Source organism: Bacillus sp. FSL R5-0422 (assembly GCF_038610765.1).
GTDB classification, from domain to species: Bacteria; Bacillota; Bacilli; order Bacillales; family Bacillaceae; genus Bacillus; species Bacillus pumilus_O.
In genome coordinates this window covers 3,225,695-3,282,916 of record NZ_CP152014.1, presented here as the reverse complement: position 1 = coordinate 3,282,916, position 57,222 = coordinate 3,225,695, and the positions used below count along the sequence as shown (strand labels likewise).

Annotated in this window: 66 protein-coding genes (2 of these 66 only partly in view); 55 read left to right on the top strand and 11 right to left on the bottom strand. The window is 40.1% G+C overall.

Annotated elements, in window-relative coordinates:
- The 10 genes from MKX52_RS16840 to pyrG form a co-directional block, all read left to right on the top strand.
- A protein-coding gene (locus MKX52_RS16840; RefSeq protein ID WP_342491072.1) for an acyl-CoA dehydrogenase crosses the window boundary here: on the top strand, window positions 1–204 show its end. It extends 939 nt beyond the left edge of the window; only the last 204 of its 1,143 coding nucleotides appear in the window; its start codon lies off the left edge, out of view; it ends in the stop codon at window positions 202–204.
- A gap of 307 nt (window positions 205–511) precedes the next feature.
- Window positions 512–703, top strand: coding sequence for a hypothetical protein (locus MKX52_RS16835; protein WP_088003344.1), 192 nt, complete (start codon window positions 512–514; stop codon window positions 701–703).
- Window positions 704–1,707: 1,004 nt separating this feature from the next.
- Window positions 1,708–1,998, top strand: coding sequence for an uberolysin/carnocyclin family circular bacteriocin (locus MKX52_RS16830; protein ID WP_025093875.1), 291 nt, complete (start codon window positions 1,708–1,710; stop codon window positions 1,996–1,998).
- A gap of 150 nt (window positions 1,999–2,148) precedes the next feature.
- Entirely contained in the window at window positions 2,149–2,325 is a 177-nt protein-coding gene (locus MKX52_RS16825) for a hypothetical protein (RefSeq protein WP_186314360.1), read from the top strand.
- A gap of 695 nt (window positions 2,326–3,020) precedes the next feature.
- Window positions 3,021–3,467, top strand: a complete 447-nt coding sequence (locus MKX52_RS16820) for a hypothetical protein (RefSeq protein WP_224925559.1) — start codon at window positions 3,021–3,023, stop codon at window positions 3,465–3,467.
- Window positions 3,468–3,480: 13 nt separating this feature from the next.
- The gene (locus MKX52_RS16815; protein ID WP_088003353.1) at window positions 3,481–4,011 is read left to right on the top strand and encodes a stage II sporulation protein M; all 531 of its coding nucleotides are present in this window, start codon (window positions 3,481–3,483) and stop codon (window positions 4,009–4,011) included.
- Between the two features lie 30 nt (window positions 4,012–4,041).
- Window positions 4,042–4,656, top strand: a complete 615-nt coding sequence (locus MKX52_RS16810; RefSeq protein ID WP_342491071.1) for an ATP-binding cassette domain-containing protein — start codon at window positions 4,042–4,044, stop codon at window positions 4,654–4,656.
- Entirely contained in the window at window positions 4,635–5,138 is a 504-nt protein-coding gene (locus MKX52_RS16805) for a hypothetical protein (RefSeq protein WP_012011573.1), read from the top strand. Before MKX52_RS16810 ends, MKX52_RS16805 begins: the two co-directional genes overlap by 22 nt.
- Before the next feature lie 439 nt (window positions 5,139–5,577).
- Entirely contained in the window at window positions 5,578–6,129 is a 552-nt protein-coding gene (gene rpoE, locus MKX52_RS16800) for a DNA-directed RNA polymerase subunit delta (protein WP_342491070.1), read from the top strand.
- Between the two features lie 238 nt (window positions 6,130–6,367).
- The gene (pyrG, locus tag MKX52_RS16795; protein ID WP_003215143.1) at window positions 6,368–7,975 is read left to right on the top strand and encodes a CTP synthase (glutamine hydrolyzing); all 1,608 of its coding nucleotides are present in this window, start codon (window positions 6,368–6,370) and stop codon (window positions 7,973–7,975) included.
- Between the two features lie 41 nt (window positions 7,976–8,016).
- Here pyrG and MKX52_RS16790 read toward each other — a convergent pair whose 3' ends face one another.
- The gene (locus MKX52_RS16790) at window positions 8,017–8,547 is read right to left on the bottom strand and encodes a DUF2529 domain-containing protein (protein WP_342491069.1); all 531 of its coding nucleotides are present in this window, start codon (window positions 8,545–8,547) and stop codon (window positions 8,017–8,019) included.
- A 180-nt stretch (window positions 8,548–8,727) separates the two neighbouring features.
- Between MKX52_RS16790 and MKX52_RS16785 the strand changes: the two genes are divergently transcribed.
- The 10 genes from MKX52_RS16785 to MKX52_RS16740 all read left to right on the top strand — a co-directional run bounded on the left by MKX52_RS16785 (window position 8,728) and on the right by MKX52_RS16740 (window position 19,121).
- Entirely contained in the window at window positions 8,728–9,102 is a 375-nt protein-coding gene (locus MKX52_RS16785; protein ID WP_003214681.1) for a response regulator, read from the top strand.
- Between the two features lie 178 nt (window positions 9,103–9,280).
- Window positions 9,281–10,138: a class II fructose-bisphosphate aldolase gene (locus MKX52_RS16780; RefSeq protein ID WP_012011570.1), complete on the top strand. Its 858-nt coding sequence runs from the start codon at window positions 9,281–9,283 to the stop codon at window positions 10,136–10,138.
- A gap of 111 nt (window positions 10,139–10,249) precedes the next feature.
- Complete coding sequence (gene fsa / locus MKX52_RS16775; protein WP_003215343.1) at window positions 10,250–10,888, top strand: fructose-6-phosphate aldolase; 639 nt, start codon at window positions 10,250–10,252, stop codon at window positions 10,886–10,888.
- A 247-nt stretch (window positions 10,889–11,135) separates the two neighbouring features.
- Window positions 11,136–12,425, top strand: a complete 1,290-nt coding sequence (locus MKX52_RS16770; protein WP_012011568.1) for a UDP-N-acetylglucosamine 1-carboxyvinyltransferase — start codon at window positions 11,136–11,138, stop codon at window positions 12,423–12,425.
- Window positions 12,426–12,457: 32 nt separating this feature from the next.
- On the top strand, window positions 12,458–13,423 hold the full coding sequence (glpX, locus tag MKX52_RS16765) for a class II fructose-bisphosphatase (protein ID WP_012011567.1): 966 nt from the start codon (window positions 12,458–12,460) through the stop codon (window positions 13,421–13,423).
- Between the two features lie 364 nt (window positions 13,424–13,787).
- Complete coding sequence (gene rho / locus MKX52_RS16760) at window positions 13,788–15,071, top strand: transcription termination factor Rho (RefSeq protein WP_003215202.1); 1,284 nt, start codon at window positions 13,788–13,790, stop codon at window positions 15,069–15,071.
- A 130-nt stretch (window positions 15,072–15,201) separates the two neighbouring features.
- Complete coding sequence (gene rpmE / locus MKX52_RS16755; protein ID WP_003215407.1) at window positions 15,202–15,402, top strand: 50S ribosomal protein L31; 201 nt, start codon at window positions 15,202–15,204, stop codon at window positions 15,400–15,402.
- Between the two features lie 87 nt (window positions 15,403–15,489).
- A complete protein-coding gene (locus MKX52_RS16750) occupies window positions 15,490–16,092 on the top strand; it encodes a thymidine kinase (protein ID WP_003214626.1) in 603 nt (200 codons plus the stop codon).
- Window positions 16,093–16,371: 279 nt separating this feature from the next.
- Entirely contained in the window at window positions 16,372–18,072 is a 1,701-nt protein-coding gene (gene malS, locus MKX52_RS16745) for an oxaloacetate-decarboxylating malate dehydrogenase (RefSeq protein ID WP_012011565.1), read from the top strand.
- A gap of 92 nt (window positions 18,073–18,164) precedes the next feature.
- Complete coding sequence (locus MKX52_RS16740; RefSeq protein ID WP_012011564.1) at window positions 18,165–19,121, top strand: AEC family transporter; 957 nt, start codon at window positions 18,165–18,167, stop codon at window positions 19,119–19,121.
- Between the two features lie 34 nt (window positions 19,122–19,155).
- On the opposite strand, the gene racA is transcribed toward MKX52_RS16740, so the two are convergent.
- Complete coding sequence (gene racA, locus MKX52_RS16735) at window positions 19,156–19,704, bottom strand: chromosome-anchoring protein RacA (RefSeq protein ID WP_144469733.1); 549 nt, start codon at window positions 19,702–19,704, stop codon at window positions 19,156–19,158.
- Window positions 19,705–19,914: 210 nt separating this feature from the next.
- Here racA and prfA point away from each other — a divergent pair, with 210 nt between their 5' ends.
- From prfA to MKX52_RS16630, 21 genes are all read left to right on the top strand, one after another.
- Window positions 19,915–20,982: a peptide chain release factor 1 gene (prfA, locus tag MKX52_RS16730; RefSeq protein ID WP_012011562.1), complete on the top strand. Its 1,068-nt coding sequence runs from the start codon at window positions 19,915–19,917 to the stop codon at window positions 20,980–20,982.
- Window positions 20,972–21,859: a peptide chain release factor N(5)-glutamine methyltransferase gene (gene prmC, locus MKX52_RS16725; protein ID WP_342491068.1), complete on the top strand. Its 888-nt coding sequence runs from the start codon at window positions 20,972–20,974 to the stop codon at window positions 21,857–21,859. The genes prfA and prmC overlap by 11 nt, the downstream gene beginning before the upstream one ends.
- Window positions 21,860–21,997: 138 nt before the next feature.
- Entirely contained in the window at window positions 21,998–22,477 is a 480-nt protein-coding gene (locus tag MKX52_RS16720) for a hypothetical protein (protein WP_012011560.1), read from the top strand.
- Between the two features lie 119 nt (window positions 22,478–22,596).
- Window positions 22,597–23,253, top strand: a complete 657-nt coding sequence (gene spoIIR, locus MKX52_RS16715) for a stage II sporulation protein R (RefSeq protein ID WP_088003371.1) — start codon at window positions 22,597–22,599, stop codon at window positions 23,251–23,253.
- Window positions 23,254–23,316: 63 nt separating this feature from the next.
- A complete protein-coding gene (locus MKX52_RS16710) occupies window positions 23,317–23,760 on the top strand; it encodes a hypothetical protein (protein ID WP_012011558.1) in 444 nt (147 codons plus the stop codon).
- Window positions 23,761–23,921: 161 nt separating this feature from the next.
- Window positions 23,922–24,974: an L-threonylcarbamoyladenylate synthase gene (locus tag MKX52_RS16705; protein ID WP_088003374.1), complete on the top strand. Its 1,053-nt coding sequence runs from the start codon at window positions 23,922–23,924 to the stop codon at window positions 24,972–24,974.
- 60 nt (window positions 24,975–25,034) lie between these two features.
- On the top strand, window positions 25,035–25,589 hold the full coding sequence (locus MKX52_RS16700) for a manganese efflux pump MntP family protein (protein WP_088003377.1): 555 nt from the start codon (window positions 25,035–25,037) through the stop codon (window positions 25,587–25,589).
- A gap of 63 nt (window positions 25,590–25,652) precedes the next feature.
- Entirely contained in the window at window positions 25,653–26,111 is a 459-nt protein-coding gene (locus MKX52_RS16695) for a low molecular weight protein arginine phosphatase (RefSeq protein WP_342491067.1), read from the top strand.
- A gap of 140 nt (window positions 26,112–26,251) precedes the next feature.
- Window positions 26,252–26,701 carry a ribose 5-phosphate isomerase B gene (rpiB, locus tag MKX52_RS16690; protein WP_012011554.1) on the top strand — a complete coding sequence of 150 codons (450 nt, stop codon included), beginning with the start codon at window positions 26,252–26,254 and terminating at the stop codon, window positions 26,699–26,701.
- Between the two features lie 12 nt (window positions 26,702–26,713).
- Window positions 26,714–27,253 (top strand): TIGR01440 family protein, encoded by a 540-nt coding sequence (locus tag MKX52_RS16685; RefSeq protein WP_012011553.1) that lies wholly within the window; start codon window positions 26,714–26,716, stop codon window positions 27,251–27,253.
- 177 nt (window positions 27,254–27,430) lie between these two features.
- Complete coding sequence (gene glyA / locus MKX52_RS16680; RefSeq protein ID WP_012011552.1) at window positions 27,431–28,678, top strand: serine hydroxymethyltransferase; 1,248 nt, start codon at window positions 27,431–27,433, stop codon at window positions 28,676–28,678.
- Between the two features lie 147 nt (window positions 28,679–28,825).
- Window positions 28,826–29,455 carry a uracil phosphoribosyltransferase gene (upp, locus tag MKX52_RS16675; protein ID WP_003214553.1) on the top strand — a complete coding sequence of 210 codons (630 nt, stop codon included), beginning with the start codon at window positions 28,826–28,828 and terminating at the stop codon, window positions 29,453–29,455.
- A gap of 496 nt (window positions 29,456–29,951) precedes the next feature.
- Complete coding sequence (locus MKX52_RS16670; protein WP_003215321.1) at window positions 29,952–30,335, top strand: ATP synthase subunit I; 384 nt, start codon at window positions 29,952–29,954, stop codon at window positions 30,333–30,335.
- 7 nt (window positions 30,336–30,342) lie between these two features.
- Window positions 30,343–31,077 (top strand): F0F1 ATP synthase subunit A, encoded by a 735-nt coding sequence (gene atpB, locus MKX52_RS16665; protein ID WP_088003385.1) that lies wholly within the window; start codon window positions 30,343–30,345, stop codon window positions 31,075–31,077.
- A gap of 48 nt (window positions 31,078–31,125) precedes the next feature.
- Complete coding sequence (gene atpE / locus MKX52_RS16660) at window positions 31,126–31,338, top strand: F0F1 ATP synthase subunit C (RefSeq protein ID WP_003214968.1); 213 nt, start codon at window positions 31,126–31,128, stop codon at window positions 31,336–31,338.
- Window positions 31,339–31,458: 120 nt separating this feature from the next.
- The gene (atpF, locus tag MKX52_RS16655; RefSeq protein ID WP_144498566.1) at window positions 31,459–31,980 is read left to right on the top strand and encodes a F0F1 ATP synthase subunit B; all 522 of its coding nucleotides are present in this window, start codon (window positions 31,459–31,461) and stop codon (window positions 31,978–31,980) included.
- The gene (locus MKX52_RS16650) at window positions 31,977–32,522 is read left to right on the top strand and encodes a F0F1 ATP synthase subunit delta (protein ID WP_012011549.1); all 546 of its coding nucleotides are present in this window, start codon (window positions 31,977–31,979) and stop codon (window positions 32,520–32,522) included. Before atpF ends, MKX52_RS16650 begins: the two co-directional genes overlap by 4 nt.
- 16 nt (window positions 32,523–32,538) lie before the next feature.
- Entirely contained in the window at window positions 32,539–34,047 is a 1,509-nt protein-coding gene (gene atpA / locus MKX52_RS16645) for a F0F1 ATP synthase subunit alpha (protein ID WP_012011548.1), read from the top strand.
- 88 nt (window positions 34,048–34,135) lie between these two features.
- Window positions 34,136–35,002, top strand: a complete 867-nt coding sequence (locus tag MKX52_RS16640; protein ID WP_012011547.1) for a F0F1 ATP synthase subunit gamma — start codon at window positions 34,136–34,138, stop codon at window positions 35,000–35,002.
- 24 nt (window positions 35,003–35,026) lie between these two features.
- On the top strand, window positions 35,027–36,448 hold the full coding sequence (gene atpD / locus MKX52_RS16635) for a F0F1 ATP synthase subunit beta (RefSeq protein WP_012011546.1): 1,422 nt from the start codon (window positions 35,027–35,029) through the stop codon (window positions 36,446–36,448).
- Between the two features lie 24 nt (window positions 36,449–36,472).
- Window positions 36,473–36,868: a F0F1 ATP synthase subunit epsilon gene (locus MKX52_RS16630; protein ID WP_003214592.1), complete on the top strand. Its 396-nt coding sequence runs from the start codon at window positions 36,473–36,475 to the stop codon at window positions 36,866–36,868.
- 41 nt (window positions 36,869–36,909) lie between these two features.
- Here the strand turns inward: MKX52_RS16630 and MKX52_RS16625 are convergent, their stop codons facing one another.
- The gene (locus MKX52_RS16625; RefSeq protein ID WP_041816380.1) at window positions 36,910–37,383 is read right to left on the bottom strand and encodes a hypothetical protein; all 474 of its coding nucleotides are present in this window, start codon (window positions 37,381–37,383) and stop codon (window positions 36,910–36,912) included.
- A gap of 170 nt (window positions 37,384–37,553) precedes the next feature.
- Here MKX52_RS16625 and MKX52_RS16620 point away from each other — a divergent pair, with 170 nt between their 5' ends.
- From MKX52_RS16620 to MKX52_RS16595, 6 genes are all read left to right on the top strand, one after another.
- The gene (locus tag MKX52_RS16620; RefSeq protein ID WP_012011544.1) at window positions 37,554–37,784 is read left to right on the top strand and encodes a DUF1146 family protein; all 231 of its coding nucleotides are present in this window, start codon (window positions 37,554–37,556) and stop codon (window positions 37,782–37,784) included.
- A 128-nt stretch (window positions 37,785–37,912) separates the two neighbouring features.
- Window positions 37,913–38,647, top strand: a complete 735-nt coding sequence (locus MKX52_RS16615; RefSeq protein WP_342491066.1) for a YwmB family TATA-box binding protein — start codon at window positions 37,913–37,915, stop codon at window positions 38,645–38,647.
- Window positions 38,648–38,679: 32 nt separating this feature from the next.
- Window positions 38,680–39,987: a UDP-N-acetylglucosamine 1-carboxyvinyltransferase gene (murA, locus tag MKX52_RS16610; RefSeq protein WP_012011542.1), complete on the top strand. Its 1,308-nt coding sequence runs from the start codon at window positions 38,680–38,682 to the stop codon at window positions 39,985–39,987.
- Window positions 39,988–40,241: 254 nt separating this feature from the next.
- Window positions 40,242–41,267, top strand: a complete 1,026-nt coding sequence (gene spoIID, locus MKX52_RS16605; RefSeq protein WP_012011541.1) for a stage II sporulation protein D — start codon at window positions 40,242–40,244, stop codon at window positions 41,265–41,267.
- Between the two features lie 325 nt (window positions 41,268–41,592).
- Complete coding sequence (locus tag MKX52_RS16600; protein WP_342491903.1) at window positions 41,593–42,291, top strand: VWA domain-containing protein; 699 nt, start codon at window positions 41,593–41,595, stop codon at window positions 42,289–42,291.
- Window positions 42,292–42,373: 82 nt separating this feature from the next.
- Entirely contained in the window at window positions 42,374–43,051 is a 678-nt protein-coding gene (locus MKX52_RS16595) for a VWA domain-containing protein (protein WP_088003399.1), read from the top strand.
- A 52-nt stretch (window positions 43,052–43,103) separates the two neighbouring features.
- Here the strand turns inward: MKX52_RS16595 and MKX52_RS16590 are convergent, their stop codons facing one another.
- Both MKX52_RS16590 and MKX52_RS16585 read right to left on the bottom strand, forming a co-directional pair.
- Entirely contained in the window at window positions 43,104–45,452 is a 2,349-nt protein-coding gene (locus tag MKX52_RS16590) for an FdhF/YdeP family oxidoreductase (RefSeq protein ID WP_342491065.1), read from the bottom strand.
- Window positions 45,453–45,534: 82 nt separating this feature from the next.
- Window positions 45,535–46,800 (bottom strand): OFA family MFS transporter, encoded by a 1,266-nt coding sequence (locus MKX52_RS16585; RefSeq protein ID WP_088003405.1) that lies wholly within the window; start codon window positions 46,798–46,800, stop codon window positions 45,535–45,537.
- Window positions 46,801–46,934: 134 nt separating this feature from the next.
- Here MKX52_RS16585 and fdhD point away from each other — a divergent pair, with 134 nt between their 5' ends.
- Window positions 46,935–47,723 carry a formate dehydrogenase accessory sulfurtransferase FdhD gene (fdhD, locus tag MKX52_RS16580; protein ID WP_119125490.1) on the top strand — a complete coding sequence of 263 codons (789 nt, stop codon included), beginning with the start codon at window positions 46,935–46,937 and terminating at the stop codon, window positions 47,721–47,723.
- A gap of 10 nt (window positions 47,724–47,733) precedes the next feature.
- Entirely contained in the window at window positions 47,734–48,741 is a 1,008-nt protein-coding gene (gene moaA, locus MKX52_RS16575; protein ID WP_217013260.1) for a GTP 3',8-cyclase MoaA, read from the top strand.
- 253 nt (window positions 48,742–48,994) lie between these two features.
- On the opposite strand, the gene rpsN is transcribed toward moaA, so the two are convergent.
- The 4 genes from rpsN to MKX52_RS16555 all read right to left on the bottom strand — a co-directional run bounded on the left by rpsN (window position 48,995) and on the right by MKX52_RS16555 (window position 51,273).
- Entirely contained in the window at window positions 48,995–49,264 is a 270-nt protein-coding gene (gene rpsN / locus MKX52_RS16570) for a 30S ribosomal protein S14 (protein WP_012011533.1), read from the bottom strand.
- Between the two features lie 16 nt (window positions 49,265–49,280).
- The gene (locus tag MKX52_RS16565) at window positions 49,281–50,477 is read right to left on the bottom strand and encodes a GTP-binding protein (RefSeq protein WP_119125489.1); all 1,197 of its coding nucleotides are present in this window, start codon (window positions 50,475–50,477) and stop codon (window positions 49,281–49,283) included.
- Between the two features lie 81 nt (window positions 50,478–50,558).
- Complete coding sequence (gene rpmG, locus MKX52_RS16560) at window positions 50,559–50,708, bottom strand: 50S ribosomal protein L33 (protein WP_003214771.1); 150 nt, start codon at window positions 50,706–50,708, stop codon at window positions 50,559–50,561.
- Between the two features lie 142 nt (window positions 50,709–50,850).
- Window positions 50,851–51,273 (bottom strand): DUF5362 family protein, encoded by a 423-nt coding sequence (locus MKX52_RS16555; protein WP_003215041.1) that lies wholly within the window; start codon window positions 51,271–51,273, stop codon window positions 50,851–50,853.
- A gap of 299 nt (window positions 51,274–51,572) precedes the next feature.
- Between MKX52_RS16555 and MKX52_RS16550 the strand changes: the two genes are divergently transcribed.
- Both MKX52_RS16550 and MKX52_RS16545 read left to right on the top strand, forming a co-directional pair.
- The gene (locus tag MKX52_RS16550; protein ID WP_003215165.1) at window positions 51,573–51,767 is read left to right on the top strand and encodes a hypothetical protein; all 195 of its coding nucleotides are present in this window, start codon (window positions 51,573–51,575) and stop codon (window positions 51,765–51,767) included.
- Between the two features lie 33 nt (window positions 51,768–51,800).
- Entirely contained in the window at window positions 51,801–52,205 is a 405-nt protein-coding gene (locus MKX52_RS16545) for a hypothetical protein (RefSeq protein ID WP_012011531.1), read from the top strand.
- Between the two features lie 45 nt (window positions 52,206–52,250).
- Here the strand turns inward: MKX52_RS16545 and MKX52_RS16540 are convergent, their stop codons facing one another.
- On the bottom strand, window positions 52,251–52,760 hold the full coding sequence (locus tag MKX52_RS16540) for a thiol:disulfide interchange protein (protein WP_342491064.1): 510 nt from the start codon (window positions 52,758–52,760) through the stop codon (window positions 52,251–52,253).
- 98 nt (window positions 52,761–52,858) lie between these two features.
- Here MKX52_RS16540 and MKX52_RS16535 point away from each other — a divergent pair, with 98 nt between their 5' ends.
- Genes MKX52_RS16535 through MKX52_RS16525 form a run of 3 tightly spaced genes read left to right on the top strand, consistent with a single transcriptional unit; the run spans window position 52,859 to window position 55,744 of the window.
- The gene (locus MKX52_RS16535; RefSeq protein WP_342491063.1) at window positions 52,859–54,658 is read left to right on the top strand and encodes an ABC transporter ATP-binding protein; all 1,800 of its coding nucleotides are present in this window, start codon (window positions 52,859–52,861) and stop codon (window positions 54,656–54,658) included.
- A 1-nt stretch (window position 54,659) separates the two neighbouring features.
- The gene (locus MKX52_RS16530; protein WP_342491062.1) at window positions 54,660–55,217 is read left to right on the top strand and encodes a MauE/DoxX family redox-associated membrane protein; all 558 of its coding nucleotides are present in this window, start codon (window positions 54,660–54,662) and stop codon (window positions 55,215–55,217) included.
- Window positions 55,214–55,744 carry a redoxin domain-containing protein gene (locus tag MKX52_RS16525; protein ID WP_012011527.1) on the top strand — a complete coding sequence of 177 codons (531 nt, stop codon included), beginning with the start codon at window positions 55,214–55,216 and terminating at the stop codon, window positions 55,742–55,744. The genes MKX52_RS16530 and MKX52_RS16525 overlap by 4 nt, the downstream gene beginning before the upstream one ends.
- Before the next feature lie 234 nt (window positions 55,745–55,978).
- Here MKX52_RS16525 and MKX52_RS16520 read toward each other — a convergent pair whose 3' ends face one another.
- The gene (locus tag MKX52_RS16520; protein ID WP_224925549.1) at window positions 55,979–56,488 is read right to left on the bottom strand and encodes a GNAT family N-acetyltransferase; all 510 of its coding nucleotides are present in this window, start codon (window positions 56,486–56,488) and stop codon (window positions 55,979–55,981) included.
- A 116-nt stretch (window positions 56,489–56,604) separates the two neighbouring features.
- Between MKX52_RS16520 and MKX52_RS16515 the strand changes: the two genes are divergently transcribed.
- A protein-coding gene (locus tag MKX52_RS16515) for a peptidoglycan DD-metalloendopeptidase family protein (RefSeq protein WP_012011525.1) crosses the window boundary here: on the top strand, window positions 56,605–57,222 show its 5' portion. It continues 279 nt past the right edge of the window; only the first 618 of its 897 coding nucleotides appear in the window; it begins with the start codon at window positions 56,605–56,607; its stop codon lies off the right edge, out of view.

Sequence of the window (57,222 nt, the reverse complement as noted above, 5' to 3'; positions counted from 1 at the left end):
AAAGAATCAGCTATGTCCAAGCTCTTTGCTGGAGATACAGCCATGAAGGTAACAACAGAAGCCGTCCAAATCTTCGGCGGCTACGGGTATACAAAGGATTACCCAGTCGAACGATACATGCGTGATGCGAAAATCACCCAAATTTATGAAGGCACACAGGAAATCCAGCGCCTAGTCATCTCGCGCAAACTACTAGATATGTAGAAACAAAGCAAAGACCACCTGACGTGAGGTGGTCTTTTTCGGTGTGGATCATGAAGTGTTTTTGCACTAGCACCATCCAAAATTCACATTAACGTATGAGTGATTTGTAACTGATGAAGTAGTGAGTATTGGTACATGTGAATTGGCAATATACCTACTAAAGAATTAGACCTCAAGAATAATATAGCGATAACCCACATACAAGGTAATAGTCAGGTTTTCCTGAATTTAAGATGATTTCCAGTATTGAGCCATATTATATGAGCATTATGTTAAAATTGAGAAAATAAAAATATGGGAGGTTATTATGACCACAACTACTACTATCTTAGCGATTGTAACTTTGGTGATATGGATCATGGTTTCCGCAGAACTATCAAAGTCTTCAAAGAAAGATCAAAATGAAAAAGAAAATAGCCGTAGAAAATTAATTGTTTTAATGTTTGCAGGCATTATATTGACGATAGCAGTAGTCATCTCATTACTTCAGAAATTGTAGCTTTAAAATAAACGAAAAAAGTGATTGTATAAAAAAGTTCATCTCGTTCACTAATGTGTTTAAACTTTGCAAAAATGTCACGGTTCAGCCTCATTTCTAACGTGATGGTTATGATTTTTCCTACATAAATAAGCAATTCTTTTTTTGTCCGAATAGCTGAATCTCCTAAAGAAAATCCAGAAAAATGAATATACGGAGGATTCATGCAAAAAGCAGCCATTATTTTTCATCATACGTTCAAGGATTTGAATAAAGGGTATCAATTTTGATATCGAACGGAAGTCGAGACAACTCAATATGAGTGTCTCGATTTTTTTGGAATTGAGGAAATTGATTCAATTTAACTAGGCAATTTAATCCATTATCTTCTTTTTTGACTTGGATTCGTAGGGACTTATGTTGTGTTTTGGAAAATAGTATGTTTATCACATTTTCTAAATGTTACAATTTTTCAAAAGCTATGATAGGAACTGAGCTATATAAAGCTATTGATATATTTCCAAAAATAAATCACTTTCTCATACAGATACGGTTCTTCACAGGGTCAATGTGTATAACTGTACTTCCCATTCCATTCATCACTTCTCTTGAATTCAAAATAAAATCAACTCTTTTTTCACATCCATAATGATGATTCAGTTAATTTTTGAACTTGGGCTCCAATTGTTGAAGAATATTTCAGTAATAATTGAAGGACTACAACGAGCATCTCTTAAAAAAATTCATCATGAAAGTTTACCTGCCTCTAAAAAGAAGGCACTGAAAATTCGAAATGAATTTTGATAGTGTTTATCAGAAATTCTGACTAGATTTGAATGAATCAGAGCATTTTATGCTATTACATAAGTGCCCAGTAAAAATGGAAAATGAACGTAAATCCTGATAAAAACTGATTACAAATACCGTTAATTAAATAAATATTACAAATTTTCCAAAAAATATTGAAATGTAATTTACTTCTTGCTAGACTAAAGAAGTAGTAAATAATCGAAGGAGGTCATATTATGACGAAAGCAACAGATTCTAAGTTTTATGCTTTATTATCGCTATCACTTCTTGCGGTAACATTAGTAGCTTTAGTGATTGGTAATGGTTCTTTGATTGCAGCAAATCTAGGTGTTAGTACTGCAACTGCGGCAACAGTAGTTAATTTCTTAGATACTTGGTCCTCAGTAGCGACAGTCATTACAATCGTTGGTGTTTTCACTGGCGTAGGCACAATTAGTTCAGGTGTAGCTGCTACTATTTTGGCTATCCTTAAGAAACAAGGAAAAGCAAAAGCTGCTGCTTTTTAATCTAAAAAAAAATCATCTCAATCTTTAATTGAGATGATTTTTTTTCCAAAAGTCAGGTGAAATGGCGCTTAATAGATAATGATTTAAAAACTAATTTAACGTTTTATGCCCATGCGGCTTGTAATAAAACATGAATTAGGAGGAAATTTCATGATAAAAGCAAATAAACTTGGCTCATTCTCACTATTGTTATTTGCAGTGACAATAGCATCTTTATTCGTTGGAAATGGTTTTTTGAGAGCAGCCAGTCTATGTGTTACTGTGGCTGCCGCTGCGATTATGGTTGTACATAAAAAACAAGGGAAAGCGAAAGCTGCTGCTTTTTAAGATGACTTATGCATAAAACTAATAAACTATTTAAAATATATGATCAAAGTATAATGGGGTATCTCAATTATATTGGGATGATTCTTTTTTCTTTCATTGTGGTGGGAGCGTTGATTTTCTATGGGAATGAGATTCCTAGCGCTTACCTAAACAGCTTTGTTTTTATTTCAATATACATTGTAGCTACAGCTAATATTAATCGTTGTGTATTACCGTATAGAAGACAGCAGCCTGGCTTGGTCTTTGTCTCTAAACAATTGTTGTTGAAACATTTATTCTTTACGATAAAAAAAGGATATTCAGTTCAATTACTTTTGGCTTGTTTCATCGCTTTAACCTTTTTGCTAGTTGAAAATCAATATGTCATTATGATACTAGCTCTTGTGGTCGTAATGCTTTCTTTTGCATCTCAATTATTGTCTGGTCTATTCAATATCATCAATAGAATACTCCTTTTGTTACAATTTTGGTATATCATAACGTCCGTTTTTGAAGCAGTGATCATACTGCAAATAGTACAGTCTCTTCTTATTTATATTTACATAAGTAATTCTCATAGGATACCTTTGACAACTGGGCTTTCCTTTCTAAAAAGTGCGAATAAGCAACAGAGGTCTGGAAATATTCTGTATTTATTTTTGTCTTATATCACTAGTAATAAAATATTAATGATCTTAATAGGCGCTTTAGTAGCTGTGCTTACTTATTTCGCCCAATCTTTCTTAACGAAAATAGAAAATCTGCCTGCGCTCATTTTGGTCTATATCAACTTTATCACGATCTTAGAAATCCTAATAGGTTCGAAAAAGGAAGAGATTGTGCTTGATAAAGCAAGAGTCGAGACGCTACAAGCTTCATTGATTGTGAGTCCGTACGAGAGATTTAAATCCAGTACGATTTATTTACTATGTCTTGTACTGATTTTTGTCAGTGTGTGTGGAATTGTCGGAGTAATGATAAACACGTCCGATATCTCCATTATTCTTAAAAATACGTTATCGCTTCCTTTAATCATCTTTATCGGGGTCGTATATTTCAGAAAAACAGAACTATTAATCAACGATTATGAACATAAGTTACTGAAGCTATCCTTGCCGATTTTATTACTCATATGTATTACAATTTTCACAATTACTTCATGAAAAGAGGAGGAAAATGATACATAAAAGATTGAAATATTTTCTGTGGTACTACTCTATCTACTGTATTTTGCTGATAGGTACAGGGATTTATCTTGGGAATATAGTCAACAAAGATTTATTTGAAGCCGCACCGCCAACATCGGGCCAGGAATTTATGTCTGTAGTCCTACAACATAACTTAACGAACTTTGCAATGTATTTACTAGGTTTCTTGTTGTCGCCTTTATTTCAAATAATGGATTTTGGAGGTTCTTCCTTCGTTATTACGATGGGTTTTAGAACACTAGGAGCACAAGAAGCTTTAAGTAAACTAATTCCTCATGGGCTATTAGAATTTCCAAATATGTTGTTTTATCAAGGAATAAGCCAGTATGTGCTTTTCACCCTCATTTATACGAAATCAATGAAAGCCGCTTTAGGTGTCATGAAAAAAATGATTCCTTATTATCTACTATCGTTAGTCATCCTAATAATCGCTGCTTTTATTGAAGGATATGATTCTTTATTATTTTCTATCATGATCAATCATAGATGGTTTTATTGAAGACTCTATAAGACGGAGAAGGGGATTCAAGTGGGATTAGAATTTGTAGAATGTACGAAGAAGTTCAAAAACAATACCATACTAGATAAAGTGAATTTTTCAATACCAACAGGCCTCTTTCATTTAGTGGGACGAAATGGTGCAGGTAAAAGCACTCTCCTTAAAATGCTAGCTGGTCTAGATAAGAGATACTCTGGGGATATTGAGACAAACAAAGAATCGACTCTTTATTTAAATGTTGATCCAATTGGCATTCATCCATTTACAATTAGAGAAAACCTAGAGATTCTGTGGAATACCTTTCATATTGTACCGACTGAAGAACAATTGGGTATTGTGAATGATTTTTTTGATGGTAACCTAGATGGTTCGTATAGCAGAGCATCTACGGGTATGAAAGCGAAGGTAGGATTATCTTTATTGTTCGTAAAAGATTGGAAAACCATTCTAATTGACGAAACTATGTCATCTCTAGATTCAGAGAGTATAGATATGCTATCTGAGAGGCTAGTGAATTTTTCTATTAAAAAAATTTCCACCATCATATATGTTTCCCATAGCATGGTGAATAAACGCTTAAACGATCATTCAAGCATTATGAGTATAGGGGATGGGAGGCTATTATGGAACAACGTCCAAGAATAACATCACTGATATCATTAATCATTTTTATTATGGCGAATTATTATTTCGTTACTTTTGCTATTGAATTGAATGGCTACATTTCGAAACTAGATGATTTAAGAGCTTTGTTAGAGGATATGCCTTATGAAACGATGCTGAATCTAATTGTTGTCATTACAACAATTCTCACCAGTATCAGTCTCTTAGTACAATATCTTATCGCTAAATTCTTATTAATGCTCTTTTCTCCAGAGGTTAAGGGTCATTTGTTTTATGCTCTAATTCCTAAGATTATCATTATGTTTATTAATGTAATATGTATGGGAATCTTGCAAATACAAAGCTTATGGCTGTACCTCTTCACGGCACTTATAGGAGCAGTGTTCATCTTATTCTTTTTTCAATATAAAAAAGCGAACTGGAAAGCATCGATTCTCTTTGCGGCACCATTTATTATCGATGCTCTCATTTCCTTAGGAAAAGAAATAGTCGCTGTAATGTAATGAATAATAAGTAGAGCATGAACTTTTAAGTGAAACAAAGCTTGCGAAAAGAGTAACGGTATTTGCATAAAAGTGAATTCAAGGTAATTTGAGAAAAAGGTTTTATTTTCATTAAAGGTACACGTCAACTAAACCCGTTGACGTGTACCTTTTTATACGCTTTATAATAAATGGACAATCACATTTTTTCGTTTGGAATGAATAGAACGTCATATAAAAAGCATGCCGGACACAAAAGTTAGACCCATTTTACCCAAATGAAGAACCATTAGGTGAGCCCCTTGAGAAAAAATCAAAAATTAACATGATTAAAGGTGGCATAAACTCCCCTAATTTGTTTATAATGAGAGGTATGGTTTGTCGTAAAAATAAGGGATAAACACTTATTATTTCACTGATAAATGGATACATACATGTAATAGAAAGGGAGTGTCTGACCTTGAGTTTGAAAGAATACTCACAGGAGCAGCTCAAGCACATGTCTTTAGTTGAACTTGCTTATGAAATTTTCAGAGACAGCAAAACACCGATTACGTTTTCCGAGTTAATAGATGAAATGGTCCGTTTACAAGGAATTCAAAAATCTGATCTTGATGATCGCCTTGCTCAATTTTATACAGACTTAAATATAGATGGCCGCTTTATTTCGTTAGGTGATCAGAGATGGGGACTTCGCAGCTGGTATCCAGTTGATCAAATCGAAGAAGAAGTTCAGCCAGCTGTGAAAACAAAAGCGAAAAAGAAAAAAACAAAAGCAGCTGTCGTTGAAGAAGACTTCGATGAAATTGAAGAGGAAGAGGAAATCGAAGAGCTTGAAGAAGACCTTGATCTTGTTGAAGACGACGATGATCTCGACCTAGACGATGATGAGGAAATCGAGGAAGATATAGAAGACTTCGACGAAGATGATGACGAAGATGATGACGAAGATGATGACGGCTTAACAGAAATTGACGAAGACGATTTAGACGATAATGAGGAAGAGAAATAACCCTCATAAACCGGTCCTTAAAACAGGACAAAACCGTCTTGACTTTCGAGAGCGAACTATGTAGTATGTATTTTGGGCTCTCTAAAAAGAGTACGTAAAGATACGTTCATTTACGCTCCCTTTCATTTATTTGAAAGGGAGCTTTCTTATTTTTCAAGAGATTTAGGGATACACTCTAAAAAGGATGAAGCTGTGCATGCCTAGTCATGCAAGGGTAAAAAAGAGAGGAGCATACGAAATGACAAAGTATATTTTTGTAACAGGAGGAGTTGTTTCCTCACTTGGAAAAGGGATCACGGCTGCCTCGTTAGGCCGCCTTCTGAAAAATAGAGGGATGGATGTCACCATTCAAAAATTCGATCCATATATCAACGTAGACCCAGGGACGATGAGTCCATATCAACACGGTGAGGTTTTCGTCACAGATGACGGTGCTGAAACAGACCTTGACTTAGGTCACTATGAGCGCTTCATTGATATTAATTTAAATAAGTACAGCAACGTCACAACTGGTAAAATCTACTCTACTGTTCTGAAGAAAGAGCGCCGCGGCGACTATTTAGGCGGAACGGTACAGGTTATTCCCCATATTACAAATGAAATCAAAGACCGCGTGTACCGTGCCGGAAAAGAAACAGGTGCAGATGTGGTCATCACAGAAATCGGCGGAACAGTTGGAGACATCGAATCCCTTCCTTTCCTAGAAGCGATTCGACAAATGAAGAGTGACATTGGCCGTGAAAACGTCATGTACATTCATTGTACCCTTGTTCCTTACATCCGAGCAGCAGGCGAGCTGAAAACAAAACCAACACAGCATAGTGTAAAAGAACTTCGCAGCCTTGGGATTCAGCCAAACGTGATTGTGGTCAGAACTGAAATGCCAATGACCCAAGACATGAAGGACAAAATTGCGTTATTCTGTGATATTGATACAAAAGCTGTTATCGAATGCCAAGATGCAGACACGCTATACTCTATTCCGCTTGATTTACAAAAACAAGGATTAGACAAGCTTGTATGCGAACATATGAAACTTGATTGCCAAGATGCAGACATGACGGAGTGGACAGCGCTAGTCGATAAAGTGCAAAACCTCTCAAAACAAGTCACAATTGGTCTAGTAGGGAAATATGTTGAATTGCAAGATGCATACATTTCTGTTGTTGAATCACTTCGACATGCTGGTTATGCATTTGATGCAGACGTTCAAATCAAATGGATCAATGCTGAAGAAGTGACAGCAGAAAATATGGCTGATTTCGCACAAGATGTAGACGGCATCATCGTTCCTGGAGGCTTCGGAGACCGCGGAGTGGAAGGGAAAATCATTGCTACACAATATGCTCGTGAAAACAAAGTGCCTTTCTTCGGAATTTGCTTAGGAATGCAAGTTGCGTCGATTGAATATGCACGAAACGTACTAGGCCTTGAAGGAGCTCATTCAGCGGAAATTGATCCTGAAACAGCATTCCCAATCATTGACCTTCTTCCAGAACAGAAGGATGTAGATGATCTAGGCGGAACACTTCGTCTTGGTCTATATCCATGTAAATTAAATGAAGACTCCAAAGCATTTGCAGCATACAACGATGAAGTGGTCTACGAACGCCACCGCCATCGCTATGAGTTCAATAACGAATTCAGACAGCAAATGGAAGCTGCAGGATTTGTCTTCTCTGGTACAAGCCCAGACGGACGTCTTGTTGAAATTATCGAGCTGAAGGATCACCCTTGGTTCCTTGCTTCTCAATTCCACCCAGAATTCGTCTCAAGACCGACAAGACCTCAGCCATTATTTAGAGATTTCGTTGGTGCTTCACTGCAAGCATCTGAATCAAAATAAAACAAAAAACTGCCGAGAGAATGATCTTCTCGGCAGTTTTTTTATTCATATTCCTCAACGATTTCTTTCACAGTAAACGATAGAGCGTGGTAGACGTATAAACATGTCATTAAAGCAGGGTAACCGAACCTTGTCCCGTCATCAGCAGGCACAAGCGGCTTCTTAAGCTGAAAATCAATATGGACATCACAATGCTCTTCAATCATGGACGGCTCCTTTTGTGCGGGCCCGACACCAACAACAGGCGTCCCTTGCGCATGCAGCTCTTTTACAAGAGATTGAATCTCCTCGTCTTCTGGTTCTGAATAAAATAGTAGCACTCTATCGCTTGGATGAAGCATGCTGCGCTCTGTTTGATCAAGCGGCAGTACTTTCGCACCTGGAAATGGCTCCTTGCTTTCAGTTGCCTCTAGGGCTACAGCAGCCAGTTCATTCTTTCCGTGAAAATAAACACCATGTCCACTGACAACGGCCTGTGCAAGAAGGCGTGCACCATCCTCGATCGCTTCAGCCTGCTTTTCTCCAATACGTGAAAAAATACCTGATAACTGAGTCGTGAAAATTTTTAACAAGACGGATTTCCTCCTTCGGTCAGATCATTTTATAATAGAATATAAAGAGAATATTAGGAAAAATGCTCAGAAAATGTCGTAAAGTAAACTATTATAAATAAAGGAAATGTGAAAATCAAACAGAATTATTTAACAACAGCTCTTTTTATGGCGAAAAATGAAAGCAATGGGGTGTAACAGATGAATGAGAAAATTTTAATTGTCGATGATCAATATGGTATTAGAATATTGTTGAATGAAGTGTTTCATAAAGAAGGTTATCAAACCTTCCAAGCAGCCAATGGGCTTCAGGCGTTAGATATTGTGAAAAATCATAGACCAAACCTTGTGTTGCTTGATATGAAGATTCCCGGAATGGATGGAATTGAAATTTTAAAACGCATGAAATTAATTGATGAAGACATCCGTGTCATCATTATGACAGCCTATGGCGAATTAGACATGATCCAAGAATCCAAAGAACTCGGTGCTTTGACGCACTTTGCGAAACCTTTTGATATTGATGAGATCCGAGATGCTGTCAAAGAATACTTGCCGCTCGAAACAAACGGTTAGATGGAAATGATTGAATCGAGTCATTCTGTTGCCGATTTGTCGAATAATTGGTATCCTAGATAAGAAGAAGAAAGCGATCTGACTTTGAAAGTTTACATATGGCGAGAAATTCTGGTCATGCTAGGGTGGAGAGCTTTTTTTAGTAAGCAAATTAGCTACATAGGGAGGATTTTTCATCATGCCTTTAGTTTCAATGACAGAAATGTTGAAAGACGCAAAGGAAAAAGGTTACGCTGTTGGACAGTTTAACTTAAATAATTTAGAATTCACGCAAGCGATTTTACTAGCTGCTGAAGAAGAGAAATCTCCAGTTATCTTAGGAGTATCTGAAGGAGCAGGACGCTACATGGGCGGCTTCAAAACAGTTGTCGCAATGGTTAAAGCGTTAATCGAAGAATATAATGTAACAGTTCCTGTTGCGATTCATTTAGATCACGGTTCAAGCTTTGAATCTTGTGCAAAAGCAATCCATGCAGGATTTACTTCTGTCATGATCGATGCTTCTCACCATCCATTCGATGAGAACGTAGCAACAACTGCGAAAGTAGTTGAGCTTGCACATTTCCATGGTGTATCTGTAGAAGCTGAGCTTGGAACTGTTGGCGGACAAGAAGATGACGTCATCGCTGAGGGCGTTATTTATGCTGATCCAAAAGAGTGCCAAGAGCTTGTAGAACGTACTGGCATTGACTGCCTTGCACCTGCATTAGGTTCAGTTCATGGTCCATACAAAGGTGAACCAAACCTTGGCTTCACTGAAATGGAAGAAATTGGTAAAATGACAGGTCTTCCACTTGTTCTTCATGGCGGAACAGGTATCCCAACTGCTGACATCAAGCGCTCAATTTCACTTGGTACAGCAAAAATCAATGTAAACACTGAAAACCAAATTGCTTCTGCGAAAGCAGTTCGCGAAACACTTGCTGCAAAAACAGAAGAGTATGATCCACGTAAATATCTTGGACCAGCTCGTGACGCAATTAAAGCGACTGTTATCGGCAAAATGCGTGAATTTGGTTCTTCTAACCAAGCATAATTTGATGAGAACCGAAAGCCGCCTGAGTCACAGGCGGTTTTCTCCATATCTTGAGAAAGCGCAATCAAATTTACATTTCAGACAATTTATTGATAGGAGAGTGGCACGGTTATGTTATTTTTCGTAGATACAGCGAATATCGCAGACATCAAAGAGGCGCACGAGCTTGGCATTTTAGCAGGCGTCACAACAAACCCTAGTTTAGTAGCGAAAGAAAAGGACGTATCATTCCACGACCGTCTTCGCGAAATCACTGACGTAGTATCAGGTTCTGTCAGTGCAGAAGTCATTTCCCTCAAAGCAGAAGAAATGATTGAAGAAGGAAAAGAGCTTGCTGCCATTGCACCAAATATCACGGTTAAAATCCCAATGACCACAGATGGTCTTAAAGCTGTCAAAGCGTTAACAGACCTTGGAATTAAAACAAACGTCACTTTGATTTTTAGTGCAAACCAAGCATTGCTTGCAGCTAGAGCTGGTGCGACGTATGTCTCTCCATTCCTCGGCCGCTTAGATGACATTGGCCAAAATGGTCTCGATCTCATCAGTGAAGTGAAAACCATTTTTGATGTTCATGGTTTAGATACACAAATCATTGCTGCATCTATTCGTCATCCGCAGCACGTGACAGAAGCTGCGCTTAGAGGTGCTCATATCGGCACAATGCCGCTGAAAGTCATCAAGCAGCTGACGAAACACCCATTAACGGATGCGGGCATTGAGCAGTTTTTAGCAGACTGGAATAAATAAGTGATTGTGGCAGGCAGGAATGTCTCCTGTTTGCCGCAGTTTTTCTTAAAAACGCTAAGAAATGTTTTGTGCAAAGAAGAGAACATCACAGCCTCGCAAAGCTTCGATTATTTTTCTTCCGACAAATTTCGTTTAACCTGTATTCTTTCTCTTGATATTGGCTAAATTTTGGACAAGACCTTTTAAAGCGCGACATCCACAAACAGTATAACTCCAACAGTGATCTTCTTTAAGAAGGGAGACAAATATGGAAAAGTTAAACATTGCCGGCGGTGACCCCTTACGCGGGACCGTACATATTAGTGGTGCGAAAAATAGTGCAGTGGCACTGATTCCTGCCACGATTCTCGCTGATTCTCCAGTAACGATTGAGGGCCTTCCGCATATTTCAGATATTGACACATTACGAGATCTGTTAGAAGAGATTGGCGGAAAGGTCACATTTGAAAAAGGCGAAATGGTCGTCAATCCTGCTTCCATGATCAGTATGCCGCTTCCTAATGGAAAAGTGAAGAAACTGCGTGCGTCTTATTATTTAATGGGCGCTATGCTGGGAAGATTCAAGCAGGCTGTCATTGGGCTGCCAGGAGGATGCCACTTAGGACCTAGGCCGATTGATCAGCATATCAAAGGGTTTGAAGCACTCGGAGCCGAGGTGACAAACGAGCAGGGTGCCATTTATTTGCGCGCTGAAAAATTAGTCGGAGCCCGTATTTACCTTGATGTGGTCAGTGTAGGTGCGACCATTAATATCATGCTGGCAGCTGTACTGGCTGAAGGAAAAACGTTAATTGAAAATGCCGCAAAAGAACCCGAAATTATTGATGTAGCCACATTGCTTGCGAGCATGGGGGCCAAAATCAAAGGTGCGGGTACTGATGTGATTCGAATCGAAGGTGTAGAATCTCTTCATGGCTGTAAGCATTCCATCATCCCTGATCGTATAGAAGCAGGCACTTTTTTAATTGCCGGTGCTGCGATGGGAGATGAAGTTGTACTTGATAATGTGATCCCAACTCATTTAGAATCAATTACGGCGAAACTTAGAGAGATGGGGTTCACCATTGAAACAAGCAACGATCAAATGCTGATCGTTGGCAGAAACGAAGGACTCAAGCCTGTCGATATTAAAACCCTTGTGTATCCGGGCTTTCCAACGGACCTTCAGCAGCCGATGACGGCGCTGTTAACAAAGGCGAAAGGCACGAGTGTGGTCACAGATACGATCTACTCAGCCCGCTTTAAGCATATTGACGAATTGCGTCGAATGGGTGCAAACATGAAGGTCGAAGGAAGATCTGCCATTATTACTGGACAAACGCAGCTTCAAGGAGCAAAGGTGAAGGCAAGTGACCTGCGTGCAGGTGCTTGTCTCGTGGTTGCAGGGTTAATGGCAGACGGTGTGACCGAAATCACAGGGCTTGAACATATAGACAGAGGATATAGTTTGCTTGAGAAGAAGCTTGAAGGCTTGGGTGCAACCATCTGGCGTGAAAAGCTGAGTGACCAAGAAATAGAAGAACTTCAAAATTCATAAGGCTTTGACTGTGAGAGGAGATTTGGACAAAAATGGAAAGAAGTTTATCGATGGAACTAGTACGGGTGACAGAAGCAGCTGCATTAAAATCTGCTCGTTGGATGGGAAGAGGATTAAAAGACGAAGCAGATGATGCTGCAACAAGTGCAATGCGTGATGTATTTGATACCATTCCGATGAAAGGAACAGTGGTCATTGGCGAGGGGGAAATGGACGAAGCACCAATGCTTTATATTGGGGAAAAGCTTGGGAACGGATACGGACCTCGTGTGGATGTAGCTGTTGATCCTTTAGAAGGAACAAATATTGTGGCAAGCGGGGGCTGGAATGCCTTAGCTGTTATTGCGGTTGCAGATCATGGCAACTTGCTGAATGCACCTGATATGTACATGGATAAGATCGCAGTAGGTCCAGAAGCGGTAGGCTGCATCGACATTGAAGCGCCTGTCATTGACAATCTTCGCGCTGTAGCAAAAGCAAAAAACAAAGATATTGAAGATGTGGTTGCAACGATTTTAAACAGAGATCGACATGAGAAAATCATTGCTGAACTGAGAGAAGCAGGAGCAAGAATCAAACTGATCGATGATGGTGACGTTGCAGGAGCCATTAATACAGCATTTGATCATACAGGTGTTGATATTCTATTTGGTTCAGGCGGAGCGCCAGAAGGTGTCCTTTCTGCTGTTGCGTTAAAGGCACTTGGTGGTGAAATCCACGGAAAGCTTCTTCCTCAAAGTGAAGAAGAACTCAGACGCTGTGAGAAAATGGGGCTGGATGTTGGCAAAGTCTTAAGAATGGAAGACCTCGTGAAAGGCGACGACGCCATTTTTGCAGCGACTGGTGTAACAGACGGTGAGCTATTAAAAGGTGTTCAATTCAAAGGCTCTGTTGGAACAACACATAGTGTTGTGATGCGTGCGAAATCAGGTACAGTTCGTTTCGTAGATGGCAGACACAGCTTAAAGAAAAAACCGAATCTTGTCATTCGTCCGTAATCTGAAAGCGGGTATTCATTACCCGCTTTTCATATAGGTGTCAAATGTATATCATTTTCTTTTTAAAGTTGAATATTCTCTGCAAATGAGGTAAAACTAAAGAGTGCTGCGAAATTTTCTGCGAATTTACTTCTTTTAAGCTTCAACAAGTTTAAATACTGCCGCATCATGACGATATACTCATTATCCTTCTCTATGTTGACAAAGCTCAATTTCACATTGTTCCTATCTTTACGATAAAACGAGTGGGAGCGTTACCATGAGAGCGAGGTCATTCCAACAAAAACGGAATTAAAAGCTAATCAAATACAATGGTCGTGCATTTGTAATGAAATACATTGACTAGAAAAGTGTGGTGTCCATATTGAAAGATGTTTCGATTTCATCTTTGGAAAATATGAAATTAAAAGAGCTGTATGAGTTAGCAAAAAAGTACAAAATCTCTTATTACAGCAAACTAACAAAAAAAGAATTGATTTTTGCCATCTTAAAGGCGAATGCTGAGCAAGAGGATCTCTTATTTATGGAAGGGGTTCTTGAAATTATTCAGTCTGAGGGATTTGGTTTCTTAAGACCAATTAACTACTCTCCAAGTTCTGAAGACATTTATATTTCAGCTTCACAAATCAGACGCTTTGATTTACGAAACGGAGATAAGGTGTCTGGAAAGGTACGACCTCCAAAAGAGAATGAACGCTACTATGGCCTCCTTCATGTCGAAGCGGTAAATGGGGACGACCCAGAATCAGCTAAGGAACGTGTTCACTTTCCTGCACTCACGCCGCTATTCCCTGATCGTCAAATGATTCTTGAAACACAGCCTAATCACCTGTCTACTAGAATTATGGATATGATGGCGCCAGTTGGGTTTGGGCAGCGTGGTTTAATTGTTGCACCGCCTAAGGCTGGGAAAACCATTTTGCTCAAAGAAATTGCCAACAGCATTTCTGAAAATCACCCAGAGTCAGAGCTAATTGTCCTGTTAATTGACGAACGCCCAGAGGAAGTAACAGATATCGAACGTTCTGTTGCAGGGGATGTTGTTAGTTCAACCTTTGACGAAGTACCGGAAAACCACATTAAAGTAGCAGAGCTTGTATTAGAGCGTGCCATGCGTCTTGTTGAACATAAGAAAGATGTCATCATCTTAATGGACAGCATCACAAGGCTTGCTCGTGCATACAACCTTGTCATTCCGCCAAGCGGCCGAACGCTTTCCGGCGGTATTGATCCAGCGGCTTTCCACCGTCCAAAACGCTTCTTTGGTGCTGCGCGTAACATTGAAGAAGGCGGAAGCTTGACCATTTTAGCCACTGCGCTTGTTGATACAGGATCACGTATGGATGATGTGATTTATGAGGAATTTAAGGGAACGGGGAACATGGAGCTACATTTAGACCGCTCTCTGGCAGAAAGAAGAATTTTCCCAGCAATCGACATTCGTCGTTCTGGAACGAGAAAAGAAGAACTGCTTGTACCAAAAGAGCATCTTGATCGTTTATGGGCGATGAGAAAATCGATGTCAGATACACCTGACTTTGCTGAGAAGTTCATGCGCAAAATGAGAAAGACAAAGACAAACCAAGAATTTTTCGATATTTTAACGCAAGAATGGAAACAAGCGAACATGTCTGCATCTAGAAGATAGCTTGTTGAAAAAATACATTTGCAATCATAGACTCACACTGTTATAATTTCATCATGTGCGTTTCAGAATTTATTCTGAGATATTAACTCTGTTTCCGAATTGGATTCAGGGCGGAAGGAGATGACAGTAGATGAAAACAGGAATTCATCCTAACTACAAAAAAGCTACAGTCAAATGCGCTTGTGGAAATGAGTTTGAAACTGGATCAGTAAAAGAAGAGGTACGCATCGAGATTTGCTCTGAGTGCCATCCTTTCTATACAGGCCGTCAAAAATTCGCTTCTGCTGATGGACGTGTTGACCGCTTTAACAAAAAATACGGTCTTAAGTAATAATAGATACAATAAACAGGCAGGAATCCGTTCTTGCCTGTTTTTTTACGTGGATTGATGGAACTTTAAAACGGGGGAGAAGACCTTATGTATGTGATGAAACAAAGCGGTTGGCTTGAAGTCATCTGCGGAAGTATGTTTTCTGGAAAGTCGGAAGAATTGATTCGGAGAGCCAAAAGGGCCACCTTTGCCAAACAAGAAGTAAAAATATTCAAACCAGCGATTGATAACCGATATAGTACTAGCTCAGTTGTTTCACATAACGGTTCATCGGTCGATGGGATTGCAGTAGCCTCACCAAAAGACATAATAACGCACATATCAGAAAGAACCGATGTCATTGGCATAGATGAGGTGCAATTTTTTGATGAGACAATCATTGACATTGTCACTCAATTGGCTGATAAAGGTTACCGAGTCATTGTTGCAGGCCTTGATCAAGACTTTAGAGGAGAGCCATTTGGTGTTGTTCCGCATTTAATGGCATGTGCAGAGCTTGTAACAAAACTTCAAGCAGTTTGTTCGGTATGCGGCTCCCCAGCGAGTAGAACACAACGCTTAATCGACGGTAAACCCGCATCCTATGATGATCCCATTATTTTAGTAGGTGCGCAGGAATCATACGAAGCACGATGCAGACATCACCATGAAGTACCAAGACTTGACGTTGGTACAACACTTGACAATTAAAAAAATAGCAAATGCCGCTGTGTTTCGTTTTTCGAGATTTTGGCTGAACACCCATCATTTGTACTTAAATAAATTAAATAACGCTACGAAAAAATTATCTAATTTTCAACGCTTGCGTTTTAGCATAAGCAGGCATAAAATGACTAACTGTAGTGTAAAGCATTTTAACGAAAAGTTCGATTTCTTGTCATAATTTTTTTGATTAAGGATTTTCCTCCTTAATCGTTCTTTAAATTAATAGTTCACTTTATTTATATTTTAGAAAGAGGGTAGTTTTTGATGAACAACGTGAAGAAAACAAAAGAAGGGTACCTCGAAACCACTTTGACAGGTAAAGATGTATTATCGATTCCAACGTTGAACAAAGGCGTTGCTTTCTCTGAAGAAGAAAGACAAGAGCTTGGACTAGAAGGCTTACTTCCTCCAACTGTTCTCACTTTAGAACAACAAGCGGAGAGAGCGTACAAGCAATTCCTAGCACAGCCAGATCGTCTTCGTCAAAACGTATACTTAAGTGATTTGCAAAACCGTAACGAAGTATTGTTCTATAAGCTTATATCAGACAAGCTTCGTGAAATGCTTCCAGTTGTGTACACACCAACTGTTGGTGAAGCGATTCAAGAATACAGCCATGAATACAGAAGACCTCATGGTGTCTATCTTTCAATCGACAACATTGACGGCATTGAGAAAGCATTTGAAAACTTACATGCAACAGCAGGAGATATCGACCTAATCGTAGCAACTGACTCTGAGAGCATTCTTGGAATTGGTGACTGGGGTGTCGGTGGTATCAACATCGCAATCGGTAAATTAGCTGTTTACACAGCTGCAGCAGGTATTGATCCAAGCCGCGTGATTCCAGTCGTATTAGATGTTGGAACAAACAATGAAAAATTATTGAATGATCCATTATACATCGGAAACCACCACAAACGTGTACAAGGTGAAAAATACGAGGAATTCATTGATGCTTATGTAAAAGCAGCGCTTAAATTCTTCCCGAAAGCATTACTTCACTGGGAAGACCTTGGAAACAAAAACGCACGTAACATCATGAAAAAATACAATGATAACATCTTAACATTCAATGATGATATTCAAGGTACTGGTGCCATTACTTTAGCGGGTGTTCTTGCGGCTGTCAAGAAAACTGGTACTCAATTGAAAGATCACCGTGTGATGATCTTCGGAGCTGGTTCAGCTGGAATCGGAATCGCAGATCAAATGCGTGACACAATGGTTCTTGAAGGTCTAACTGAAGAAGAAGCAAACAATGCTTTCTGGACATTAGACTACAGAGGTTTATTGACAGATCAATTCGAAGATGAAGTGTTTGATTTCCAAAAACCATACCTTCGTTCTTCTGATGAAGTAGAAGGCTGGGCACGTGATGAAAAAGGCCAAATCTCATTTGCTGAAGCTGTTCGCCAGGTGAAGCCAACGATTCTAATTGGTACATCAGGTCAAGGCGGCGCATTCACTGAAGAAATCATTAAAGAAATCGCAGCTCATACAGAGCGCCCAGTGATCATGCCAATGTCTAACCCAACACCACTTGCGGAAGCAGTTCCAGAAGATCTATTCAAATGGACAGACGGCCGTGCACTTGTTGCAACAGGAAGCCCGTTCGAAAACGTTGAGTATAACGGAATTGAACATGAAATTGGACAATCAAACAATGCGTTCGTTTTCCCTGGACTTGGTCTTGGCTCAATCGTAACGGAATCAAAAATCATCACAAAAGGCATGTTCGTGGCTTCTGCGGATGCGATTGCTGAAATGGTTGATCATGATAAACCAGGTGCTGGTCTACTTCCAAGCATTGATAAGTTACAAGAAGTTTCTATTAAAGTGGCTATTGAAGTAGCAAAAGCAGCAATTAAAGATGGTGTCGCAAGAAAAACACCTGACGACATCGAACAAGCTGTGAAAGATGCAATGTGGATTCCTGAATATAAAAAAATTGTAAGAGCATAATAAAATGTGTAACGCGGCATTGTTTCGGGTAATCTAAGCAATGCCGCAACAAAATAAAGAAACATGTAAAGGATTCAAGGAGGAATAGTAAGATGGACTTTTTAAATATTTTGATCCTCCTAGCACCGATTTTTTTCGTTATCGCGCTGGGTTGGTTCGCAGGGAACTTCGGCAGCTATGACGCTAAATCTGCAAAAGGTGTAAGTACACTTGTTACAAAGTATGCTTTGCCAGCGCACTTTATCGCCAGCATTCTGTCAACACCAAAAGATAAATTCTATAGTCAAATTCCATTTTTCGTTGCATTGATTTTCGGAATCGTTGGTTTTTATATCATTATCCTTTTAGTTACGAAATTTGCGTTTAAATATGATTTAACAGATTCATCTGTTTTCTCGTTAAACTCAGCACAACCGACCTTTGCATTTATGGGGATTCCGGTCTTGGGCAGTTTATTTGGGGCTCAAGAAGTTGCAATTCCGATTGCTATTACCGGAATAGTTGTAAATGCATTGCTTGATCCAATTGCGATTATTGTGTCAACTGTCGGTGAAAAAACAAAAGGAAAAGCCAAAGATGGCGAAAGTTTCCTAAAAATGACGACAAAAGCGATTTTGCACGGTTTATCAGAGCCGCTTGCACTTGCACCACTAGCTAGTATCATCCTTGTACTTTTAGGATTTAAACTACCTGAAATTGGACATGAAATGCTAGAGGAAATTGGAAGTGTGACGTCAGGGGTTGCGCTATTCGCAGTCGGTGTCACTGTCGGTATTCGAAAAATTAAACTGAGCTTACCAGCTTTCAGTATTGCGCTATTAAAAGTAGCTGTTCAACCGCTTCTTATGTATCTTATCGCCATTCTTATGGGTCTTTCGGCTGATGAAATTACAAAAGCTGTATTGCTTGTTGCCTTCCCAGGTTCAGCTGTTGCAGCGATGATCGCCACACGATTTGAGAAACAAGAGGCAGAAACTGCATCCGCATTTGTGATCAGTGCCATCATGTCACTCATAACATTACCGATCATTATTGCGCTTACCGTATAATATAGTAGAAGGCTGCCTCATGAGGCAGCCTTTCTTAGCGAAATGAATGAAACAGAGGGAAGAGCACACGCTTTTTTTTGATGTCAGGGTGCGTGATTTCCTTTTTTTCTTCTATTTGAGAGGGTTGTTTTAATTTTTCGGTCAGACGCTCAAGTTTAGTGGTGAGATCTTCAATTTCTCTGCGGTGCTGGAGCAGCTGGTATGATACACCTTCGTCCGCTTTTTTAGCCAGTTTCCGTTCAAGTTCTTGCAGTCGTTTTTCTACATCAGTGCTGTGCAATTGCTGCTGAATGAGCTGATTCACTTGCTTTTCTAATGCTTCAATCCGCTTAGTAGAGACATCAGTTTCTACAGCAGGCGATAACTGTTGAACGGTTTCTGTGTGGATTGGCAGTCGAATGTCTTGAAGGATCACACCCTCACTCATTTGGTGTTTGACTTCTTTGAGCAGTTGTACAATATCTTCATGGAATTCATAATGTCCAAGTTCATTCCGGGCGACAGGGATGTTGAGCTGTTTGACCCAACGCTGAATCGTTTTTGAAGAAACGCCAATTTCTTTTGCAACCTCATTTGTATTCAAACCAAATGCCCTCCCTTTTTTCAATTATAAGTACCATTCTCTTCAAGGAGGAACTGTTCCTTCACGTTAGACAAAACAAGTAACCAATCGGCAAAGATCGTGTTTTCTAGCGGAAAATTGCAGAGAATCAATTGTTTTGGAAATTTTTTTGACTGTCATACCCCGCTATACTATAATTAGACTGTTACGCACAAAACAGAGGTGAAGACCATGTTAGACCGTTTAAAATCAATTGAAGAACGCTATGAAAAGTTAAATGAATATTTAAGTGATCCTGAAGTGGTGAACGACCCTACGAAACTTCGTGAATATTCGAAGGAACAATCTGATATTCAAGAAACTGTTGAGGTATATAGACAATATCGTGCGGCATACGACCAGTTGAGCGAAGCGAAAGCAATGCTGGAAGATAAGCTGGATGCCGAGATGCGCGACATGGTCAAAGAAGAAATTTCAGAGCTCACAGAGGAAACAGAACGTTTAGAAGACGAGCTGAAAATCTTGCTGATCCCGAAAGATCCAAATGACAATAAAAACGTTATTGTGGAGGTTCGTGGTGCAGCAGGAGGAGAAGAGGCCGCGCTTTTTGCAGGAAACCTTTACCGTATGTACAGCCGTTATGCTGAAATGCAGGGCTGGAAAACAGAAGTCATGGAAGCGAGTGTGACTGGAACTGGCGGTTATAAAGAGATTATCTTTATGATTAGCGGGAAAGGCGCATATTCCAAACTAAAGTTTGAAAACGGCGCACACCGCGTGCAGCGTGTTCCGGAAACAGAATCAGGTGGACGGATTCATACATCAACAGCGACAGTGGCTGTCTTGCCTGAGGCTGAAGAAGTTGAAATTGATATCCATGAAAAGGACATCCGTGTAGATACTTTCACATCAAGTGGACCTGGCGGACAAAGTGTTAACACAACCATGTCTGCTGTTCGATTAACTCACCTTCCAACAGGAGTGGTTGTATCCTGTCAGGATGAGAAATCACAAATCAAAAACAAAGAGAAAGCCATGAAAGTATTACGTGCGAGAATTTATGATAAATTCCAGCGTGAAGCACAGGCTGAATATGATCAAACACGTAAATCTGCTGTTGGAACAGGGGATCGTTCAGAGCGTATCCGTACGTACAACTTCCCGCAAAACCGTGTAACAGACCACCGCATCGGATTGACGATTCAAAAGCTTGATCAAATTTTAGAAGGAAAACTTGACGAGGTCATTGATGCATTAATTATGGAAGACCAAGCAAGAAAGCTTCAAAATGCAAAATAATCAGCGAACCATCTTTGAAGCCCTTAAATGGGCTTCTTCTTTGTTAACGGAAGCCGGTAGAGACCAAAACGCAGCAGAGCTTCTTTTGATGCATGTATTGGACCTAAGCAGAAGTGAACTTCTTGCACGTTTTCATGATCAGTTGCCAGATGAGCAAGATCGGTTATTCCGCGAGTTTGTCACGCAGCACAAGAAAGGCGTGCCAGTTCAACATCTAATAGGTATTGAATTTTTTTACGGCCGTCCCTTCGAGGTGAACAAACATGTTCTCATCCCTCGCCCTGAAACGGAAGAGGTCGTTTTGGCAGCGCTGAATTTGATGAGTGACATCTTCCCGCACGATCAGCCGCTCAAAGCAGTGGACGTTGGCACAGGAAGTGGGGCAATTGCGATTACGCTCGCTCTTGAGAAAGAAACACTATCTGTCACAGCGACGGATATTTCACATGAAGCACTTGCGGTAGCAAAGCGGAATCAACAAGCGCTTGGTGCAGATGTCCATTTTTTACAAGGGGACTTACTCGAACCGATCAAGGATCAAGGCATCAAAGTGGATCTGTTTATTTCCAACCCACCTTATATTGCGGCAGAAGAAATGGACAGTTTATCAGAGGTGGTCACGAAGCATGAGCCAGTAAATGCACTGACAGATGGACGTGATGGTTTGTGGTTTTACAAGCGTCTCGTTCGTGATCTTCACCATGTACTTCATGAGCAGGCGGTCGTTGTCTTTGAAATCGGACATACGCAAGGGCAAGATGTAAAAACACTTCTCTTGCAGTCATTTCCCGCGGCAGATGTCCTCATCGTCAAGGATATTAACGGGAAAGACCGAGCTGTTTGCGCACACATCAAAACGGAAAGTCCGGCTGAATAAAGTCGGACTATTTTATTATGTAAAGATGAAACTTATGGTAAAAGAGAAACGTATATATAGAAGAATGAACATTCTGATCATGATTTTTTTACATAAATTTGTTTTGAAGGAGCGAATGGTGTGAACAGAAGGTATGCGATGGTGTTGGTCATCGTCAGTGTACTATTGATTGTGAGTGCTTGTGGCAAACCGAGCTTTAAAAAAGAAGCAGCAGCATTTGGAGAAAGCTATAAAAAAGCACAATACACAGTGAATCGAACCGATGACCTAACTGACATGAAGGAGAAGTTGAAGTCTTATTTAACCGAGCATGAATATCAAGAATATACACAAGACAGCATGTTCCCGAGTGTATTAGAAGCAGCAAAGGACCAAGATTGTCAAATTAAGCTGAAGAAAATTACGTTTACGCCTTCAGATGAAAGCGATGACAGAATTGAATTTAACTATGAAATGATGATTCAATTTATTAATCAAAAAGGAAAAGTCAAAAAAGAAATCAAGAAAAAAGGAGCAATGACTGTCATCAAAACAGATGCAGGGCTAAAAATTAGCCGAGATTGGGATGGAAGACTGTACCCTTCCGATTACCAATCCTCACTCCAAAGCCGTTCTTAATGGAACGGTTTTTTATCATTTGACTTACAATCTATTAAAAAAATCATCTTTTCTGTTTATGAGATGGGTTTCCTGGACACAATGTTTGTAGCGAAGAGAAAAAGTGGGGGGAACACATCATGTTTAAAAGTAAAATGATGATATGTCTTTATATGTTTCTATTATTATGTGGTGCTTTTGCAAACCTTGGCAAGGAAGAGACAGCGGCTGCTTCTGCGAATCAGCCTGTTGTGATACCAGATGAAGCCATTCGATTACGCATTTTAGCAAATAGTGATCGTTCAGCAGATCAGGATGTGAAAAGAAGCATACGTGACGAAGTCAATGCCAATATGACGGAATGGGTCAAAGACCTTACATCTATTGAAGAAGCAAGACGTGTGATTCGGTCCAAGCTGCCAGAAATCAATCGTATTGCCAAAGCGAAATTGAAGGAGCAGCACATTGATCAATCCGTATCAGTCAGCTTCCAAAAAGCCTCATTTCCAACAAAGCTTTATGGAAATTTCGTTTATCCTGCTGGGAAATATGAAGCCATTTTAATTACGCTAGGAGAAGGGGATGGAGCCAATTGGTGGTGTGTATTATTCCCGCCGCTTTGCTTTATCGATTTTTCAAATGGAGAAGCCATCGCATCGCCAGAGGGTGATGAAGAGAACGAAGTGACAGCCCAGCAAACAGATGAGTCTGTGAATGAAGCGGTCAAAGAAAAGAAAGAAGAGACGAGTGAAGTGAAATTCTTTTTATTTGATTGGGTCTCTAGTCTTTTCTCCTAAAAAAGGTATAAATCTGTTTTTACCTCATAGAGTTGAAGTAAGAGATCAAAAAGAGGTGAAAGCATGTATTATCAGTTAAGAATAGCCACAGAAGAAGATGCCCCAGCCATTAATGCTTTTCTTGAAAAAGGACAAGCGAAAGGCGGCGTCACACTTGCAGAGCGTACGACATTTGTTGTTATGGAAGATGCGGACGGTCAACTGGCAGGGTGTTTAGGTCTTGAGCAACTGAGTGAACAAGAGGGCTTGCTACGGTCTCTTGTCATATCAGATAAACTAGGTCAAGGACATATCGTGTCTTTATTCCAAAGTGTTCAAACGCTTGGAGGAAAAATAGGTGTGGATACGTTTTATGTCGTTGCCAACCACTCCTCCTCACATGATTTTTTAGCATTGATGGGCTTCACAGCTTTAGAGGATATTCCAGAAAGCATGTGGGTATCTGCACATGCAAAAGAGATCTTAGCGAAAGAACAGGCTGTGGTTCTTCAAAAAAAAGCCAGTTAATCACAATATATTGAACTTATACACATACTTATCCACCGTTAAACAAGCGTTATCCACAAATTGTGGACAACGCTTGTTTTATTGATCATCATCTTTTATACTTTCAAAAGGATAATTGAGATATATCAACAGTTTTATCTTTTTTAAAAGGAGTTTGTATGATGTTAAATACAAAAAGGTGGTCTGTGGATTTAGAAAAGGATTTATCCACATACTATCCACAAATTGAACAGGCAGCGCTGTTATTGAAGCAAAACGAAGTAGTCGCTTTTCCGACAGAAACGGTGTATGGACTAGGGGCTAATGCAAAAGAGACAGAAGCTGTCATGAAAATATATGAAGCGAAAGGGCGTCCAAGTGATAATCCATTGATTGTCCACATTGCCGAGGTTGAGCAGCTTCATGAATTTGCACAAATAGAAAGTGAAAGAGCAAAGGCATTGATGAAAGCCTTTTGGCCTGGTGCTTTAACCATTGTGCTTCCGTGTAAGCCGGGCACTTTATCAAAGCAGGTCACAGCGGGTTTATCCACGGTCGGTGTGAGAATGCCTGACCATCCGATTGCGCTTGAGCTTATCCGAACGGCTGGTCTGCCGATTGCCGCTCCAAGTGCCAACCGTTCAGGTAAACCTTCTCCGACACAAGCTGACCATGTAGCAAGTGATCTCGATGGGAGAATCGCTGGGATTGTCGATGGTGGTTCAACTGGTATTGGCGTTGAGTCAACGGTCGTATCCTGTGTGGATGAGATTCCAGTCATCCTAAGACCGGGCGGAATTACAAAAGAAGCTTTAGAAGAGGTAGTAGGAACGGTCAGTATTGACCCAGGGCTGACAAAAAAGGACGAAGCGCCTGTATCGCCAGGGATGAAATACACACACTATGCCCCTGAAGCTAAAATGTACCTTTTTCATGGAAGTGATGAAGAGTTGCAGCGTCACATTCAAACATACCAGACAGAAGGTTTAAAAGTGGGTGTGCTGACAACAGAAGAAAAGAAATCGTTGTTTGCGGCAGATGTTGTTTTCAGCTGTGGATGGAGAGAAAAACCTGAAACGATAGCAGCAAACTTATATCGCGTGCTGAGACAATTTGATGAGACAGATGTAGATGTTATTATTTCAGAAACCTTTTCAAAGCAGGGGGTTGGTTCAGCAATTATGAACCGTCTGCAAAAAGCGGCAGGAGGGCGCACTCTCTCTTCATTCAAATAGTTCTAACCCTTCTTGGACAAACATAGGTTAAAGGAGAATGCGTGTCCAAGGGGGATTTACATGTACGAACTAGCCGGCGAATTGCTGACGCTCAGCATCATGGCTTTTGCACTAGGGATGGATGCTTTTTCGGTTGGACTTGGCATGGGAATGATTCAGCTGAGGTTCCGCCAGATCATTTATATTGGCCTTGTCATTGGGATATTTCATATGTTTATGCCGCTTTTTGGTATGCTAACAGGTCAACTCCTATCAGGCTGGCTCGGTCTCCTTGCCACCTATATCGGCGGGGCGCTGCTTTTGGTGCTCGGGCTGCAAATGATCGTTGCGTCTGTTCGGAAAGAAGATAAACCATTTATTGCACCTATTGGCGCTGGTCTTGTTCTTTTCGCAACAAGTGTTAGTTTAGATAGTTTTTCCGTTGGTTTAAGCCTCGGAATTTACGGTTCTCATGTATGGATGACCATTTTATTGTTTGGTTTTTTTAGTATGATCCTCACTTGGCTTGGATTATTACTCGGTAAACAGGTTCGATCATGGGTGGGATCCTATAGCGGGGCGCTTGGCGGAATCATTTTACTAGCCTTTGGTATCAAATTATTATTTCCGCTCTAGTCAGCCTCCTTACATAACATGTAGAATGAAATGCTATATAATAGTAGAAAAGGAGGGCGAAAGATGAAAATCTTATTTGTTTGTACGGGAAATACATGCAGAAGTCCGATGGCTCAAGCCCTTTTTGCTTCAATTGCACAAGATAAAGGTTTAGAGGTCACTGTGAAATCAGCGGGCATTTTTGCCTCAGATGCTGGGAAGGCTTCGCCTCAAGCAGTCGAAGCATTATTTGAGAAAAGCATTCCGCTGAATCACTCTTCAGCAAAACTGACAGAGGATCTTTTGCGAGAAGCTGATTACGTTTTCACCATGACCATGCAACATAAACAGTTGATTGTGGAACAATATGCACATGCAAAAGACAAGACCTTCACTCTAAAGGAATTCGCGACAGGAGCAGAAGGTGATGTATCCGATCCATTCGGAGGTAGCCTGTCTGTTTATCAGGAAACACGTGATGAGCTTGAAGGATTGCTCCATCTGCTGGCTGAGAAATTGAAAAAGGATCTGACATCCTCATAATGGACAACCTGTAAAACCGTTGCAATAACGGTTTTTCTGCTTTTGTTTGCAAATGGCCAAGCAGAGGTTAAAATATAACTGTAAATAAAGAATAAATGTAAGGCATAACAGATCAACTCACCCTTAGGAGGAATTGCCCGATGAAAGTAGCTATTGCATCCGATCACGGCGGAACGAATATTCGTGAAGAAATCAAACAACTGATGGATGAATTGAAGATTGAATACATTGATATGGGTTGTGAATGTGGATCAGGTTCTGTAGACTACCCAGATTATGCTTTTCCTGTAGCCAACATGGTGGTAAACGGAGAAGTGGACCGCGGCATTTTAATTTGCGGGACAGGCATCGGTATGAGTATCTCAGCAAACAAAGTAAAAGGAATTCGCTGTGCGCTGGCGCATGATACATTTAGTGCGAAAGCGACTAGAGAACATAATGACACAAACGTCCTTGCAATGGGAGAACGAGTCATTGGACCTGGATTAGCACGTGAAATTGCGCATATTTGGCTGACAACAGAGTTTACTGCAGGACGTCATGCTGTACGGATTGGTAAGATCGCTGAGTACGAAGAAAAGCACCTATAAGGAGCGCTTAACATGAACATTGGTCAAGATTGGCTTGGAATGTTAAAAGAGTTTCATCAAATGGTCGAACTGCGTGCTGGGCACATCTTAGTGATCGGATGCAGTACATCAGAAGTGGCTGGGGAGCATATTGGGACAGCAGGAAGTGAGCAAATCGCTGTGTCTATCTATCAAGAATTAGATCAGTTAAGACGAGAAACTGGCATTGAGCTGGCTTTCCAGTGCTGTGAGCATCTGAATCGTGCTCTTGTTGTGGAAGAAGAAGTGGCTTTCCGGCTTAACCTAGAGATTGTGGAGGCAGTACCTGTCCGAAAGGCGGGTGGTTCGATGGCGGCTCATGCGTATCAGCACATGGAACATCCTGTGTTAGTTGAATCCATCGAGGCGCATGCTGGAATTGATATTGGTGATACATTCATTGGGATGCATCTAAAGAGAGTCGCTGTACCTGTTCGCCTCAGTCGCCATCAATTAGGGCATGCACATGTGACATTTGCGAAAACGCGTCCGAAGCTGATTGGCGGAGAACGAGCGGTTTATACAAGATCATAGCTTAGATATATTTCTAATATAATGTTGAATGATGAAGGCGCTTCACTACTTGAATATTCGGTTTTTCGCAAAAAAAGAAGTCGATTTTCCAAAAAATCTTTTACATTTCACTCAAAAACCGTGTACAATGAGATGGTGAAAACATCGAATGGAAATAGATTGGAGAGGATTTCGCTGATGAAACATTTACCTGAGCAAGACGCACAAGTATTCAAGGCAATTCAACTAGAGCGGAAACGCCAGCAGGACAAAATTGAATTAATTGCATCAGAAAACTTTGTAAGCGAAGCAGTCATGGAAGCACAAGGTTCTGTATTAACAAACAAATATGCAGAGGGCTATCCTGGTAAACGCTACTATGGCGGCTGTGAACATGTAGACGTTGTAGAAGATATCGCACGTGACCGCGCAAAAGAAATTTTTGGCGCTGAGTATGTGAACGTACAGCCTCACTCAGGTGCTCAAGCGAACATGGCCGTATACTTTACCATTCTTGAGCATGGCGATACAGTGCTAGGTATGAACTTGTCACATGGTGGGCATTTAACACACGGAAGCCCTGTTAACTTTAGTGGTGTACAGTACAACTTTGTAGAATATGGTGTTGATAAAGAAACGCAGCATATCGACTATCAAGATGTACTTGAAAAAGCACGTGAACATAAGCCGAAGCTCATTGTTGCGGGTGCAAGTGCATACCCACGTCAAATTGATTTCAAAAAGTTCCGTGAGATTGCGGATGAAGTCGGTGCTTACTTTATGGTCGACATGGCTCACATTGCAGGTCTTGTTGCAGTAGGTCTTCATCCAAATCCAGTTCCATATGCAGATTTTGTGACAACGACGACTCACAAAACATTACGTGGACCACGCGGCGGAATGATTCTATGCCGTGAAGAGTTTGGTAAAAAGATCGACAAATCGATCTTCCCTGGTATTCAAGGTGGACCACTGATGCATGTCATCTCTGCAAAAGCTGTTTCTTTCGGTGAAGTATTGAACGGAGATTTTAAAACATATGCACAAAACGTCATTGACAATGCAAAGCAGCTAGCTGAAACCCTTTTATCTGAAGATATTCAGCTTGTGTCTGGTGGAACGGATAACCACCTTGTTCTTATCGATTTGCGTTCTCTTGGCATCACAGGAAAAATTGCAGAAAATGTTCTAGATGAAATCGGTATTACAGTGAACAAAAATGCGATTCCTTATGATCCAGAAAAACCTTTTGTCACAAGTGGTGTACGTGTTGGTACAGCAGCAGTGACAAGCCGCGGTTTCGACCAAGAGGCAATGAAAGAAGTCGGTTCTATTATTGCGCTTGCTCTCAAACATCATGAAGATGAAGCGAAATTAGAAGAAGCGAAAAAGCGTGTATCTGATCTGACTGCCCGCTTTCCTCTATATAACGAATTAGATTATTAAAAAGCAGACCCATTTGCCTATTTTTGGCATGTGGGTTTTTTTTGTAGGATTTGCGAATCATATTGAAAGATGATGTCTTTTTATGTAGAATTGTAGGAAGTGTGCAAAGTTCACCGGAAGATGACAGAAAAGGAGTTGTAGCAAGCTATGGCAAAGGTTTATGTATTTGATCACCCGCTTATTCAACACAAACTTACATATATTCGTGACGTTCATACAGGAACAAAAGAATTTAGAGAGCTAGTGGATGAAGTCGCAACATTAATGGCATTTGAAATCACAAGAGATCTACCGCTTGAAGAGGTAGATGTAGAAACACCTGTACAAGTAGCAAAATCAAACGTGATCTCAGGGAAGAAACTCGGTGTTGTGCCAATTTTAAGAGCAGGTCTTGGAATGGTGGACGGGATTTTGAAACTCATTCCAGCTGCTAAAGTGGGACATGTCGGTTTATACCGTGATCCGAAAACATTAAAACCTGTTGAATATTATGTGAAGCTTCCATCTGATGTGGAAGAGCGTGAATTTATCGTAGTAGATCCAATGCTTGCAACTGGTGGTTCAGCAGTCGAAGCATTAAACAGCTTGAAAAAACGCGGGGCGAAAAACATTCGCTTCATGTGTCTGATTGCTGCTCCTGAAGGTGTAGAAGAAATGCAAAAGCACCATCCTGATGTTGATATCTACATTGCAGCATTAGATGAGAAATTAAACGAAAAAGGTTACATTATCCCAGGTCTTGGTGATGCCGGTGACCGTATGTATGGAACGAAATAACATGTTTTAATAAAAGCCCACATGCAAACGTGCATGTGGGCTTTTTGAAATATATGACAAACGGTTGATATCGTTCTTAGAAAAATCAATGTATACTGAACATTAGCTGTTTTTTTCAATGAATGTCACGGGTCTCCTAAAGTTTGATGAAATTGTGAACATTTTGTGTGCTCTATCATTATAGAAAAGTTTTTTAACTTTCAACGGATTGACACATCATAGACGCTATTGTATGCTAAACGAGGGTATTATGGTAAGGTTTTCATAGCCTATAGCACTCTACTAATCCTCATTGTGAACCCTTTAATAATCAGGGTTTGTATCAGCGAATGAAGCAACATCCCATAGATCATTAGATTTCAAGTCTGATTGTGCAATTAGACCGATGGGTGATTGATTTTTTTCGAACAGGACTGCTTATCATAAGCGTCTTCTACGCAGTTTTCATCACCATTTATCACCTTTTTTACAATACTTTTCATCGGGAGTCAGATGAATGAACGATCCAAACGCGATTTTCCGCAGACAGAGTAAATACATGTTCTATCTATTGGCAATTTTTGTGTTTGGCTATGCCATGCCTGGTTTTAAACCACTGTTTCTTGGTTTGATTATCGGCACAATTTTTGCTTTCTTTAATTTATTCCTTCTTATACGGAGAATGCACGCTTTTGATCGAGCGGTTAAAAAAGGAAAATCCATTCGTTCAATGGGAAGTACAGCCAGGTGGGCCAACGCAATTCTCGCAGTAGCGATTGCTTGGCGTTACCCTAATGAAGTTCATCTGGCAGGTGTTGTTATAGGATTAATGACAATATATCCTGTCATTATGATAGATTCCTTCATTCAACTTAAACGTTCTACTATGGAAGAGAGGTGAATACTCTTTGGGTCACAGTTCAAAAACGACAGAATTTTTAGGGTTAACGTTCAACTTATCCAATGTTCTCATGATTACGATTGCTAGTATCATCGTTCTTCTCATAGCGGTGCTGACTACTCGTGTTCTGTCTATTCGTCCGACAAAGGCGCAGAACTTCATGGAATGGATTGTTGATTTTGTTCGAAATATCATAGGTAGTTCGATGGACATGAAAACAGGAGCCCCATTTCTAGCGCTAGGCGTTACATTACTCATGTACATATTTGTTTCAAACATGCTTGGACTGCCATTTTCGATTTCGGTCGATCACAACTTGTGGTGGAAATCACCAACAGCAGACCCTGCAATCACAATGACACTAGCGATTATGGTCATGGGATTGACACATTACTATGGTGTCAAGGCAAAAGGAGTCAAGGAATATACGAAAGACTACTTTAGACCAATTCCGCTTTTAGTACCATTGAAACTAATTGAAGAATTTGCAAACACGTTAACACTCGGTTTGCGTCTTTATGGAAACATTTTTGCTGGAGAGATTCTTCTTGGTTTGCTTGCAGGACTTGCGACCAATTTCTACACGCAAAATATTGCGCTTGGTATCGTTGGTACATTAGGTGCCATCGTGCCGATGATTGTATGGCAGGCATTCAGTTTGTTTGTCGGAACAATCCAAGCATTTATCTTCACCATGCTGACAATGGTGTACATTTCTCATAAAGTCAGCGACGAACACTAAAAAATTGAGAGTCCAAAATGGACGTTATTTTAAAGGAGGAGCTTTTTAATGAATTTAATAGCAGCAGCAATTGCAATCGGTTTGGGAGCACTAGGAGCAGGTATTGGTAACGGTCTAATCGTATCTAAAACAGTTGAAGGAATCGCTCGTCAGCCAGAAGCTGGTAGAGAACTAAGAACACTAATGTTCATCGGGGTAGCTTTAGTTGAGGCACTTCCAATTATCGCTGTCGTTATCGCATTCTTGGCATTCTTTGGTTAATATGTGAGAAGCGTTCTAATATGAATTTTAATGGCGAAGATCAGATTAGTTCGAAACTTCGCCATTCCTTTATGTTTTGTTTCTTAACATATTATTTAAAGAAGGGAGTTGCCGTACTAAATGTCTCAGTTACCAGTGGTTTTAGGAGCAGGTGGCTTAAGTTTCAACGCCGGAGATATGATATTCCAGCTAATCGCTATGCTCATCTTGCTTGCACTTTTAAAGAAATTTGCGCTTAAGCCTTTATTAGGGATTATGAAACAGCGTGAAGATTATATAGGAAATGAAATTTCAAGTGCTGAACAAAAGCACGTTCAAGCTGAAAAGCTTCTTGAAGAACAACGTGTCTTATTGAAAGAAGCACGCGAAGAATCACATACACTCATCGAAAATGCGAAAAAGATTGGTGAGAAACAAAAAGAAGAGATCATTCAAGCAGCACGTCAAGAGTCAGAGCGCTTGAAAGATTCTGCTAGAACTGAAATCGTGAAAGAAAAAGAACAAGCTGTGGCTGCACTGCGCGAGCAGGTTGCATCACTATCTGTACTTATTGCATCTAAAGTGATTGAAAGAGAACTTGATGAGCAAGCACAAGAGAAATTGATTCAAGAGTATCTTAAAGAGGCAGGCGAAAGCCGATGAGCGTGACTATTGTCTCTAAGCGTTACGCTTCTGCTCTTTTTGACATCGTTCTTGCTTCTTCGGCAGTAGACGAAACTGAAAAAGAGCTGAATGAGATCAAAAAAGTCCTAAAGGCTGACCAAGAATTGAATGACTTTCTTGTTCATCCAAAGATTACGGCAGACAAAAAGAAACATTTGATTGCAGAAGCTTTCAAAGGTGTTTCGACACATGTATTGCACACAATGTATTTATTGATTGACCGCGGACGCACGAATATTTTCTCTGAAATGACGTCTGAGTTTGTGAAACTGGCAAACCGCACGAAACAAATAGACGATGCGATCGTGTACTCAGTGAAACCGCTGAGTGGTGCTGAAATTCAATCTTTATCTGAAGTATTTGCCAAAAAAGCCGGAGTCACATCACTGCGTGTTGAAAATGTGATTGACAAGGATCTAATAGGCGGAGTGAAAATCCGTATCGGAAACCGCATTTATGACGGCAGTGTCAGCGGAAAGCTTTCCCGCATTGAACGTCAGCTTGCAGGCGAAAATCGTTAGAAGGGGTGAAACCTTAGTGAGTATCAAAGCTGAAGAGATTAGCGCGCTGATAAAGCAGCAAATCCAAAACTATCAATCTGAAATTGAAGTAAAAGATGTCGGTACAGTCATCCAAGTAGGGGACGGTATCGCGCGTGTACATGGCCTTGACAACATTATGGCAGGAGAGCTAGTTGAGTTCTCTAACGGTGTAATGGGTATGGCTCAAAACCTTGAGGAGTCTAACGTAGGTATCGTTATTTTAGGACCTTACAAAGATATCCGCGAAGGTGACGACGTAAAACGTACAGGTCGTATCATGGAGGTTCCAGTTGGTGAAGAGTTAATCGGACGTATTGTGAACCCACTTGGTCAGCCTGTTGATGGACTAGGTCCAATTTTAACAAGCAAAACTCGTCCAATCGAAAGTGAAGCACCAGGCGTTATGGATCGTAAATCTGTACATGAGCCGCTTCAAACAGGGATTAAAGCAATTGATGCCTTGATTCCAATCGGACGCGGACAGCGTGAATTGATCATTGGTGACCGTCAAACAGGTAAAACATCTGTTGCAATTGATACGATCCTAAACCAAAAAGATCAAGACATGATCTGTATTTATGTAGCGATCGGACAAAAAGAATCAACAGTTCGTGGTGTTGTTGAAACACTTCGTAAGCATGGTGCGCTTGATTACACAATTGTAGTCACAGCTTCTGCATCACAGCCAGCTCCACTCCTTTACCTTGCTCCTTATGCAGGTGTAACGATGGGTGAGGAATTCATGTATAACGGCAAGCACGTTCTTGTTGTATATGATGATCTTTCTAAACAAGCGGCAGCTTACCGTGAGCTTTCATTATTGCTTCGTCGTCCTCCAGGTCGTGAGGCATTCCCTGGTGATGTTTTCTATCTTCACTCTCGTTTATTAGAGCGTGCAGCGAAGCTTAGTGACGCAAAGGGTGGCGGTTCTATCACAGCATTGCCTTTCGTAGAAACGCAAGCTGGCGATATCTCTGCATATATCCCAACAAACGTTATTTCAATCACAGATGGACAGATCTTCTTACAATCTGACCTCTTCTTCTCAGGCGTACGTCCAGCAGTAAACGCAGGATTGTCTGTATCCCGTGTAGGTGGTTCTGCACAAATCAAAGCGATGAAAAAGGTAGCAGGTACACTTCGTCTGGATCTTGCTTCTTATCGTGAGCTTGAAGCCTTCGCTCAATTTGGATCTGATTTAGACCAAGCGACTCAAGCAAAATTAAACCGTGGTGCTAGAACAGTTGAAGTCTTAAAACAAGACTTGAACAAACCGCTTAAAGTTGAAAAACAAGTAGCGATTCTTTATGCACTCACAAGAGGATACTTAGACGATGTTGCGGTTGCTGATGTCAAACGTTTCGAAGCTGAGTTATTCATGTACATTGAAGAAAACCATAAAGGATTGTTTGACACGATCTCTCAAACAGGAAACATGCCTGCTGATGAAGAGTGGAATACAGCAATCGAAGGCTTTAAACGTACGTTTGCACCAAGCAACTAATTAGTAATCTTTCCGAGAGAAAAAGATTCTCTTTTTCTCTCTTTTCACGTAAATGAACACGGATTCCTGAAAAAAGGTGGTGAAATCTTTGGCCTCATTACGCGATATAAAGTCAAGGATCACGTCAACGAAAAAATCGAGTCAGATCACAAAAGCGATGCAAATGGTATCAGCTGCGAAATTGAATCGTGCTGAAAACAATGCGAAGTCTTTTGTTCCTTACATGGAGAAAATCCAGGAAGTGGTTGCTGCAATCGCAACTGGAACAAGTGCTAAGCACCCAATGCTTCTTTCAAGACCTGTTAAGAAAACAGGATATCTCGTCATTACATCTGATCGAGGACTTGCAGGACCTTTTAACAGCTCGATTTTGCGTGCCGCTTACCAAACCATTCAATCTCGTCATCAGTCAGCTGATGAATATGCGGTGATTGTGATTGGTAAAATCGGACGCGACTTCTTCAAAAAGCGCGGTATTCCAGTTATTTCTGAAGTAACAGGGCTTGGAGACGAAGTAGCGTTTGCTGATATTAAAGAATTAGCAAGCAGTACAGTTCAAATGTTCTCTGATGAAGCGTTTGACGAACTTTACATGTTCTATAACCACTTTGTCAGTGCCATTTCACAAGAAGTAACAGAGAAGAAATTATTGCCGCTAACGGACATTTCGGCCGCAGCGACACCTAATAAACGTTCCGCATCTTATGAGTTTGAGCCTTCTGAAGAAGAAATTCTTGAAGTTCTCCTTCCTCAATATGCAGAGAGTTTGATTTTCGGTGCGCTTCTTGACAGTAAAGCAAGTGAACATGCTGCAAGAATGACAGCAATGAAGAGTGCAACAGACAATGCAAAGGAATTGATCGACAGCCTGACACTCTCTTACAACCGTGCTCGTCAAGCAGCGATTACACAAGAGATTACAGAAATTGTCGGCGGAGCAGCTGCCTTAGAATAGAAATAATTGTCAGGAGGGAATGCAATGAAAACAGGACGCATCAGTCAGATCATGGGACCAGTTGTAGACGTTCGTTTTGAAGATGGTCACTTGCCTGAGATTTATAATGCGATCAGAGTTTCGCATAAAGCGGAAAGTGAAAGTGAAGTTGATATCGACTTAACTTTAGAAGTAGCACTACATTTAGGTGACGATACAGTGAGAACCATCGCAATGGCTTCAACAGATGGTGTGAAGCGTGGTATGGAAGCTGTAGACCTTGGAAAACCAATTTCAGTACCAGTTGGTAACGTAACACTTGGACGTGTATTCAACGTACTGGGAGATAACATTGATTTAGATGAGCCACTTGGTGTGGAAGCTCAAAGAGATCCAATCCACAGACAAGCGCCTTCATTTGATCAACTTTCTACAGAAGTTGAAATTCTTGAAACGGGTATTAAAGTTGTTGACCTTCTTGCTCCTTACATCAAGGGCGGAAAGATCGGTCTATTCGGTGGAGCTGGTGTAGGTAAAACCGTTCTGATTCAAGAATTAATCAACAACATCGCACAAGAACACGGCGGTATTTCTGTATTCGCTGGTGTTGGAGAGCGTACACGTGAAGGAAACGACCTTTACTACGAAATGAAAGATTCTGGCGTTATCGAAAAAACAGCCATGGTCTTCGGACAAATGAACGAGCCACCAGGTGCACGTATGCGTGTTGCCCTAACTGGTTTGACAATGGCAGAGCATTTCCGTGATGAACTAGGTCAAGACGTATTGTTCTTCATCGATAACATCTATCGCTTTACACAAGCAGGTTCTGAAGTATCAGCCCTTCTTGGACGTATGCCTTCAGCGGTAGGTTATCAGCCGACACTTGCAACAGAAATGGGTCAGCTGCAAGAGCGTATCACGTCTACAAACGTAGGATCGGTTACATCGATTCAAGCGATCTATGTACCTGCGGATGACTACACGGATCCAGCTCCAGCAACAACGTTCGCTCACCTTGATGCAACGACAAACCTTGAGCGTAAGCTGACTGAAATGGGTATCTACCCAGCGGTTGATCCTCTTGCTTCAACATCTCGTGCACTTGCACCTGAGATCGTTGGCGAAGAGCACTATGCCATTGCGCGTGAAGTGCAGCAAACATTGCAGCGTTATAAAGAACTACAAGATATCATTGCCATTTTAGGTATGGATGAATTATCAGAGGACGATAAGCTTGTGGTACACAGAGCGCGTCGTGTTCAATTCTTCCTATCTCAAAACTTCCACGTAGCAGAGCAGTTCACTGGCCAAAAAGGTTCTTACGTGCCATTGAAAGAAACTGTTAAAGGCTTCAAGGAAATCTTATCTGGTAAATACGATCACCTTCCAGAAGATGCATTCCGCTTAGTTGGACGCATTGAAGAAGTGGTTGAAAAAGCCAAAGAGATGGGTGTAGAGGCCTAATCTGGTCCTTAGGAGGGTAAAAGCATGAAGACCGTTCAAGTCAATATCGTTACTCCCGACGGCCCAGTGTATCAAGCGGATGTGGAAATGGTCAGTGTCAGAGCAGAAAGCGGTGAGCTTGGTATTTTAGCTGGCCACGTTCCAATGGTTGCTCCGCTAAAAATCGGTGCAGTTCGCTTAAAACATAGTGGATCAACTGAATTGGTTGCAGTAAGTGGCGGATTTGTTGAAGTTCGCCCTGAACAAGTAACCATTCTTGCTCAGGCCGCTGAAACATCAGATAAAGTTGATGTCGATCGTGCGAAATCAGCGAAACAGCGTGCTGAAGAGCATTTGAACCACCCGAATGAAAGTGATGTACGCCGGGCGGAACTCGCATTAAAACGGGCGTTAAACCGTTTAAATGTAGCAGGGAAATAAAACAGAAAATCCTTCTTATCACAATGATAAGAAGGATTTTTTTAAAGTGACATGAGCGATTGGTACATCGACACATATGGATGAGAATCCTGTTTTTCAAGATATAAGTGCTCGCAAAACTGCGTACTATGCCACGTTTTATTGTGCCGGCGCAACCCCAGCGTATATTGATGTGGAGAGTCCATATAAGGCCGTACTACCCAGTCAGCATCTGAATGATGACGAAGGACAACCTCTCCCATATACACACTCAACATCGCTTCTAATGCATCTATTGGCATTTTCCATTCGGCAAACAGCTGCTTGGTAAATGCATCAAAGTAAAGTGATTCTAACTGATACAGGCTCTCCTCAGAGTAATCCAAAGAAATGTTATGAAAATGACACAATTGCGCTAATTCTTCTAGCTGTGTCTGTCTATAATCAAAGTAGAAAGCAATGGCCTCCCATTCATGATCAAATGAGGGAACCAGTTCTCCGTACAAATCAACAAAGTCAGGAAAAGAATCTTTCAATGTGTTCAGCTCCTTCCACACGCAGTATATCATCTCCTTGGCACCAGGATAAGAGGGGATTCACTCTAAATGTAGCTCTTTTTTCCAAATGATTCATCTTTCCGATTTTCGAGGATATAATGAAAGGGAGTTTTCCTTTACAGAAATAAATAAAAGGAGGATTCAACTGTATGGAAGACGTAGGACAACAAGCAATCGTGAGTATTGTGATCCACCTGTTTTTTATTGCAATTACATGGTGGGCATTGCTTGCTATAAATATTGACCCACTGATTAAAAAAGGGAAAATCGTTCAGGCAAGATTGCTGATGATGCTCATTACCATTGCTATTGCATCTGCAGTCAGCAATTTCTTCCTTGATTACTTAAATTTCTCCAGACAAATACCTTATATGTTCTAACATAAAAGGTTTGGTCACTGCCTTATGCGGGAACGTAAAAAGAAGTGTCAAAAGTATGGCCTTTGATGACTTTTCCACGTATGCATAGACCTCCTTGCGGCAACACTTGTAGCAAGGGGGAATGACAAGTGAGAAAGTATATAAAAGGTTGGCCATTATTTGCACTTATTCTTTTTTTTGTTCTGATGATTCAAGGTGTTCGTGCGGAAGAATCTTCTCCGCTCGCCCAAATAGCAGAAGGTCTGAATAACCAGCAAATTGAAGTAGATGGATGGACTCTTCACGCTAAAACAAATGTAAACATGTCATCCGAACAATTTTCAAAAAAAGTGAAACGTTTCAAAGACGAACTACGACAGTATGAGTGGACCGAAAAAGAAGAAGAACATGTCACCAAAGTCACAGGAATTTACAAAGATGAAAAAAATGATACATTATCGAAAATTTTACTCGTGAAGACCGACACAAAATCCAATCAAAAGTCGTATTTATTATATGAGCAAAAAGGTGCTCGCCCACTGAATACCTGGGAGCATACATATGATCAGTTCGTACGTCATGCAAAAAGCATATTACAAGAGAAATTTGTAATTTTTACTTGTCTCGATGGTCATGTAAATGGTATGATGGATGTTGTTTTGCAAAAAAAAGCTGAAATGTTAGCAAATGAATTTCAAGCAAAACCAGTTGAGTATCTCGTTGAGTCTAATTTTGTGTCGCTTTCCGCTTACACAGATAAGTGGGAACAGTTCATTATGACTTCAAATGATAAAATGAATGTTCAAATTGCCATCAGAAGTTCGGAAATGAACGAAAATCATACGATTACGGTTGGCACACCAATCGTAACGACTGAATATTAATATAGAGAATTTGGGACGCGGAGGGGAAGACCTTGGAAAAAATCATCGTCCGCGGCGGTCAAAAGTTAAACGGCACAGTTAAAGTAGAAGGAGCAAAAAATGCCGTTTTACCAGTTATCGCTGCATCTTTGTTAGCAAGTACAGAAAAAAGCGTAATTTGTGATGTACCTACGCTCTCCGATGTATATACAATCAATGAAGTGTTACGTCATTTAGGAGCAGAAGTACATTTTGAAAATAACGAAGTATCAGTGGATGCATCTCATGCACTAGAAACTGAGGCTCCGTTTGAGTATGTCCGTAAAATGCGAGCGTCAGTGCTCGTCATGGGACCACTTTTAGCAAGAACAGGTCATGCAAGAGTTGCATTACCTGGAGGCTGCGCGATTGGTTCTAGACCAATTGACCAGCATTTAAAAGGCTTTGAAGCAATGGGAGCTAAAATTCAAGTAGGAAATGGTTTCATCGAGGCTGAAGTCAAAGGCCGTTTACAAGGTGCGAAAATCTATTTGGATTTCCCAAGTGTCGGCGCAACTGAAAACATCATTATGGCAGCAGCATTAGCTGAAGGCACAACAATTTTAGAAAACGTAGCAAAAGAACCTGAAATTGTTGATTTGGCAAACTACATCAATGCCATGGGTGGTAAGGTTCGCGGAGCTGGTACTGGTACAATCAAAATTGAAGGTGTGGAAACACTTCACGGTGCAAAACACAACATCATTCCTGACAGAATTGAAGCAGGTACTTTCATGGTGGCAGCAGCCATTACAGAAGGAAATGTTCTTGTGAAAGGCGCAGTGCCTGAGCACATGACATCACTTGTAGCAAAAATGGAAGAAATGGGTATTCAGATCATTGAAGAAGAAGAAGGTTTAAGAGTCATTGGACCATCTCAGCTTAAGCCAATCGATCTAAAAACAATGCCACATCCTGGTTTCCCAACGGATATGCAATCTCAGATGATGGCGCTATTGCTTCGTGCGAACGGAACAAGCATGATCACAGAAACGGTATTTGAAAACCGCTTTATGCATGCAGAAGAATTCCGCCGTATGAATGGCGATATTAAAATTGAGGGTCGCTCTGTCATTATCAACGGGCCGGTTCAACTTCAAGGTGCTGAAGTGGCAGCGACTGATTTAAGAGCAGGAGCAGCACTTGTACTTGCTGGATTAGTAGCAGAAGGTCATACACGTGTCACTGAGTTGAAGCATATCGATCGTGGTTATGTGAACTTCCACCAGAAGCTTGCAGCAATCGGTGCCGATATTGAAAGAGTAAACGATGAAACAGCAGATGTGACACAAGAACAAGTTGTATCAGATCTGAATGCGTAATGATAAAGAAATCAGTGTGTCCATAGGGCATGCTGATTTTTTTTAGAATCATAGAATGCTTTATGTTTAAAGCTTATCATTAGTGTATCCAACTATTTTAAATTTTATTCATAAAGACGAACAGTAAAATCACTTGATATACAGCCCCTTATCTTCATCAACAGAGTTGTCCAATGAATGAAAGAAGCTGTCATATTAGCTTGTCCTTCCCCATAGGATAAAAGAGATTCAATGACAAATGGGGGCAGCCAAATATGAAACCAATGATATGGACAATCGCAGGAATATGCATCATTATTTTAATGATTCCAACTTTACTTGTGTTGCCGACGTTTCAAGGGAAACCAGAGGCAAGTCAGCATGTATCAGCGGAGCCATCAGCTAAAAAAGAAGTGAAGGGTACAGTCAAATTGAAGCAATCACCCGTTGCTATCCCCGTCTATCGTTCAGCTCATCAGCAGGTAGAAAACATTCCCTTAGAAGAGTATGTGATCGGTGTCGTAGCGTCTGAAATGCCAGCTGATTTTGAGATGGAAGCACTCAAGGCACAGGCTCTCGCTGCAAGAACGTATATCGTCAGACAAATGATCATCGATAAGACCGTCAAATCACCAAAGGGCTCTCTTGTAGATGATACCCAAATGTTCCAAGTGTATAAAAACAAGCAGGAACTCAAGAAAATTTGGGGAAAAGCATACAATTGGAAATTGAAAAAAGTTACAGAAGCTGTCGCTAGCACACAAGGAAAAGTGCTCACTTATGACGAAAAACCAATTGATGCCTCATTCTTTTCAACAAGTAACGGTAAAACGGAAAATGCCGAAGCTTATTGGAAAAATGAAATCCCATATTTGAAAAGTGTCGAAAGTAAATGGGACGAAAAATCGCCAAAATTTCAAAACAAGAAAACCATCCCAGTTAGTGAATTTCAGCAAAAATTAGGTGTGACGCTTACTCAACAGGCTCAGGTAGGACAGATAGTAGAACGGACACCAGGAAATCAAGTAGCAAAAGTCGTCATAAACGGTAAAACACTGACAGGCAGAGACATTCGTGAGTCATTAGGGCTTCATTCAGCAGACTTTACATGGGAACGACAGGGCCAGCAAATAATCATTACGACAAAAGGGTATGGCCATGGTGTTGGAATGAGTCAGTATGGTGCGCATTATATGGCACAGTCAGGAAAAAAAGTGGATGCTATCGTGAAACATTATTATAAAGGGATTCAAATTGAATCAGCTGATCGTTTTCTTAACACGTATATGGCGAAAAAATAAAGCAAAGGTGCCTCAAAATGGGGGCATCTTTTTTGTGTGTTTCAAGAGGTTTGAACAGAATGTGTCAATTTGCGACTTAAGACGCACCTCAGGAAATCTTAAACATTTACGTCCCGACAAGAACCGATGGCCGATACAAAGCCCCTCAAAAGAAGGAGAAAACAAGAGAAGAAGTGATGTGTTAGGTGAATATATCTAGACAAATGACAGATTTTTAGTGATTTTGATGAAAGAGAAAAAGGGACCGAGTCCTATACCATTCCAAGACGGAATATTTTACGATTAAGATGTTTCAATTTAATACATAGGGAGGAAGGAAAAAATGATGTTGAAAAAAGTATTTACACTCGTAACCTTAGCTGTATTGACATTATCTATGTCACTCTCTTCACCAGTATTTGTCAAAGCATCTACAGTCAAAAAACATAACAAAGATGTAAGAGTCACCATCTTACTTGATGCAAGTGGAAGCATGGCAAGAAAAGTAGAGGGGGAACGCAAATTTGACCTCGCTAAACAAGAGGTATTTAAATTTGCTCAGTCACTTCCAAAAGACGCTAAAATTCGTATGAGCTTGTTTGGCTCTGAAGGAAACAACAAAAATTCAGGTAAAGCTCAATCATGTGAAGTCATTAGAGGCGTTTATGGCGTACAGCCTTACGAAAAAGAAAGCTTTGAAAACTCTTTAAACGGACTTGGGCCAAATGGCTGGACACCGATTGCTCGTGCTCTTGAACATGCAAAGCAAACGGATGAACAGCTTAATAATGGTACAGAACATATTGTGTACCTCATCACTGATGGCGAAGAAACTTGTGGCGGAGATCCAGTAAAAGTAGCAAAAGAATTGCATAACTCTAAAGGGTCGACTGTTGTGAATGTCATTGGATTAGACTTTAATGATGGCTATGAAGGTCAATTAAAGCAAGTAGCTAAAGCTGGTAAAGGCCATTACTACCAAGCAAGCACTGGTAAAGAAATGGGTTCTATCCTGTCAGCAGAATCATTAAAACTACACGAATAACTTGCTGAACAAAAGGGAAACGATTGATACATGCTTTCGTTTCTCTTTTTCTGTACAAATGTAAAAAGGGAGGGTTTTATAAATGAAACGCAATATTGTATTAACTATTTTGGCTAGTCTTGTCCTGCTTCTTTCTTCACCAGCTCATGCTGTGACAAAAAAACAGGAGCCAGCTCATGTGGTGATATTACTTGATTTAAGCGGCAGCATGGCGCAATCAGTTGAAGGCGAAAAGAAAATCGATATCGCCAAACGTTCTATTCAAAGCTTCGCTAGTATTTTATCAGATGATACACAAGTCCTTCTTCGTGTGTTTGGTCATGAAGGAACCAATAAAAATGCTGGAAAAGCAATTTCTTGTGGAAGCTCTGAAGCTGTTTATGGATTTGGATCATATGAATCATCAACATTTCAGCAAGCACTGAATGTGTATAAGCCAACTGGCTGGACACCACTTGCAAAAGCATTAACAGATACGAAGCAAGATTTTGAAGATCACCAAGCTGAAGGGAAAAATATTGTCTATGTCGTCAGTGATGGTAAAGAAACTTGTGGAGGAAGCCCTTCACAAGCAGCAAAGGAATTACATGAAGACGGAATTGACACCATTGTTAATATCATCGGCTTTGATGTGAATGAAAAAGAAGCAAAAAGTTTAAAGTCTGTTGCAAAAGCGGGCGGTGGACAATATCAACCGGCTGCTAATGCCGAAGAATTGAATCACATTCTACAAAATGAAGCGAGCGCTTTTGGTCAGTAGGATATAAATAGGAGCTGGGGATTGTTTTCCCCAGCTATTTTTTAGTTGAAGATCAATTCAAGGTGGTTTCTAATTCATCAATTCGTTTCTCCACGTAGTGCTGGTCTTTTCTTGCATGAAAGGTTTCGGCTTTTTCTAATATGGCCGCCGTATTATATTCGGGAATCTGTGAGTAGCTCTCATACACACCCTTTGGAATTAAAACGTTCCCTTCTGGCCAATACACAGCGATATTGCCACGTTTCAAATCCCCAAATTGAGCGACTCCTTGGTAGGATCCATATTGATTAAACAAAACAACTGGATCACCTTCTTTGACATAAAGTTCTTTAGCATCATCTTCATTCATCAAGATAGAATGACGCTTCCCACCATTAAAGGCATCCTTTTCGCTATAGATCATGGAATTGAATTGCTTTCCTCTTCTTGTCGTGATATTAAAATGTCCCTCGGTTTTTCGGTATTGAGGTAGCTGGGCAGGAAGAAGATGCCCTTTGCCGTCCGGTGTTGGACACTCTCCGTCTTCACATAGCCAGGCACCTCCCCATTGAAAAACGTCTCCTTTATGACGTAAATGCTGGATGCCATCATAGTTTCGATTTGCAATCGCAATCTCACGGCGAATGTCTTCAGCCGTTTCGAAATGAATCAGCTCAGCATCTTCAGGCCGTACTCTTTTTGCAAGATCAATATAAATATCCCATTCTGCTCTGGCCTCCTCAATCCGAGGTCCTTCAATTTCTGGACTGAAATATACCATGCGTTCCGTACTAGTGGAAGTACCGCCGCCTGGCTGCTCATATCTTGTCATAGCAGGGAGAACAATTACCGTCTCTTCTGCCTCTACAAGTGTAGAAGTATTCAAAATGATATCTTGATGGACACGGAGTTCAAGCTCAGATAAAGCTTTTTCGATCGCATCCGGATTTGGCATCGTTTCTAAAAAGTTCCCGCCGCTCGTAAACAGCATTTTGAGTTTTTGTGGATGCTCTTTTGGGAGCGCCATTTTTTCAAATGATTGCCCAATAGTGTCACCATGCCATTTCGGAATGTCAAACCCCCAAATCTTTTCGATTCTTTCAATATTTTCTTCATCAAAATCACTGCCCGGCAAAACAAACGGGTCAGCACCCATTTCACCAGAACCTTGAACACCGCTATGCCCGCGAATTGGCATGACGCCACAATGTTTCCTGCCAATAAATCCACGTAACATAGCAAGGTTGGCGACCTGTGATATATTATCTGTTGCAAAGCGGTGCTGGGTAAGACCCATGCTCCAAATGAAAACGCCTGAATTGGCATTGGCAAGAAGGATAGCAAATTCCTTCATTCTTTCTTTTGATAAGCCTGAAGACGCTTCAAGGTCTTCCCATTTCAATTGTGCGACATGCTGCTGTAAATCCTGTATGCCGGTAGTATGGGCTTGAATAAACTCATGATCAAGTGCGGAGTGGGGCGCGTGTTGCTCCATGTCAAACCAATGTTTGATGACACCGTTCATAAACGCAATATCGCCGCCTATATTGACTTGATAGAAATCATCTGCGATTTTTGTGCCGAATAAAGCACTTTCTGGAATAGAGGGAACCCAGTACTTTTCCATGGCAGGCTCCTTGTACGGATTGATGACAATAATTTTAGTTCCTTTCTTTTTCGCCGCATACATATATTTAGTGGAAACGGGCTGATTGTTTGCTGCGACAGATCCCCAAAAAATTAAGACATCTGTTCCGATCCAGTCGTTGTAATTACAGCTGGAGGCTCCTATCCCAAGGGATCGCTTAAGAGCGGTTTTGCTCGGTGAATGACAAATGCGAGATGCATTATCAATATGATTTGTCCCGATAAAGCGAGCTGCCTTCGCAGCGGTATAATAGACTTCATTTGTAATTCCTCTAGCTGTTAAATAGAAAGCGAGCTGTCGTTTATCAATTGATTTGATTTTAGCTGCGATTTGATCTAATGCATCATCCCAAGAAATACGCGTAAAGGCATTGTCACCTTTTTTTCGAATGAGTGGATAAGGGATACGGCCAAGTTTGCGAAGAGTAGTGCTGTCCATTTGTTTGAGCTGTTGAATGTCTTCAAACCATTTTGGATCAATAGCTGGCATTGTATTAAGACGAAGTACATTTAGCCTTGTGGTGCATATATGAGGTCCTGTGAGCGTTTGGTCATATAACCCTGAAACACCAAGGGCACAGCCGTCACACACGCCTTGCGTTAAAATACGATATGCATAGGGGAGATTATCCTTGTTCTCCCACGCCACTTTCATCGTATCTCGAATGTGCTTCGGCTTTACTTTTCCAAGTCCCATAGGCGCAAAAGAGGCCCATAACTTTGGTGAGGGTTTTTTATTAAGTTTTATAGGCCCCTTATGTTTTGTTTTCCCCATGATATCATCACCCTCCTATTACTTTATAAAGCGTTTTCATATCTAAAAATTACCTTTAGATTGTGATTCTGTCAAATTCAAATTAAGGCCGGGATGAGACAGAAGAAGTAGTAGTAAGGTTTGTTTCTCTAAGCTGCTGAATATCCTTCCGTATGAGAAGAGATATGATAAAAGCGATGAAAAATAAGCCAGAGAACACCATCAGACTTTGCGTGTAGTTACCTGTTATATCCCGGATAAAGGATGAAAATAAAGGTCCTGCTAAACCAGCAGCTGCCCAGGCTGTCAGAATATAGCCGTGTATGGCACCAAGTTGTTTCGTGCCAAATAAATCACCAATATAAGCTGGGATTGAGGCAAACCCTCCTCCATAGCACGTATAAATAATCGCCATCACGATTGAAAAGACGAGCGGTTCCTTTAAATAAGGGAGTAAAGGAAAGGCAATGAGCTGAATACTAAAGAAGATTGTATACGTATTCGGCCTTCCGATATAATCTGAGAAAGAGGCCCAACCAATCCGTCCTAAACCATTAAAAGCACCTAAAATGCCAACAAGGGTAGCTGCAGCACCTGCAGTGAAACCAACACTTTCTTGAGCAAGAGGCGATGCTACTGAAATAATGGCAATCCCGCATGTGATATTAATAAAGAGCATGAGCCACAAATAATAAAAACGTCGTGTTTTGATCGCTTCATTTGCTGTAAGCTGTGATAAATCCTGAGGGATTTTTCTTTGATTTGTTTTTAACACCTCAAATTGTTTGACGTCATCAGGTGTTGGTGGTGATAAATAAAGAGATGAAATCACCATGATCATAAAATAGGAAATTCCAAGAATGTAAAAGGTATTTGCGATATCTACTTTTTCAATGAGATATTGGATAATTGGGCTGCAAATAAGAGACGCAAACCCAAAACCCATAATAGCTAAGCCAGTTGCAAGTCCTCTTCGGTCCGGGAACCATTTCACTAAAGTTGATACAGGTGCAATGTAACCTACCCCTAATCCTATTCCAGCGAGTACACCATAAAATAAATAGAGGAGAGGGAGTGAGGACATGTGGACAGCGAATCCTGACCCTGTCATTCCAATACCAAAGAAAACGGCTGAGAAGAGTCCTGATGCCCTTGGACCATACCTTTCAACGAAATGCCCCATGAAAGCTGCAGATAATCCTAAAAATAAAATAGCAATACTGAAAGTCAGGCTTATTTCTGTCAATGACCACTGAAAAGCTTGATGTAAAGGATTCGTAAAAACACTCCAAGCGTAAACAGACCCAATAGATAAATGAATTCCCACAGCACTTGTTGCAATGAGCCAGCGATTTTTCGATTTGTTCATTTTGTTCCCCCCATATAAAGCAATCAAAAAGTTTGATAAGATAGAAATATGTTACATTTTTATGACTTTTTAAAATAATATCACAATTTGATTGGTTCATATAACTAAATTTGTGCTGAAAGGAAGATCATACTATGAATCCTTCTGTTAAAAAGAAACGAGTTATTCACCAATACCGTGAAGGTCAATTTACTTGCAAAACAGATGAAGTTGTAGAAGAATTTCCTTTAACTGTGATCGTGAATGGAGAGGAATTTGTAACACTTGTTTGTTCCCCAGATCATTTAAAAGAATTGGTGATCGGTTTTTTAGCTTCAGAAGGCGTCATTCGATTTGAAAATGAGATTAAAAGGTTTACAATAGATGAAAGTATGGGCTTTGCCTATGTTGATTTAGTTCACTCAAGCGGATTTCAGTCATCAGATTTTACTAAGCGGGTGATTGGTTCTTGCTGTGGGAAAGGGAGGCATTTTTATTTTCTCCAAGATGTGAAAACAGCAAAAACAGCCATTGATCGAATTAACATTTCTGCTGATACTTGTATGCGTCTAATGAAATCTTTACAAGAAGAAAGTCAATTGTTTCAACATACTGGTGGCGTGCATAATGCTGGACTGTGTGATACAGAAAAGCTATTCATCACTAGAACTGATATAGGAAGACATAATGCATTAGATAAAATCTATGGATACTGTTTACTTCATCAAATTCCGCTTAGAGATAAAATTCTTGTGTTTAGCGGCCGGATATCATCAGAAGTTCTGTTGAAGGCAGCAAAACTAGGAGTGTCGATCGTCATCTCAAAATCAGCACCTACTGAGCTGGCACTTAATATGGCAGAAGAATTAAATATCACAACAGTTGGATTTGTCAGAGGAGAATCTTTTAATATCTACACCCACCATCAGCGTATAACAGAATAGGAGGCAAAGTATGGACAGTATATTGGATAAGAGACATCGACCATTGCGCGATTTAAGAATATCAGTAACAGATCGCTGTAACTTTAGATGTACGTACTGTATGCCTGCTGAAATTTTTGGACCAGATTATCCTTTTTTGAATAAAGAAGAGCTGCTTAGTTTCGAAGAAATTGAACAGCTTGCTACCCTTTTTGCAAAGGACCTAGGTGTGGTAAAAATACGCATCACAGGTGGCGAACCCTTATTGCGAAAAGATTTGCCTATCTTAATAGAAAAGCTCTCAAACATTCCAGGAATCGAAGACATTGCTATGACAACAAATGGAACACTTTTACCTGTATATGCTGATAAGTTAAAGAAAGCAGGTCTTCAAAGAGTCACCATTAGTTTGGATTCATTAAATCCTGACCGTTTTAAGCAAATGAACGGAAGGGATATTTCTATCCAAAAAGTGTTTGATGGGATTGAGGCTGCAAAAAAAGCAGGACTTGCTATTAAGATCAATATGGTTGTTCAAAAAGGTGTGAATGATCAGGATGTTTTGCCAATGGCAGCTTACTTTAAAAAAGCAGGACATGTTCTCAGATTTATTGAGTTTATGGATGTCGGAAATACGAACAAATGGAATCTAGAGCATGTCATGACAAAAAAAGAGATCATTGGTCTAATTGACTCAACATTTCCCATCAAACCAGAACCTCCTCAATACCCAGGAGAAGTAGCCAACCGATTCTTTTACCAGGATGGTTCAGGAGAGATAGGCATTATTTCTTCTGTTTCAGATGCTTTTTGTGGAACATGTAATAGAGCGAGGCTTTCTGCTCGCGGTGAATTATTTACATGTCTTTTTGCATCATCGGGTTTTGACCTGAAGCGGGTGATTCGTTCGACAAAAGATAATGAAGAAATAAAGAACATATTGAAGGAACTATGGTCGAATAGAGATGATCAATATTCAGCCGAGAGAGAGCAAAAGAAAGATCAGAAAAAAGTTGAAATGTCATACATCGGTGGGTAGTGACAACAAAGTATCATGATCATGATTTTTTGAAAAGTAGAGAAAATGTCATAATCATGATTGAAAAACCTTTTATAGAAATAGGTCTATTCATTTTAGAATCCTATCATGATCAAAAACCAGCAGAGATTCTGCTGGTTTTTAAAATGTTATTTTGTGGCTCAAAAAGGTTGAGATGGGCCTAGAAAATATATTTTTCAACATTTTTTACTGCTTTACTTTTATGGGAGCTGTGATAAAATCAACTCAATCTTTACCAGCTCGATTTTTTCACTCCTGGAATGTGGCCCTTATAGGCAAGCTCACGAAAAGCAATTCTAGACATTTTAAATTTTCGTAAGTAACCTCTAGGGCGACCGGTTAATTCACAGCGGTTTTTTAAGCGGGTAGGGGAAGAGTCTCTAGGTAATTTCCGCAAAGCTTCATAGTCACCTTGTTCTTTTAACTCTTTTCTTAATTCAGCATATTTCAATACAAGCTGCTGCCGCTTTTTTTCTTTAGCAATTTTAGATTTCTTTGCCACTTAAAACCCTCCTGACTTAATGTTGGATTTTCCATTGAAAGGGGTCTTCGAACGTAGTCCAATTTTGATCAAATTCCTCAGGTGTGAGTAAGCATTGATCAAGTGTACGAATGATATCTGCTTTAGGTAAATCTACACCAATAAACACAAGTTTTGTATGCCTGTCACCAAATTCTGCGTCCCACTCATCAAGAAGCTCTGGTTCTTGCTTTAATATCTGTGCTTTTTCTTGCTCAGGCAAGGCAGCAATCCAGTAGGCAATTGGTTCAATCTGAACAGATTTTCCAGCCTGTGAAATTAAAATGGTTAAATCATGATGTGTGGCAAGCCATGTAAATCCTTTAGCGCGAACGATTTGCTCTGGCATCTGATCTAACCAATGATTTAACCTGCTAGTATGGAAAGGAAGTCTTCTCTCATAAACAAAGGATGAGATGTTGTATTCTTCTGTTTCCGGCGTATGCTGAGAATGCCCAGCGTTGATTTCTTTAATCCAGCCAGCAGAAGCACTGGACTTTTCAAAGTCGAATAAACCAGTATTTAAAATGTCACTTGGCTTTACTTGCCCTTTTGAGGTTCTGATGATAGATGCTTCTGGTTGAAGTGTTGTCAGCACATGCTCAAGTCGGTCTAATTCTGAGTTTGATACTAGATCACATTTATTGATAATCAGTACGTCACAAAATTCAATTTGATCAATCAGTAAATCGGAAATTTCGCGTTCGTCATCATCGGAAACGGCTTGTTTACGGTCTAAAAGACTTTCTCCTGACTGGAAATCGGTCCAGAAACGATTCGCATCTACAACAGTGACCATCGTGTCTAGCCGGCAAAAGCGTGTTAAATCGATGCCCATTTCTTCATCAATATAAGAGAAAGTTTGCGCGACTGGAATCGGTTCACTAATACCTGTAGACTCAATGACAATATAATCAATAAGACCAGTCTTACATAGGCGCTCTACTTCAATTAACAAATCTTCTCTTAATGTGCAGCAAATACAACCATTAGATAATTCAACTAGCTTCTCATCTGATCGAGAGAGCTCACCGCCTTGTTTGACTAGTTCTGCATCAATATTAATTTCGCTCATGTCATTAACAATTACAGCTACTTTTAACCCTTTACGATTTTGTAGTACATGATTTAATATGGTTGTTTTTCCAGCTCCTAAAAAACCGCTTAATACTGTAATGGGTATTCGCTTATTCATTTCCTTCTGTCCCTTTGCCAACGATCATGTTCATTTCCGCCTCTCTTAAAAAGTAATGATTACGATTTGTAGTCTAAAAAATTATTTTGTTTCTCTATGAAGGGTATATTTCTTTAACCGAGGAGAATATTTTTTTAACTCCAGTCGATCCGGATTCGTTCTTTTATTCTTTGTTGTGATATAGTTTCTGTCACCAGTTTCCGTACAGGCTAAGGTAATTTTCACACGCATCAGTAATAGGGCCCTCCTTTAATTCGTAATGGTTACGATTTGTATTTTAAAATGATCACGAAAGAATGTCAAGCTTTGTAGGGTGATCATGCAAAATGATCAAACAACAGGGGTATCGAATGTTCATTGATACCCCTCTCGATTAATAAAAGTCACCAAGCTCTTCTTCGTATTCACCTTCATATTGCTGAATGTCACTAGGAATTTCTTGAAGAAATGCTAGACCGCCTAATATCAGCATCAGGATAATGGCGATGAATGAGAGAATGGCTGCGACAATACTTGATATGGCAAATAGCGTCTGCATTTTCATCATCTTAGCATATTGTTCTAATAACTCTTCGTAAGAAGTATCAGGAGCTTGAATTAATTGTTCAGCTGCGTTTACAGATTTTTGTACATGGATTCCCATCATAATGAGGAAGACGCCAAGTGCAGCAGGAAGAACAAGCCAAAAGCCAATAAGAATAGCTAGGCCGCCTGAAATATAGAGAAATATACTACCAACTTTTCCCCACTTTGTGATCGAATGAAGAGATTGAATGATTTTCTCAGTTTGTTGCAATGATGTTCACTCCTTTATGTATTCACTCTTTATCATACTTGAGCAGGTAGTACTTTAGGAAGAGTGAATGTAGAACAATTTTTAAAAATTTCTATCTATACTTTACTATTAATGGATAAATAAATTATCTTCGAATAAGAAAAAAGTAACATTTACCATGAAATTTAACGACAATTTATGTCAAAAATAAGATTAGTAGTTAAAAATAATTAGTAAAATTATCAAAATATGTTGTTAGTTGTCTTGTAATTGGTTATTATTGTGTTGTATTACCATAAAAATTGGAAGGTGGAATTCATATGTTAGATCGTTTTTTAAACAAAATGACCAATGTTCAACCTGCAGCTTCAAGATGTATTTTGCAAAAATTAGTCACTTCATGCAAGTCAGCACCAACTTGTTTCCTTCAAGGTGTTGGAACTTTCCGTTACTACGTGGATCGTGATACAGGTGAGATTTGTACTAGCCAAGAACGCATTAGATGTGGCTGCTAAATTCAAGGATTTTATTTAATAGGATGTGAACGCATGAGCATATCTTCAATCTCATTCTTAACAAATGCTATGCAGACGTCAAATAGTCGTCAAGCGAGTCAACCATCCAATTCTTTTTTAAACCAAGCAGCGAAAATTGTTCAAGGCGACCATTCTCCAGAAGAGAGAAAGGCATTATTTCAACAACTGACCCTAGTTCAGCAAGGAAAAGATTTAGAGCTTCATGTGTCTAAATTAAAGGAACTAGAGAAAGAGGTTCAAAAAGAATTGTCTTCTTCGTCCGTTACTGTGAATCAACATGGTGACCAAGTAGATATTTCAACTGAGGCTCGCAGTGAGTTTGAACAAGCTGAGGAACAAGCCACAGCTTCAAGTGAAGCTGGTGAAATTGCCGCAAGGGAAAAGGATCAGGATGTTCAGGTAGATCCAAAACAATAAAAAAAGAGGCATGTGTTTTTTGATCTTCACATGCCTCATTTATGTTTATTTTTCAAACAACCTTGAATAAAGACCATCTGGAAAAGGGGCTGCATATGAGATTGTTTCATCTTCTTCTACCATGATGTAATATGGAAATTCTTCAATCTGGAATATGTTAGTCATTTGTTCGTCCACTGAGATAATTCGCATGTTGGTTTGGTTATCACGATATAATTCTTGATCCTCTTCTTTCCCATTCTTTAGCAAAATACTAAAAGGAATGTCTAGTTCACGCTGCTTTTTCGTTTCTAAGAATTGTTCCAGCGATGGGATGCAATGCGGACATGCTGTGTCAGTGAATATAAGCAACTGTTGCTTGTGATTGTTTTGCAGTAAATCATTCATTTGAATAGGTGATGGTTTTTCGAGTAGCGGATGAACAAGTTTTTGTCCAACATGATGGACTGGTAAGATGATTAAGTCCATCTCGTGTTTTAGATAGATCATGATTCCGATCGTCAATAAAAGGCTGCAGACAATAAGAATTAACTGTAAAAGTAAGATTGAAGTCATCGTATATCGTCCTCTCAGAGTGAAGTTACGCAGAGCTATCATAATATAAATATCAAAAATATGTCAATTATACTAAATGGTGTAAGGTGGAGCGTTTGATGAGTACAGTGAACCATTGTTTATATGCAATCTCTTATACTTGGAAAAGAAGTCGATCATATCTTCTGTTAACTCTATTCATCCAAGTGATCGTTGGCTTTATGCCTTTGGCTAGTGTCTGGATTATTCAAACATTGATTAATGAAATTATTTTATTTATGACTTCTTCTGGAGACATCCAAAAGGTTTTATGGTTATTTGGATTGCAAATGGTCATTGTGGTTTTAGGGTATGGGCTTCAATTCATTCTTCAGCTTAGTCAGCAGAAAGCGACAAATTTGATTGGTTTGCATTTGAAGGGTGAATTACTTCAAAAGGCGATCAGACTTCCATATATTACATTTGAACACCCGTCTTTTTATAATGAAAGTCAACGTGTGATGAACAGTCATCAGCATGTTCTGAGTATGGTTAGAAGTATATTTACAATCATGAGCGCATTGATTACTGTTGTATCACTTCTCATTTATATGATTGGTATCCATTGGGGCTTGGCGGTTATTCTGATCTTATGTACTCTGCCTGTCTTATGGATTGAGCTTTTCTTTGGAGGCGCACGGTATCAATTAAACCGGATGTTAACGGCCAATGATCGAAGAGAAATGTATGTATCCGACCTTGTTGCACAGAGAGATTCATTGAAGGAAATCCGTTTAAATGGAGTTGGAAATTATCTTCTTCAAAAGTGGAAAGGTCATTATATAAAAAGTGCAGATGAAAAATATAAATTACTAAAACGTCAGGTTCGCTGGGAGATGGCAGGCGGATTGCTTATGACATTTGCCTATGTGTGTTGTGGTCTTTTTATTGTCTTTCTTATCTTTCAAAAGAAATTAGCTGCGGGTACTTTTGTCGCTGTACTCCAAGCTGTGCAAAATATTCAAAGCGGTTTTCAAGATTTGACGAGGGAATGTTCTAGTTTATATGAAACGAGTCTCTATATTGATGAAATGAGAACTTTTCAAAAGAGAGAAGAAGAAATTGATGAGCAGACAGAGGAAGGGGCATCGCTTAGGAGGATTGAAGGTATTCAGTCCATTACGCTTGAAAATCTCTCTTTTACCTATCCGAATATGAAAACGCCTGCTATTGAACATATACATTTTCATATCGATAAAGGGGAACGCATTGCATTGGTCGGGGATAACGGATCAGGTAAGACGACCTTGATTAAATGTTTAACCGGTTTATATGATCCAGACAAGCCGAATATGCAAAAGGTCAATGGTGAATTGATTTCGACCATTTATAAAAAATCATATCATGCAAGAATGGCTGTCCTTTTTCAAGATTTTATGAAATACGAATTCACTGTGAAAGAAAACATTGGGTTTGGCCGTATCGACGAAATAGATAAGGGAGAGCGCATGATTACAGCTGCTCGGCAAGCAGGCATAGAGAAAAGAATTCATCAAATGGAAGAAAGATACGATGCGCAGCTTGGCCGTTTTTTTGAAGAAGGTCATGAACTGTCTGGCGGACAATGGCAAAAGCTTGCGATGGCGAGGACCTTTTTTAGAGAAAGTGATTTTATTATTTTAGATGAACCGACTTCTGCTCTCGATCCACTATCAGAGATTTCACTCATTCGAAAGCTTTTCGATCATACTCAGGATCAAGGGGTCTTATTTATCACACACCGTATGGGAGCGGCCCGCTTAGCAGATCGGATCATCGTGATGAAAGATGGTGCTTTCGTTGAAGAGGGGAACCATGAAGAGCTAATGGCGCTAGATGGAGAATACAAAAGGCTTTACGAGGCACAATCCCAACTATTTCAACAAAAGGAGATGGCGTAAGGTGAGTGCCTTTTATTTTATAGGTGTCTATTTATTAGGAATCATCTTTGCAGGTGCATGGATTGATAAAGTGAGCAAACAAACGGCGCATATTCAGCAGATGAATGCATATCGATTGCTGCCACGTACGCTCACGGCGCCCGTGTTTTATTTGTTTTTAACTGTTGAATTGGCTTGTACGGGCTTATTGTTCGTGGGGAACATGTCTCTTGTACCTGCGATTGGTCTAACCGCGCTTTTATGTATTTATACTGGAGCGGTCACCTTGAATTTATTGAGAGGACATCGTAACATTTCATGCGGCTGTGGAGGTTTGCTTGAAAATGACCATCTTCACTGGGGAATTGTGATTCGTAATGTGTTGATGCTGGCTCTTGTGATTGGGTTGTTTTATGTACATCCCCATGTAGAAACAATTCCGTGGACTTTTCATATTATTTGTTTTCTCATTGCAGTGGCTGTCTGTTTGATTATAGCGGTGGGGAAAACAATCATGATGTTCAAAAGAAAATGGGTGAATCAATTTGAATCGTTTATAGAAGGAGACCAAGTGAAATGACTGATATTCTACTAATTATTGTGTTACTCATTGTCATTGCTCAGCTGGCAGTTGTGTTTTTGCTTGCTCGCTTTATCGGAAAATTTATGAGTAAAATTAAATCCTTTGATGGGATTGAATTAAAGGAAGCGGATATTGGTGATGCTGCGCCGTTATTTCGTAGCTATACACATTCAGGGAATAAGGTCATTTTAAAGGAGTATTTACAGAACGGAAGAGCCGTGATGCTGTTATTTGTAAATACCACTTGTATGACATGCAAAAGCATTTTGTCTGATATGCATCAGCACATCTCTAACGATGATACTCAATTCATTTTCATCAATGGCGATGAACAAGGAGATGATGGATTGCTCCTTCAATTGCTGCCAGATCATGCTGTGTATGTGCGCTCTTCGCAAATCATGGAGCTGTATGGGGTAACTGTAGTTCCGCAAGCGATTTTGATAGATGAACATGGTATCATCCTGCAAAGAAAAGCTGTTCAAAATGTGAAACAGTTTGAACAGCTGTTACACGCATCATAAAAAAGCGTCTCTTTGTTGGAGAGACGCTCCAGCGTGTAGACAAACCCTCGCATTCGGTGTCAGTCCTGCGTGCTGGTGCTCACGAATGTCAAATTCGCTCCGCGCCAGTACTCGTCCTTCCTAGAATTCAAAGGTTTTCTATCACGCTGAAAAGGAGACAAAGGGCTAAAATCAAGATCATTTTAGCCCTTTGTCAACAATCTGAAGCGTCTCTTTGTTGGAGAGACGCTCGTTTTATAATTCTTTTCCTAGAATGTCTAAATCGTATCTGCTGCCGTCCATCTCTGCGATGCGTGGCAGGTGACCCCATGTCTCAAAGCCGTGCTTTTTAAATAATCGAATGCTGGCTTCGTTGTGCCCGAAAATAAAGGCGAGTAACGTTCGAATGCCTAGTGAAGGTGCCAACTCAATGGCCTCTTGTAAAAAAAGTGACCCTAATCCTTTTCCTCGGTAGTCTTGGTTTAAGTAAATACTCATTTCAACGGTTCCGTTGTAGGCAGGTCTTCCATAAAAGGTTTCAAAGCTGAGCCAACCATAAATATGACCATCTTCATCTGTTTTCACATAGAGAGGTCTTTTCTCTGAATGATTCAAAAACCAATGCCGGCGGTCTTCAACTGAAACTGGTTCTGTATCGGCGGTTACTTCTCTTGAAGCAATGGTCGAATTGTAAATATCAACGATTGCTTTAAGGTCATCTTCTGTTGCTATACGGTTGAAAGTTTTCACAATAAAGTCCTCCATCTTTTTTTCATTCATCATACATATTATTGATGCGATTGCGCAAAATAAAAAGAAAAATGATTTCGTGTGTATATATTTTTTGAAAAGTGTTCAGAATGTTGCTGAGGTGATGAAAAATGAGAGAGGAAGAAAAGAAACGTACTTCCAAAATCACAAAAGTTCAGCAATTTTTCCGTAAGCGCTGGGTATTCCCTGCAATTTACTTGGTCAGCGCAGCGGTCGTGTTAACAGCCGTTCTTTGGTATCAAGCTGTATCAAAAGATGTGAAAGACCAACTATCTGATGGAAATCAAACAGGGCAAGAACAGCGTGATGATGCCGTTGAAGTTGGAAAGCCAATTGAAAATGTTGCCATGCCAGTCCAGAATTCTGATAATGTTTCTGTCGTGAAAAAGTTCTATGAAGCAGATGCTGATCAAAAAGAAAAAGAAGCAGCACTTGTAAACTATAATAACACCTATACCTTGAGCAAAGGTATTGATCTTGCAGACAAAGATGGCAAAGTGTTTGATGTCACAGCTGCTCTTAGTGGAACAGTGGTTCAAGCGAAAAAAGATCCAGTTCTCGGTCATGTCGTTGAAATTGAACATGAAGATGGATTATCGACTGTTTACCAATCGTTGTCACAAGTGAGTGTTAAAGAAGGCGATGAAGTGAAGCAAAATGATGTCATCGGTGCTTCTGGTAAAAATCTTTATGGTGCTGAAAGCGGCAACCATGTGCATTTTGAAATT

Excerpts from the sequence above, each read along its gene's own strand:
- MKX52_RS16835 (WP_088003344.1), top strand. The coding sequence starts at position 512 with ATGACCACAACTACTACTATCTTAGCGATTGTAACTTTGGTGATATGG.
- MKX52_RS16830 (WP_025093875.1), top strand. The coding sequence starts at position 1,708 with ATGACGAAAGCAACAGATTCTAAGTTTTATGCTTTATTATCGCTATCA.
- MKX52_RS16825 (WP_186314360.1), top strand. The coding sequence starts at position 2,149 with ATGATAAAAGCAAATAAACTTGGCTCATTCTCACTATTGTTATTTGCA.
- MKX52_RS16815 (WP_088003353.1), top strand. The coding sequence starts at position 3,481 with ATGATACATAAAAGATTGAAATATTTTCTGTGGTACTACTCTATCTAC.
- MKX52_RS16805 (WP_012011573.1), top strand. The coding sequence starts at position 4,635 with ATGGAACAACGTCCAAGAATAACATCACTGATATCATTAATCATTTTT.
- pyrG (WP_003215143.1), top strand. The coding sequence starts at position 6,368 with ATGACAAAGTATATTTTTGTAACAGGAGGAGTTGTTTCCTCACTTGGA.
- MKX52_RS16785 (WP_003214681.1), top strand. The coding sequence starts at position 8,728 with ATGAATGAGAAAATTTTAATTGTCGATGATCAATATGGTATTAGAATA.
- MKX52_RS16780 (WP_012011570.1), top strand. The coding sequence starts at position 9,281 with ATGCCTTTAGTTTCAATGACAGAAATGTTGAAAGACGCAAAGGAAAAA.
- fsa (WP_003215343.1), top strand. The coding sequence starts at position 10,250 with ATGTTATTTTTCGTAGATACAGCGAATATCGCAGACATCAAAGAGGCG.
- MKX52_RS16770 (WP_012011568.1), top strand. The coding sequence starts at position 11,136 with ATGGAAAAGTTAAACATTGCCGGCGGTGACCCCTTACGCGGGACCGTA.
- glpX (WP_012011567.1), top strand. The coding sequence starts at position 12,458 with ATGGAAAGAAGTTTATCGATGGAACTAGTACGGGTGACAGAAGCAGCT.
- rpmE (WP_003215407.1), top strand. The coding sequence starts at position 15,202 with ATGAAAACAGGAATTCATCCTAACTACAAAAAAGCTACAGTCAAATGC.
- MKX52_RS16750 (WP_003214626.1), top strand. The coding sequence starts at position 15,490 with ATGTATGTGATGAAACAAAGCGGTTGGCTTGAAGTCATCTGCGGAAGT.
- malS (WP_012011565.1), top strand. The coding sequence starts at position 16,372 with ATGAACAACGTGAAGAAAACAAAAGAAGGGTACCTCGAAACCACTTTG.
- MKX52_RS16740 (WP_012011564.1), top strand. The coding sequence starts at position 18,165 with ATGGACTTTTTAAATATTTTGATCCTCCTAGCACCGATTTTTTTCGTT.
- prfA (WP_012011562.1), top strand. The coding sequence starts at position 19,915 with ATGTTAGACCGTTTAAAATCAATTGAAGAACGCTATGAAAAGTTAAAT.
- prmC (WP_342491068.1), top strand. The coding sequence starts at position 20,972 with ATGCAAAATAATCAGCGAACCATCTTTGAAGCCCTTAAATGGGCTTCT.
- MKX52_RS16720 (WP_012011560.1), top strand. The coding sequence starts at position 21,998 with ATGGTGTTGGTCATCGTCAGTGTACTATTGATTGTGAGTGCTTGTGGC.
- spoIIR (WP_088003371.1), top strand. The coding sequence starts at position 22,597 with ATGTTTAAAAGTAAAATGATGATATGTCTTTATATGTTTCTATTATTA.
- MKX52_RS16710 (WP_012011558.1), top strand. The coding sequence starts at position 23,317 with ATGTATTATCAGTTAAGAATAGCCACAGAAGAAGATGCCCCAGCCATT.
- MKX52_RS16705 (WP_088003374.1), top strand. The coding sequence starts at position 23,922 with ATGTTAAATACAAAAAGGTGGTCTGTGGATTTAGAAAAGGATTTATCC.
- MKX52_RS16700 (WP_088003377.1), top strand. The coding sequence starts at position 25,035 with ATGTACGAACTAGCCGGCGAATTGCTGACGCTCAGCATCATGGCTTTT.
- MKX52_RS16695 (WP_342491067.1), top strand. The coding sequence starts at position 25,653 with ATGAAAATCTTATTTGTTTGTACGGGAAATACATGCAGAAGTCCGATG.
- rpiB (WP_012011554.1), top strand. The coding sequence starts at position 26,252 with ATGAAAGTAGCTATTGCATCCGATCACGGCGGAACGAATATTCGTGAA.
- MKX52_RS16685 (WP_012011553.1), top strand. The coding sequence starts at position 26,714 with ATGAACATTGGTCAAGATTGGCTTGGAATGTTAAAAGAGTTTCATCAA.
- glyA (WP_012011552.1), top strand. The coding sequence starts at position 27,431 with ATGAAACATTTACCTGAGCAAGACGCACAAGTATTCAAGGCAATTCAA.
- upp (WP_003214553.1), top strand. The coding sequence starts at position 28,826 with ATGGCAAAGGTTTATGTATTTGATCACCCGCTTATTCAACACAAACTT.
- MKX52_RS16670 (WP_003215321.1), top strand. The coding sequence starts at position 29,952 with ATGAACGATCCAAACGCGATTTTCCGCAGACAGAGTAAATACATGTTC.
- atpE (WP_003214968.1), top strand. The coding sequence starts at position 31,126 with ATGAATTTAATAGCAGCAGCAATTGCAATCGGTTTGGGAGCACTAGGA.
- atpF (WP_144498566.1), top strand. The coding sequence starts at position 31,459 with ATGTCTCAGTTACCAGTGGTTTTAGGAGCAGGTGGCTTAAGTTTCAAC.
- MKX52_RS16650 (WP_012011549.1), top strand. The coding sequence starts at position 31,977 with ATGAGCGTGACTATTGTCTCTAAGCGTTACGCTTCTGCTCTTTTTGAC.
- atpD (WP_012011546.1), top strand. The coding sequence starts at position 35,027 with ATGAAAACAGGACGCATCAGTCAGATCATGGGACCAGTTGTAGACGTT.
- MKX52_RS16630 (WP_003214592.1), top strand. The coding sequence starts at position 36,473 with ATGAAGACCGTTCAAGTCAATATCGTTACTCCCGACGGCCCAGTGTAT.
- MKX52_RS16620 (WP_012011544.1), top strand. The coding sequence starts at position 37,554 with ATGGAAGACGTAGGACAACAAGCAATCGTGAGTATTGTGATCCACCTG.
- spoIID (WP_012011541.1), top strand. The coding sequence starts at position 40,242 with ATGAAACCAATGATATGGACAATCGCAGGAATATGCATCATTATTTTA.
- MKX52_RS16600 (WP_342491903.1), top strand. The coding sequence starts at position 41,593 with ATGTTGAAAAAAGTATTTACACTCGTAACCTTAGCTGTATTGACATTA.
- MKX52_RS16595 (WP_088003399.1), top strand. The coding sequence starts at position 42,374 with ATGAAACGCAATATTGTATTAACTATTTTGGCTAGTCTTGTCCTGCTT.
- MKX52_RS16590 (WP_342491065.1), bottom strand. The coding sequence starts at position 45,452 with ATGGGGAAAACAAAACATAAGGGGCCTATAAAACTTAATAAAAAACCC.
- MKX52_RS16585 (WP_088003405.1), bottom strand. The coding sequence starts at position 46,800 with ATGAACAAATCGAAAAATCGCTGGCTCATTGCAACAAGTGCTGTGGGA.
- fdhD (WP_119125490.1), top strand. The coding sequence starts at position 46,935 with ATGAATCCTTCTGTTAAAAAGAAACGAGTTATTCACCAATACCGTGAA.
- moaA (WP_217013260.1), top strand. The coding sequence starts at position 47,734 with ATGGACAGTATATTGGATAAGAGACATCGACCATTGCGCGATTTAAGA.
- MKX52_RS16565 (WP_119125489.1), bottom strand. The coding sequence starts at position 50,477 with ATGAATAAGCGAATACCCATTACAGTATTAAGCGGTTTTTTAGGAGCT.
- rpmG (WP_003214771.1), bottom strand. The coding sequence starts at position 50,708 with ATGCGTGTGAAAATTACCTTAGCCTGTACGGAAACTGGTGACAGAAAC.
- MKX52_RS16550 (WP_003215165.1), top strand. The coding sequence starts at position 51,573 with ATGTTAGATCGTTTTTTAAACAAAATGACCAATGTTCAACCTGCAGCT.
- MKX52_RS16545 (WP_012011531.1), top strand. The coding sequence starts at position 51,801 with ATGAGCATATCTTCAATCTCATTCTTAACAAATGCTATGCAGACGTCA.
- MKX52_RS16540 (WP_342491064.1), bottom strand. The coding sequence starts at position 52,760 with ATGACTTCAATCTTACTTTTACAGTTAATTCTTATTGTCTGCAGCCTT.
- MKX52_RS16535 (WP_342491063.1), top strand. The coding sequence starts at position 52,859 with ATGAGTACAGTGAACCATTGTTTATATGCAATCTCTTATACTTGGAAA.
- MKX52_RS16525 (WP_012011527.1), top strand. The coding sequence starts at position 55,214 with ATGACTGATATTCTACTAATTATTGTGTTACTCATTGTCATTGCTCAG.
- MKX52_RS16520 (WP_224925549.1), bottom strand. The coding sequence starts at position 56,488 with ATGGAGGACTTTATTGTGAAAACTTTCAACCGTATAGCAACAGAAGAT.